Below are 57110 nucleotides of genomic sequence, written 5' to 3'. Positions count from 1 at the left end.
CCGTAACGCGCGAGCCGCTCCTCGATGACGAAGCGCAGGTAGCCCTCTGGCCGGTTCATCGCGAAGATGCCCATCAGGTCGCCGCTCGCATAACTCTGGCGCCGCACCGGCATGGTGAGCGAGACGGCTGCCGTGTCCGGCGCGTCGCCGTAATTGAAGACGAAGCGGCTTTCGCGCGCGAGCAGACCGCTCGGTCCCTGCGGCGTATGGACTTCCAGGTTGCGGATTTCGCGCAGGAGCCTTTCGAGGTCGAATGCGGCGCTGGCAGTCATTCGTCGTCCCTGAATATGTCGTTCAGGTCCTCGAGGATGACGGTATCCATGGGGCGCAGCACGACTTCATAGCCGAGCGCGTTCACGAGACGGCAGAGTTCGCGTACGCCGACGTTGCCTGCGTGTTCGGCGTTCGTGACGGTGCGGCGGGCGACGCCCGCCTGCTCGGCCAGGGCCTGCTGGGTCAGCTTGCGCTCGCGGCGCGTCGCGCGCAGGCCTTCTGCCAGGCGCTCGACGTTGGAGATCGAGAGGTTCGCGGAGTTTTTGCGCATCATGGTGCGCATTATAGGTCGTTATTGGGCAATTTGCGCATAATTCTGCGCATCAAGACGACCGGGGCTTCGCGATGGTAAATGCGCGCAATTTTGCGCAAAGCGGCGGCTGAAACGCCGATATGCGCATGATTTTGCGCAAATCAGCGTTTCCAGGGCCGCGATACGTGATCGTTAAGAATTCAACGGTTTACGTAGTAGTTCTTTCCCCGCGCACCGCTTCACATCGACCGCAACGCCGAGCGCTTGAGCTTGCCGGTCTCGGTGCGTGGCAGTGCGTCGATAAAGGCGATCAGGCGTGGATATTTGTACGCCGCCACCGCGTTCTTCACGAAGTTCTGCAACTCGGCGACCAGGGCGTCGCCGGCGCTGAAGCCCGGGCGCAAGACGACGAACGCCTTCACCACCTGGCCGCGCACTTCGTCGGGCACGCCCGTTACGCCGCACTCGGCCACGGCGGGGTGCTGCATGAGCACTGTCTCGACTTCGGGCCCCGCGATGTTGTAGCCCGACGAAACGATCATGTCGTCGGAGCGGGCCTGATAGAACACGTAGCCGTCGGCGTCGATCGATACGGCGTCACCGGGCAGGTTCCAGCCGCCGCGCACGAACACGGCCTGGCGCTCGTCGGAGAGATAGCGGCAGCCGGTCGGGCCACGCACGGCGAGATTGCCCGTCACGCCGGGCGGCACCGGCTGCAGGTCATTGTCCAGCGCCTGCACGACGTAGCCGGGCACCGCGCGGCCGATCGAGCCGGGGCGCACGTCAGCGCCCGCGGACGACACGAAGATATGGATCAGCTCGGTGCCGCCAATGCCGTCGATCATCTCGATGCCCGTCGCCTCGCGCCATAGTTCGCGGGTGGCCTGCGGCAGCGCCTCCCCGGCGGAGACCGTCTTGCGCAGGCTGGTCAGGTCGTACTGCGTGACGAGCGCCGCCATCTGCCGGTAGAACGTGGGCGCGGTAAAGACGATGGTCGCGTGAAAGCGCTGGATCGTGTCGAGCAGCAGCGCCGGCGTGAGTTTTTCGATCAGCACCGTCGACGCGCCGACGCGCAGCGGGAAACACAGCAGCCCGCCCAGCCCGAACGTGAACGCGAGCGGCGGCGTGCCGCAGAACACGTCCTCGGCCGTGGGCTTCAGGATGTGACGCGGGAACAGATCGCACATGGCGATCACGTCGCGGTGAAAGTGCATGCAGCCCTTGGGCATGCCCGTCGTGCCGCTCGTGAAGGCGATCAGGCAGACGTCGTCGCTGGCCGTGTCGCAGGCCGTGAAGTCGACGGGCTTGTCTGCCGCGAGCGCTTCCAGCGTGCCTGGCGCCGTGTCGTGAAAGTAGCAGACCTGCTTGATGCCTTCGCAAAAGAATTCGTCGGCGGGGTCCATGCAGCGCGCGAGTTCTTCAGTGAGCCGCACGTCGCACAGCGCCGCGCAAACCTGCGCCTTGTCCGCAATCTGCTTGAGCTCCTTCGCGCGCAGGAGCGGCATGGTGGGAATCACCACGAGGCCCGCCTTGAGCGACGCGAGAAACGCCACCGCCATTTGCAGCGTATTCGGCCCGCGCAACAGGACGCGGTTGCCCGGCTGCAGCCCCATGTCTTCCACCAGCGCGCGGGCGGTGCGATTGACGAGCGCGAGCAGTTCGGCATACGTGGTGGCTTGCGGCTTGCCGTCGATGTCCGACCAGATCGCCGGGCGCTCGCCGTGCCCGGCCTCGATCGCGCGGTCCAGCAACTCGACCGCGCAATTCATGCGCGCGGGGTAGGCGACGTCGGGATTGTCGAGCAGCATGTCGGGCCACTGCGACTCGGGCGGCAGATGATCGCGCGCGAACGTATCGACATGGGCGGTGGGTTGCATGGCGTCTCCGGCTGTCTGTATGAGCTGATCGTGCTGTTGCGTGGGCGGCGGGTTATCGGCGCGTGAGACGCGCGTCATCGGGAATCACGGCGGTCGCTTCGATTTCCACCTTTGCGTCGTCTTCCATGAGCGCCACCACCTGCACCGCGCTCATGGCGATGTCGTAGTCGCCGATCAGCTCGCGAAACGCGGCGCCAATTTCCTTCAGCGATGCCAGGTACTCCTTCTTGTCGGTGACGTACCAGGTCATGCGCACGAGGTGCTCGGGCCTGCCGCCCGCGGTGTCGAGAACGGCGACGATATTGCGCAGCGCCTGCACGGCCTGCGCGCCGAATTCGCGGCTCGTGAAGCGCGCGTTCTCGTCCCAGCCGATCTGGCCGGCGATATAGACCTGCGTGCCGGCAGCGGCGACGCCGTTGGCATAACCGCGCGGCTTGACCCAGCCTGCGGGAAGAAGGGCTTGTTTCATGTTTCGTCCGGTTCCGTAGAGAAGCGTCGCGCAGTACGCGCTTACGCGGCGTTGTATGCCTTGAGCAAATCACGTCCGACGATGAGCTGCTGCACCTCGGTCGCGCCTTCGTAAATGCGCAGCGAGCGAATCTCGCGATAGAGCGACTCGACGACGTTGCCGCTTTGCACGCCCATGCCGCCCCAGAGTTGCACGGCCGCATCGATCACCTGCTGCGCGCCTTCGCTTGCCTGCCACTTCGCCATGGCGGCTTCGCGCGTCACGCTTTCGCCCTGGTCGCGCAGCCACGCGGCGCGATAGACGAGCAGTGCGCTGCTGTCGATGGTGAGCGCCATCTGTGCGAGCTTGGCCTGGGTCAGCTGAAAATCGCCGAGCGTCTGGCCGAACATCTTGCGCGAAGCGGCGCGCGCGAGTCCTTCGGCCATCGCGCGACGCGCGAAGCCGAGCGAAGCCGCGGCAACCGAGGTGCGGAAAATATCGAGCGTGCGCATGGCGATCTTGAAACCTTCGCCCGGCGCGCCGAGCATCTGGCTGCGCTTCACGCGCGCGCCGGTGAAGCGCAGGCGCGCGAGCGGATGCGGTGCGATCACGTCGATGCGTTCGGCGATTTCGAGCCCGGGGGTGCCGGCATCGACCACGAACGCGCTGATGCCGCGCGAGCCCGGCGCCTCGCCGGTGCGGGCGAACACCACGTAGAAGTCGGCGATGCCGCCGTTCGAGATCCACGTTTTTTCGCCGTCGAGCACGTAGTCGTCGCCCTCGGCCCGTGCGGCGAGCGCCATCGCGGCGACGTCGGAGCCCGCTTCGGGTTCGGAGAGCGCAAACGCGGCGATGGCTTCGCCGCGCGCGACGCGCGGCAGATAGCGCGACTTTTGTGCGTCGTCGCCGGCCAGCGAGATGGCGCCGGAGCCGAGGCCCTGCATGGCGAGCGCGAAGTCGGCGAGACCCGAGTGCTTCGCGAGCGTTTCGCGCAACAGGCAGACGGCGCGTGTGTCGATCGTGTCGCCATGGCCGCCGTAAGCGGTGCCGCCCACGCCGTAGCGCAGCCAGCCGGCTTCGCCGAGCTTGCGCACGAGCGCGCGGCAGGTCGCATCGACGTCGTCGTGCGGCACGTGCGCGAGATGCTCGCGCGCCCACGCTTCGATTGCCGCGCCGAGCGCGCGATGGCGATCTTCGAAGAACGGCCACGCGAGCGCGTCGTGGAGATTGGTTTCAACGGCAGCGCTCAATTCAGTCTCCTTCGAAAACCGGACGCGTTTTGGCCGCGAACGCCTCATAGGCGCGGCCGAAATCGCGCGTGGCCATGCAGATCGCCTGCGCCTGCGCTTCGGACTCGATGGCCTCGTCGATGCTCATGGTCCATTCCTGATGCAGCATCGTCTTGGTGATGCCGTGCGCAAAGGTCGGGCCGGACGCGAGATCGGCGGCGAGTTTCTGTGCCTCGGCGAGCAGCATTTCGGGCTCGCAGATGCGGTTGTAGAAGCCCCATGCGTGGCCTTCTTCTCCGCTCGCGGAGCGGCCCGTGTAAAGCAGTTCGGCCGCGCGGCCCTGACCGATGATGCGTGGCAGGATCGCGCACGCGCCCATGTCGCAGCCCGCGAGCCCCACGCGTGTGAAGAGGAACGCGAGCTTGCTGCGCGCGGTGGCGTAGCGCATGTCGGAGGCCATGGCGAGAATCGCGCCCGCGCCGGCGCAGACGCCGTCCACGGCGGCGATGATCGGCTGCGGGCAGTGGCGCATGGCTTTTACGAGGTCGCCCGTCATGCGCGTGAACATCAGCAGTTCGGGCATCGGCAGATCGATGAGCGGCGCGATGATATCGTGCACGTCGCCGCCCGAGCAGAAGTTTTCGCCCGCGCCATGCAGCACGATGGCCTTCACGTCCGTCGCATAGGCGAGCTGACGAAACAGATCGCGCAGTTCTGCATACGATTCGAACGTGAGCGGATTCTTGCGTTCGGGGCGGTTCAGCGTGATGGTCGCCACGCGGCCTTGCACCGACCAGCCGAAGTGTTGCGCCTCATAACCGGCGAGCGTGACGCGGTTGCCCGCGAAGAGCGCTTCGGCGCTGGAACGTGTCGTCAAGATAGGTCTCCCGGATCTTTGCAATTGCAGTGTGTTCAGCTTTCGAGGCCGCTGCGCAGATGTTGTTTGAGCTTGCCGAGCCGCTCGTGCATCTTCGACTTCTCGTCGAGCGAGAGGCCGCCGAACAGCTCCACCACCCATTGCTCGTGCGCGGCCGCCATGCGGTCGAAGAGGGCGCGGCCCTCGGGCGTGAGGCGCACCACGAAGGCGCGCCGGTCGTCGGGGGCGACGTCGCGCACGACGAGGCCTTCCTTTTCGAGCTGATCGGTAATGCCCGTGACGTTGCCGCCCGTCACCATCAGGCGGCGCGAGAGTTCCGTCATGCGCAGACCTTCCGGGTGGCGCTCGAGCTGCGCCATCAGGTCGAAGCGCGGCAGCGTCGTATCGAACTCGACGCGCAGGCGGCGGCGCAGCTCGGCCTGCACGAGGTTCGTCGTGGTGAGCAGGCGCAGCCACAGGCGCAGTCCCATGTGGCTGTCGGCGCCCGTGCTCATTTCCATGTCGACGACATTCTCCGCCGGCTTTTCGACGCCCTTGCGCGGCGCTTTCGTTGCGGCCTTCGCGGTGGCGTTCTTGCGCGTGGATGCGGGCGATGTCATGTGATTTCTCCACCGGAAACGGATATGGACTGGCCCGTGATCGCGGACGATCCAGGCGCGCACAGCCACAGCACGGCGTTGGCGACTTCTTCCGGCATGACGAAACGCTGCTGCGGGTTGTGGCGCACGAGGATGCTGCGCGCTTCGGCTTCGCTGCGCGAAGTCTTGCGCGTGATCTGTTCGAGCGACGCCTGCAGCAGTTCTGTTTCCGTGTAGCCGGGGCACACGGCGTTCACGGTCACGCCCTGCGTGGCCACTTCGAGCGCGAGCGCGCGCGTCATGCCGATCACGCCATGTTTCGAGGCGCAATAGGCGGCGACATACGGGTAGCCGACCTGACCTGCCGTGCTCGCCACATTGACGATGCGTCCGGCCTTGCGCGCGAGCATGCCGGGCAGCACCGCGCGCGTGCACAGGAACGCGCCGGTGAGATTCACGTCGAGCATGCGTTTCCACAGCGCGAGGTCGGTTTGCGCGAACGGCGCGGCCTGAGCCTGGCCCGCGTTGTTGACGAGGATATCGACGGCGCCGAGCGTTTCCGCCGCACGCGCGAACGCCGCGTTCACGGCTTCTTCGTCGGTGATATCGACGCTCACGCAAGCCACGTTCTCGCCGCCGCCGAGCGCGGCACGTTGGGCGTCGAGCCGCGCGGCGTCACGGCCCATCAGCGTGACACGCGCGCCCGCATGCAGGAGCGCGGCGGCCGTCGCCGCGCCGATGCCGCTGCCGCCGCCGGTCACGACGGCATGACGATCGTTCAGGATTGCCTGGTTCATGATCACACGGTTCCTTCTGCGCGTTGCGCACGCTCGATCGGCGACAGGCCGGCCGCGGCTGCCGCTGCGGCGCGTTCGCGCTCGATGTTGCGTTCGAGTTGGGTCTTGGCCGCCATGTACTGGTTCGGCCACTTGATGTCGAGGTAGCCGATGCGCGCGGCTTCGGTGAGCGTCCACGAGGGGTTGGCCAGGTGCGGCCGCGCCACGGCGCACAGGTCGGCGCGCCCGGCCGCGATGATGCCGTTCACGTGATCCGCCTCGGAAATCGCCCCGACGGCGATCGTCGCGATGCCCGCTTCGTTGCGGATGCGGTCGGCGAAGGGCGTCTGGAACATGCGGCCGAAGACGGGCTTTTCTTCCTTGCTTACCTGGCCCGACGAAACGTCGATCATGTCCGCGCCTGCCGCCTTGAACGCGCGCGCGATTTCGATGGCGTCGTCGGGCGTGTTGCCGCCTTCGACCCAGTCGTGTGCCGAGACGCGCACCGAGATCGGCTTGTCTTCCGGCCAGACCGCGCGCATCGCCTTGAAAACTTCGAGCGGATAACGCAGACGGTTTTCGAGCGAGCCGCCGTACTCGTCGGTGCGCTGGTTCGTGAGCGGCGAAAGGAAGCTGGAAAGCAGATAGCCGTGCGCGCAGTGCAATTCGAGCCAGTCGAAGCCCGCTTCGTCTGCCATTTGCGTGGCTCGCACGAATTGCGCCTCGATGTCGCGCAGTTCCTCGGTGCTCGCTTCGTGCGACCACTGGCTCACGCCGCGCAGATATTGCTGCGGCGACGCGGAGACGAGCGGCCAGTTGCCCTCGTCGAGCGGCTGGTCGATGCCTTCCCATGCCACGCGCGTCGAGCCCTTGGCGCCGGAATGGCCGAGCTGCATGCCGATTTTCGCGTCCGAGTTCGCATGCACGAAATCGACGATGCGCTTCCACGCCTGCAGATGCTCGGGCGCATACATGCCGGGGCAGGCGGGCGTGATGCGGGCCTCGGGCGAGACGCAGGTCATCTCGGTCATTACGAGGGCGGCGCCGCCCATGGCGCGCGCGCCCAGATGCATGAGGTGATAGTCGCCGGCTACGCCGTCATGGGCGGAGTATTGCGCCATCGGCGAGACGATCACGCGGTTTTTCAACGTCACGCCGCGCACGGTATAGGGCGTGAACATCGGCGGCACGGCGCGCGCCTCGCCACCCGCGCGCTGCGCGAGCCACGTTTCGAAGCCGGACAGATAATGCGCGTCGCGCTCGCGCAGATTTTCGTGCGAGATGCGCTGCGAGCGCGTGAGCAGCGAATAGGCGAACTGCTCCGGATCGAACGTCGCGTAGCGGTCCACGTGCTCGAACCACTCCGTGGAATTGCGCGCGGCGTTCTGAATGCGCAGGACGTCCACGCTACGCACGTTGGTGTAGTGCGTGAGCGCCGCGCGCAGATCGCCGGGGTGCGCTTCCATGCTGTTGGCGAGTTCGATCGCGTCTTCGAGCGCGAGCTTCGTGCCCGAGCCGATCGAGAAGTGCGCGGTGTGCGCCGCATCGCCCATCAGCACGACAGGCGTTTGCTTGCCGTCGGCCGCGGTTTTCCAGTGCACCCATTCGCGATTGACCACGCGCGGAAAGCGGATCCATTGCGACGAGCCGCGCAGATGCGACGCATTCGAGCGCAACGCGTGGCCGTCGAGATAGCGCGCGAACAGCTTCTCGCAGAATGCGATGCTGTCTTCCTTGCTCATGGTGTCGAGGCCGGCTGCGCGCCACACGTGATCGGGCGTTTCGACGATGAACGTCGAGGTGTTGTCGTCGAACCGGTAGGCGTGCGCCTGGAACCAGCCCCATTCGGTTTCCTCGAACGCGAACGTGAACGCGTCGAAGAGTTTCGACGTGCCGAGCCACACAAAGCGGCAATTGCGCAAATCGATATCGGGCTGATAGGTGGCGGCGTACTTCTGGCGCGTGGCGCTGTTCAGGCCGTCGCTCGCGATGATGAGATCCGCCTGGGTGACGTCGTCGTCGGTGATCTGCGATTCGAACACGAGCTTCACGCCGAGCGCTTCGCAGCGCGCCTGCAGGATGTTGAGCAGGCGCTTGCGGCCTATACCGCAGAAGCCATGGCCCGACGAGCGGATCGCGCTGCCGCGAAAGTGAATCTCGATGTCGTCCCAATGATTGAAGGCGTCGAGAATCTCGTCCGCGCTTTCGGGGTCGGCCGCGCGCAGGTTGCCCAGCGTCTGGTCCGAGAACACCACGCCCCAGCCGAACGTGTCGTACGGGCGGTTCCGTTCGATTACGGTGATTTCGTAGTCGGGGTGACGGCGCTTCATCAAAAGGCCGAAATAGAGGCCCGCGGGCCCGCCACCCATGCAAACAATGCGCATGCTCGCTCCTCCGTTCAGTCTGCAAGCTCAATGTAGGTCCAATTACTTTAGGTGTCAAGTAATTCGCGTGCGAGGGCGGGATGACCCTGGGCGCGGCGGCGAAACTTCGGACGATTTGCGGAACCCTCGGCGCGGCCCGGCGTCAACTCGCCATGACGCGAGTAAAGGGAACATGCAGGCTTTCGCGCGCCTTTCCAGGCGCGACGGCCGAAATGCCGCGACGGTGCAGACGTGAAGCCACAGGATGTGGCACCAGAAACGGGCGGCTGCTGATTCGATGTGCATGGCGCGCACCGTCCGGGCGTGCGCGCGCGACTGCGTGCAAGCGTGACGCGGGCGAAATGCTTACCATGGGTTACGCAGGCCCATTTCGCGTCGAGCTGGCATTAAAGTCGCATGGTGAGGCCGCACTTTCGCACAGCCTTTTACGGGACCCTTTCATGCGTTGTGCGTGCAGCGACGAATCGATCAGGCATCCTTACAAAACGACTCCTGAAGCCTGACAGCTTCATCGAATCGAAGTCGCGCACCCCTGCAATCGTAATCTTCGACACGAACGGGAGTCGTCACCAATGAGTCAGACAGCGAAGCGATCGATCGAAATCGACTTTTTCCGGGGTTTCGCATTGATTTCCATCGCGCTCGATCACATTCCTTCCAGCGTGCTTTCGCATGCGATGCTGCACAACTTCGCGTTCTGCGACTCCGCCGAGGTTTTCGTGTTCGTGAGCGGCTATGTATGCGCAGCGAGTTGGCTCGCCATCGCCGGACGAAAGGGCGAGGGCGCGGCCAACCGGCGCTTCTGGCGCCGCGGGCGCGAGATCTACGCCGCCTACCTGTGCACGGCTGCGCTCATGCTGCTGTCGGGTGCGGCCGCGGTGATGCTGCGGGTGGATTCGCCGCTGGTCGCAGAGTCGGGTTATCTGCGCTTCGCTGCGCAGCCGTTCACGATGCTCGCGAATATCGCGGTGTTTCGCGACCAGCCCTATCTGGCCGGGGTGCTGCCCATGTACATCGTGCTCGTGATGCTCTTGCCATTCGTGATGCCGCTTGCGCGCCGCTCGCCCGATCTCGTGCTCGTGGGCAGTTTCGTGCTGTGGTTCGGCGGGTGCTGGCTCGCCGGTTATTTGCCGACCGCGCCCGGCGCGATCTGGCCGTTCAACCCGTTTGCCTGGCAGGCCATGTTCATGCTGGGCCTGCTGTGCCGCATCTATCCGGTGTCGCGCGCGTTCCAGGTCTCGTGGGCGGGCCGCGCCTTGACGGCGTTCGCGCTGGTGCTCGTCGTCACGTTTGCGTTCATCCAGTTGTTCGCCGATCTGGACCCTCAGCCTGGCTACATGAAACAGAATCTCGCGAGCGTGCGCATCGTGAACTTCGCCGCCGTGGCCTGGCTCGCCGCGCAGGCTGTGCGCAAGGGCTGGATAGCATGGCTTGCGCAGCGGCTGCCGGCCGTCGTCAACGTGGGGCAGCAGGGCCTCGTCTGTTTCGTGGGGGGCGCGGTGGCTTCGAACGTCATCGACACGCTGCTGCGTGCAACACACGTCACCGCTTCCTTGCCTGCACGGCTCGCGGGCGATGTGCTCGCGGTCGGCGCATTGCTCGTGCTTGCGGGTGGTGTGCGGCGCCTGAAAGCGGTACGGCCGCGCGTCGCGCTTACGTGAGGCGCGACGGCGACGATTCAATGCACGACACGCTCACGCCTTGACGAGTTCGCGCACGTCGGTGACGGGCACCGATCCGAATGCCTCGTTCAATGCATAGTCGATCAATTGCTGCGCGGCCGCTTCGGGCGTGGACAGCAAACCATTCTGCTTGAGCTGTTCGAAGCGCTCGCGCATCGGGAACTGGTCGACGCGCGTCACACGGATCGCCTCCTGCATGCCGGTGTCGATCACACCCGGCGCGATGCTGCAAATGCGCACGCCGGCGGGCGCGTCGAGGGCGACGGCGCGCGCGTGGTGGTCGAGCGCGGCCTTGGTCGCGCAATACACGCTCCAGCCCGCATACGCGTTGCGCGCGGCGCCGCTCGAAATATGCACGATGCGGCGCGACGCGTTCGCGCCGAGCGCGGGCGTGGCGGCGAGCGCATTCGCGAGCATCAGCGGCGCTGCCACGTTGAGCGTCACGGCGCGCGCGATGGCGAGCGGGTCCTGCGCGCCGAGCGGGGCAATCGGCTCGACGGTGCCCGCGTTGTTGAAGAGCAGTACGCACTGCGCGCCGTGCGCGAACGCATCGAGCGCGTCGCCCGCCAGCCAGCGCTCGAGTGCGGCGGGATCGGCGAGGTCCACGACGGCCTGGGCGAACCGTTCCGGATGGCGGGAAACCAGTTCCGCATGCGTGCCACGGCCGAGGCCGAGCACCTCGATGTCCCGTTGCAGCAGCGATTGCGCGAGCGCCGCACCCAGTCCGCGCGTATGGCCGGTCACGATGGCGCGCAGGGTGGAACGGGGGGCGGATGTCGAAATCGTCATGGTGTCGTAATGAAAAAAAGGATGCGATCCTTGCGTGCGCAAGGTGTGGATGCATGAAATTCGGGGGATTTTGCCGCACGCCGCGTGGATTCGCGGTGTGGCGCGGCACACGATGGCGGACGCGAAACCGGCCGCAACAATTGATTGCCCGGTTGGATCGGCCGTGTTTTCGGTATCATAGCGTCCGGTTCCATATGGAAGAGATCTGGACGTGAAAGCCGCATCGCAACAACGCCGTACCCTGAGCTTCAAGGAAGGTCTTCTTGAGATCAAGAAGAGCATGGGGGGCGGCTTAGGCCAGCCGGCCGAAGAACAGGCGCAAAAATCGCAAGGCAAGCCCGCTCACAAGGGCACGAAGAGCCATGGCGGCTCGCACGCCCCGAAGGGCCCGCGTGCGCCGAGAGAGGGTTCGGCGGCTGCTGGCGCAGCCGGCGGCAAGGACGAGCGTGCGCGCTCGCGCCACGGCCGGCCTCAGGGCGCGCGAGCGCAGGAGCAGAATCAAGGCGAGCAGGGGCAGCGCGCGCAGCAGCCGCGCCGGCCGCAGCAGCCGAAGCCGGCCCGCGGGCCTGAGGCGGGCGAGCGTTCCGGGCAGCAGCAACGCCGCCGTCCGGCGCGTCCCCAGCAGCCGCCGGCCGCGAATCTGAGCGAGGCCGAAAAGGCGCGCATCGAGCGCAATCGCCAGCTCAACACGGTCTGGAACGTGTTCGCGAAGCACTACCCGGCGTTCCGCGACCGTTTGCCGCTCAAGATCGGCGTGGCTGAGGATCTCGTCGCGCGTCACCCCGAGTACGAGCGCACGATGATCGTCGCCGTGCTCAAGCGCCATGTGAACCATCCGCGCTATCACGAGCGTGTGGCCGCAGGCGGCTCGCGCTACGAACTCGACGGCACGGCCTCGGAAGGCCCGGGCATCGATCCGTCACACGTCGGCCGCGCGAATGCGGCGCTTGCGCGTCAGAAGGCCAAGGCCGAGGCGCAAGCCAAGGCGCGCGAAGAGGGCAAGACCCAGCCCGAGGCCAAGGCCAAGGCACAGCCCGACGCCAAGGCCGAGGCGAAGACCGAACCCGCGCCCCAGCCCGAAGCCCAGGGCGTCGAGCCGCAAGCGCCGTCCAACGTGCCGGAAGTCGCGGTCCAGCAACCGGAAAACGGCGAGACGCCCGCAAGCGGCGCCTGAGCCCGCGCGCCGGAAGTTTCCCTTTCGAGAATCGCCCCTCTCTCGGCATTGCCGTGAGAGGGGCGTTCGCACGTCTGGCGGGCGCGCTGTCGATCGATGCGCGCGCAACCTTCGGCGCGCGCCGACCTCTTCGTATTGTGATCCCGGATGCTTTCGATGCGCATCGCATGGCCGCCGATCCCAAGCAGGGCAGCCTGAGCGAAGCAGGAAACGGTGTTAGCGCGGGTTGGCCGACGCGGCGTTTTGCACGGCGGCCTGCGCGGAGGCCGCCGATGTCGCGGAGGGTGCTGCAGCGGGTGCGGAGGCGCCGATCGCGGCCGTTGCCGCCGCCGCCGCAAAGGCGGAGGCCGCCGAAGCCGCCAGCCCGACGCTCGCCGGCGCATCGCTCGCGGCAGGCGCGCTAGCGGTGTCGAGCACCCGGCTGAACTCCACGGCGCGCGTGCGGATCTTTTCCGCATAGGCCTTCGAGCCCCCATAGTTCTTCATCGCGGCGTTGAGGTCGCCGCCGGCGGCCCGCTGGTAGCCATAGAGGATCGACGAGCCCACGTCGATGTTGACCTCGGGGTCGGTGAGATCCTTGTTGTGCAGGAGATTGCGATGCGCCGACGGCACGACCTGCATGAGTCCGGTTGCGCCATTCGCGCCGTGTGCCTTCTCGCGAAAGCGCGACTCGATCGAGATGATCGCGAGCAGTACCGCAGGCGGCAGCGAATACTTCTCGGCGGCGCCCGTGACGGCTTGCGAGATTTGCGCGGCTTTCCCTTTCGCGATACCGAACTTTTGCGTGAGGTATTTCGAAACCGCGCTGGACATGGCGCTGGAACTTGCGGGAGCAACCTCACCCGCAGCCGATGCGCTGACGATGTCGCTAGCGGGCGCCTGCTGCTGCGCCTGCGCGGCCGCGGTTTGCACGAGGCCCGGCAACAGGACGAGCAGGCAGAGTAACTGCCTCATGGCCGGTGCATAGGAGAAAAAGAAGGCGCAAGTATAACCGGCCCCGATTAATGAGGCCGGCTGCACGTCATCCCGTTTTCACATCCCAGACCGGTGCCGGGGCCGGGCGTTGCGCCCGGCGCGGCTTGAGGCAGGGTTCAGGCCGGGTTCAGTCCTTCTGCACCGAGGCCTTCCAGATTTCGTCGATGCTCGTGGCGAGCGCGGCGTCGAACTCGGCGTCGCTCATCGACTTCGTGAGGTCGTTGATGAGCGCGCGCGAAAAGCTGGCAATCATGCGATGGTTTTTGGCGAGACGCTCGCACGCGTCAGTGCGCGAATAGCCGCCCGAGAGCGCCACCACGCGCACCACCTGCGGATGTTCGATGAGCGGCAGATAGAAGTCGGGCGTGTCGGGAATCGTGAGCTTGATCATCACGTTCTGCGAGGCGGGCAGCGCGTCGAGCCCCTTGAGCAGTTCGTCGCGCAACAGCTTCTCGGCCTTGGCCTTGTCGGGGGCCTTGATCGAGACTTCGGGCTCGAGAATCGGCACGAGTCCGTGCGCGGAGATCTGCGCGCCGAATGCGAACTGCTGTGCGGCGATCGAAGCGATGCCGGAAGGCGAGGCGTGCTCGATCACCGAGCGCATCTTGGTGCCGAAAATGCCGGCCTTCACCGCGCGCTCGAGCAGGGCGTCGAGGCCCGGGATCGGCTTCATCAGGCGCACGCCGTCGGATTCGGCCTCCAGCCCCTTGTCGACCTTGAGGAACGGCACGACGCCACGCTCGTTCCAGAGGAACTCGGGCACGGGCTTGCCTTGCGCCTGGCCGTCCATGGTCGCCTCGAACAGGATCGCGCCGATCACCTTCTCGCCCGTGAACGCGGGGGCGCTGACGATGCGCACCCGCATTTCGTGGATCAGGCGGAACATTTCGGCGTCGCCGCTATACGCGCTTTCGGGGATGCCGTACTGGCGCAGCGCGCCAGGCGTCGAACCGCCGCTCTGGTCCAGCGCGGCGATGAAGCCCGGTTTGTCGCGCATCTGCGCCAGCATTTGCTCGTTTGCCATCGTCGTATCTCCCATATTTGGGGCGCCCTTGCGGGCGCGGTTACTCGAATCCGGTCGCCGCCTGCTGCGACGAGTGTACTTGCGCCGCTGCGCCGCGTCTTTGCCATTATGTGGGCATGGCCGCGCAGCCGCGCTGAAGCAGGGAAACGATAAACCGCAGCAATTGCGGTGCCAGGGGGAGCGCACGGCAAGCGCCGTCACACGATGACTTGCGCCTGCGCGCTGCGGTCGTTCGCGAGCAGCGCCGAGAGCTTGCGCAGCGCGGCCTGCAATTGTTCGCGCCCGCCCGTCGCGCCCAGCGAAATGCGGATCGCGTTCGCGGTTTCCGGGCCTTGCTGGAACGCCGTGGAGGGCGCCACGGCGAGGCCCTCGGTGCTCGCGGCCGCGGCCAGTTCGCGCGCCTGCCAGTAGCGCGGCAACGCGTACCAGAGGTGAATGCCCGCGCCCGCCGACGATCCCAGCGTGTGCGCCGCGATGCGCTGGCGCTCGCGCGCTTCGGCCTTCACGTCCGCGAAGATCTGCTCGGCCACGCCGTCCTCGATCCAGTGGGTGGCGAGCGCGTTGGTGAGCGGCGCGGCCATCAGCGAGAACGTGCGCAGCGCGGTCACGAGGCGTGTGCGCGCCTCTTTGTCGGGCAGCGCGAGATAGGCCGTGCGCAGGCCGGGCGAGAGCGTCTTGGAAAGCGTCGCGAGATAGCAGACCTGAGCGGGTGCGAGCCGGGCAAACGGCGCGGGCGCGTCGGGCGCGAAACGCCAGTAAGGATCGTCTTCGACGATCCGCGCCCCGCAACGCTGCGCCACCCGCAGGATTTCGAGCCGGCGGGCCTCCGGCATGGTCGCCGTCGTCGGGTTCTGCAACGTGGGGTTCACGTAGATGAGCCGGGCCGCGTGGTCGCGGCACGCCGCTTCGAGCGCGTCGGGGCGCATGCCGTGGGCGTCGACGGCAACGGGGGCGATGCGGCGGCCCAGTTGCGCTGCCGCGTGCGGCAGGCCCGGATAGAGCAGCGGCTCGGCGAGGATAACCTCGCCCGGTTGCGTGAAGGCGAGGATCAGCGCGGCCAGCGCCGCCTGCGCGCCGGGACAGACCACCACGCGATCGGGCGCGACGTGGCCGAGCATGGGCTGCAGCCACTTCGCGCCCGCCTGCCAGTCGGCGCGGCCGCCGCCGCCCATGTGGTAGGTCATCAGCAGATCGGCGTCGCTGCGCACCAGCACGCGCGCCATGCCTTCACGCAGCAGCGCGTTCATGTCGAGGCCGGCGGGCGCGGGCGGGATGTTCATGCTGAGGTCCACGCGCTGGAGCAGCTCGGCGCGCGGCGCGGCAATGAAGGTGCCGAGCGGCCCGCGCGCCTCGATCAGCCCGCGCCGCCGGGCTTCGTTGAAGCCGCGCGTGACGGTGGTCAGATCGACCGCAAGCAGGGTGGCGAGACTGCGCTGCGCGGGCACGCGCTCGCCGGGGTGCAGTGTGCCGTGCGCCACCGCGGCTTCGATGAAATCGGCGAGCCGCAAGTAGCGCGGGCCGTTGCCGGACTGCATCGCCGTGGCCCATGCGTTGATCTCTCCGGCGCTTTCGGCAGGTTGGTCGTGTGTCATTCTGTCGCGGATGTATGCGTCATGTCTTACTCTAGCATGCGTGCATGAAGCGCGTAAATCCATACATATAGGCTATGTATGGCTTCTGCGGCGGCCTCCGAGGCCGCTCGTGCGGCAGCAGAGTGAGCACGTATGGATGGGTTTGCGCGAACGTCAACCTTGGAACCAGACATGCGCAATCCAGACCCTCGCTCGGGGCGGGCCGCCACGGCCGGCCCGCCTTCTTCATCACGTCCACCCCTGATTACCCGCTTTCTGCGCCGCTCCGCGCTCGTCGCGGCGGGTGCCCCGCTAGTGCTGCTCAGCGGCTGCAACATGGCGCTGTTCGCCCCGAAGGGCGACATCGGCGTGCAGGAAAAGAACCTGATCCTGATCGCGCTCGGCCTGATGCTGCTCGTCGTGATCCCCGTGATCGTACTCACGCTGTGGTTCGCGTGGCGTTATCGCGCGTCCAACACGAACGCGACTTACGCGCCGCGCTGGTCGCATTCCACGGCCATCGAAGTGGTGGTGTGGACGATCCCCTGCGTGATCGTGCTCACGCTCGCCGTGCTGATCTGGCGCACGACGCACTCGCTCGACCCGTATCGCCCGATCGAATCGCAAACGAAGCCCGTGCGCGTGGACGTGGTCGCGCTCAACTGGAAGTGGCTCTTCATCTACCCGGACTACGGCGTGGCGTCCGTGAACCAGCTCGCGATCCCCGTGGATACGCCCGTTGAGTTCAACCTCACCGCCGAGTCGCTGATGAACTCGTTCTTCATCCCGCAACTGGGCAGCCAGGTTTATGCGATGCCGGCCATGCAGACGAAACTGCACCTCATCGCGAACGAGCCCGGCATTTATGCGGGCCGCTCGGCGGCATTCAGCGGCCCGGGCTTCTCCGACATGCATTTCGAAACGCTGGCCAAGAGCCGCGCCGACTTCGACGCCTGGATCGCGCAGGCGAAGGCGTCGCCCACGATGCTGAGCCGCGCCGCCTACGAACAGCTCGCGTTGCCCGGCGAGAAGACCCCGGTGACGCTCTATTCGAACGTCGCACCGGGCCTGTTCGACGGCGTGGTCGGCAAATACATGCGCGACGTGCACGGCAACCCGATTTGCGGCACGGTCCCCACGGCCCCCAGCGCAGTCCCCGGCACAGGCGCCCCGGCGCTCACGCTCAACCGTAGTGCCATTCTGGCAGCGGAGTAATCACACCATGTTCGGAAAACTCACGCTCGACGCCGTTCCCTGGCACGAGCCGATCATCATGGGCACGGGCGCCGTCGTGGCGCTCGGCGGCCTCGCCTTGCTCGCCGCGATCACGATCGCGGGCAAGTGGGGCTATCTGTGGCGCGAGTGGATCACGTCGGTCGATCACAAGCGCATCGGTGTCATGTACATCATTTTCGCCGTCATCATGCTGCTGCGCGGCTTCGCCGACGCGATCATGATGCGCGCGCAACAGGCGCTCGCGTATGGCGACGCCGCGGGCTACCTGCCGCCGCATCACTACGACCAGATCTTCACGGCGCACGGCGTCATCATGATCTTCTTCGTGGCCACGCCGCTCATTCTCGGTTTGATGAACGTAGTCGTGCCGCTGCAGATCGGCGCGCGCGACGTGGCCTATCCGTTCGTCAACTCGCTCTCCTTCTGGCTTTCGGTGGTGGGCGGGGTGCTCGTGATGGTGTCCATGTTCGTGGGCGATTTCGCGGCCACGGGCTGGGTGGCGTATCCGCCGCTTTCGGAGCTCGGCTACAGCCCGACCGTCGGTATGGATTACTACATATGGTCGCTGCAGCTATCGGGCCTCGGCACCACGCTCTCGGGCATCAACTTCATCGTCACGATCCTGCGCATGCGCGCGCCGGGCATGAAGATGATGCAGATGCCGGTGTTCGTGTGGACGGCGTTCATCACCAACATCCTGATCGTCGCGGTGTTCCCGGTGCTCACCGCCACGCTCGCGCTGCTCACGATGGACCGCTACTTCGACATGCACTTCTTCACGAACGAGCTGGGCGGCAACGCGATGATGTACATCAACCTGATCTGGGTCTGGGGTCACCCGGAGGTGTACATCCTCATCCTGCCTGCGTTCGGTGCGTACTCGGAAATCATTGCGACGTTCTCGGGCAAGCCGCTGTTCGGCTACAAGTCGATGGTCTATGCCACGTCGTCGATCGGCATTCTCTCGTTCTTCGTGTGGCTGCATCACTTCTTCACGATGGGTTCGGGCGCGAACGTCAACGCGTTCTTCGGCATCATGACCACGGTCATTTCGATCCCGACCGGCGTGAAGCTCTTCAACTGGCTCTTCACGATGTATCGCGGCCGCATCCGCTATCACAGCGCCACGCTCTGGACCATCGGCTTCATGGTGACGTTCGCCGTGGGCGGCATGACCGGCGTGCTGCTGGCCGTGCCGGGCGCGGACTTCGTGCTGCACAACTCGCTGTTTCTCGTTGCGCACTTCCATAACGTGATCATCGGCGGGGTGGTGTTCGGCTGTCTTGCGGGCGTGAGCTTCTGGTTCCCGAAGGTGTTCGGTTTCACGCTCAACGAGTTCTGGGGCAAGGTGTCGTTCTGGTGCTGGCTGATCGGCTACTGGCTCGCGTTCACGCCGCTCTATATTCTCGGCTTCGAAGGCATGACGCGGCGCATGAATCACTATGAGGTGGCCGAGTGGCATCCGTGGCTCGTGGTGGCGCTCGTGGGCGCCGTGTTCGTGGGCCTCGGCATTCTCTCGTTCATCGTGCAGATCGCGGTGAGCCTGCGCGATCGTGAAGCCAACCGCGACGTGACCGGCGACCCGTGGGACGGCCGCAGCCTCGAATGGTCGACCGCTTCGCCCGCGCCGTTCTACAACTTCGCCGTGCTGCCGGAGATCACCTCGATGGAGCAGCACTGGGACAACAAGGAAGCGGGCCGCGCCTACGTGCAGCCGGCGAAGTACGAGGACATCCATATGCCGCGCAACACGGGCGCGGGCTTCATCATCGCCGCGTTCAGCCTGTTGTTCGGCTTTGCGATCGTGTGGCACATGTGGGTGTTCGCGGCGGTGGGCCTGATCGGCATGATCGCCACGTTCATCGCGCGCACCTACAACCAGGACGTGGATTACTGGGTGCCGGCCGCCGAGGTCGAGCGCATCGAGAACGCGCGCTTCAGGCAACTCGGCATCCGGCGTTTCGATCAATCCGAGCACATCGAGGAGATGGCATAAACCATGGCTCACGCTGCTACTACTCACGCCCATGGTCATGGTCACGATCACGACGACAGCACCAGGACCACGCTGGGCTTCTGGATCTACCTGATGAGCGACTGCCTCATCTTCGCGACGCTCTTCGCCACGTTCGGCGTGCTCGCGAATGCGACGGCAGGCGGTCCGGGCGCAAGGGAACTGTTCGAACTGCCCTACGTGCTGGGCGAAACGCTGCTGCTGCTTGCGAGCAGCGTCACCTTCGGCATGGCCATGCTGAATCTCTACGCGCAGCGGCGCGGCCAGGTGATCGTGTGGCTCGCCATCACGTTCCTGTTCGGCGCGGGCTTCGTCGCGATGGAGGTGAACGAGTTCGCCAAGCTCATCGCCGATGGAGCGGGGCCCGGCACGAGCGCCTACCTTTCGGCGTACTTCACGCTGGTGGGCACGCACGGCCTGCACGTCACGGCGGGTCTGTTGTGGATCGCGATCATGATGCACCAGACCTTCAAGTTCGGTCTGACCGGCACGGTCCGCCGCCGTCTCGCCTGCCTGAGCCTCTTCTGGCACTTTCTCGATCTCGTGTGGATCTGTGTATTTACGTTCGTTTACCTGCGGGGTTTCCTGTGAGCCAGTCCCATGCCACTCACCACGCTGTGCATGACGCGTCGCACGGCAGTTTCAAGGGCTACATGATCGGCACGGTGCTCTCGCTCGTGCTGACGCTCGCGTCGTTCGGCGTGGTGATGTTTCGAGTCGTTTCGCCGTCCTTCGGGCTTGCTGCCATCGTCGTGCTCTGCATCGCGCAGCTCGTCGTGCAACTCGTGTATTTCCTGCATATCGGTACGTCGCGCAGCCAGCGCGCCAACACGGGCATCTTCATCTGCATGGCGTTCCTGATCGCGGTGATCGTCGGGCTTTCGCTGTGGGTCATGCACAACGCGAACGTCAACATGATGCCCACGCAGATCTCGATCGACCGCGCCATGGCGCACGACTGACGCGTCAGGTTGCGTCCCTCAATACACGCGCGCCTGGCACCTTGGGCACAGTGCATGCGCTACAGGAAGCGTCGCGACACACCGTCGCTTTTACGTGGAGTGTGACCATGAACAAGGACCAGGTGAAGGGCACGGCTGAAAAGATGAAGGGCAAGGTCAATGAGGCCGTGGGCCGCGCAACCGACAACCCGGCGCGCGAAGTGAAGGGGGATGTCCAGCAGGAAGCTGGCCAGACACGCAAGGACGTCGGTGACATGAAGGAGGCCGCAAAGGATATGGCGAAGGACGTGAAGCGCCATCACTGATCAACGATGGCTAACCTGCAGCGCCGCCGCCTCGAAAGGGGCGGCGGCGTCATGCTGTCCGCACGTGGCGTGTCGCGAGAGCCCGGCGCTCAGGCCGGCGGGTTCAGCACCGCGAAGGTCGCGTTGGCCTTGAGCACGCAGCGCTCGTCCACCATCAGGCGACAGGTGGCAAAGCGCAGACGCGCGCCCATTTTGTCGAGCGCCACGTGCGCTTCCAGCCAGTCGCCGGGACGCACAGAACCGAGGTAATCGAGGCCCAGATGCGCCGTGACCGCCGGGCGTTCGCGTCCCGCCGCGCGTATCATGGCCGCGCCAATGGCGGTGTCGGCGAGCGTGGCCAGCATGCCGCCGTGCGCGATGTCCAGATTGTTCAAATGGCGCTCGCCCACGCGCGTGCCGATCACGCAGCGGGCTTCGTCGAAGTAAAGCGTGCCGAACTGGCCCATATAGCCCGTGCGGAACGGCAACGCCACGAAGCCGGGCGGCGGGGCGTCGTCGTTTTTGATAGTTGCGTTCGCAACTTCCACCGATATCTCGTTCGCTTGCAGGCGATCGTTCATTGTCCGGGTTCCACAATCAGGGAATCAGTCCTTTCGCTCGGCCGATGGCGACTGCCTGGGTACGATTGCCCGCGCCGAGCTTGGCGTTGATCTTGCGAAGATGCGACTTTACCGTCAGCTCGGAGACGAACAGCTTCTCCGCGATCACGCGGTTGCGGTGGCCTGCCGAAAGCATTTTTAGCACGTCCAGTTCGCGCGCCGTGAGCGCGTCGGCGGGAGAGTCCGCGGCGTAGGGCGAGAGATCGGCGCCAACGGTCGTCGAGTCCGCCATGTGCGCGTGGGAGGGCGCCACGCCGTCGAGCAGCTGCGCGACGAACGCGGGCACCACGCCAAGCGAGCCGATCTGCGTGGGGCCGCGCTCGGCCCAGGCGCCAAGCAGGCGCATCAATGCTTCACCTTCATCGATGAACGCGCGCACGAAGCCTTCGTGGCTCGCCATGCGCAGCGCTTCCGTGAGCGTGTCGAAGGCGGCCGTGCGCTCGCCGTTGCCGTCGAGCGCGAGTGCGAGCAAGACGCGCAACTTCAGCGCGCGCCAATGACGCCGCCGCGCGATCGCCTGCGCGACGGCTTCGTTCAACGCCGCGCACGCCGTGGCGTAGCGTCCCTGCGCGATATCGAGGCGGCAGCGCGCGATCACCGGTTCGTCGATCTCGCTCGAGTGATAGGAAACCCCGGGGCGCGCCCAGTCCGCGTGCAGCGTGGCCGCGCGCAGCGCCTGCTCGGCGGCGTCGAAGCGGCCTTCGAGCGTGGCGACGCGCGCTCGCTCGAGCCATGCGGCACTCACGGCGCGGTCCGATTCGACTGCGCGGCCCAACTGTTCGAGTTCGGCGAGCAGGCGCAACCACTGCTCGACGTTGCCTTCGAGGCGCGCCGCGCGCGCCGAGAGCACATGCGTGGCGATCAGCCCGTCGGTCACGCCCACGCGCTTGGCGCGCGGCAGCGCGTCGGCGAGCAGATGCGTCATTTCGTCGAGCGCGTTTTTTTCGTAGAGCGCGAGCGAGCGCACGCCGTCCACGCTGGTGCGGCCGCCGCCCGAGTCCACCGAGCGGTTCGCCGTGGCGTTGGCCGCCGAAATCTCGAGCCGCGCCAGCGCCGTGCCTAGCCGGCCCTGCACCAGATCGATGATCCCTTCGATGGTTTCCGACATCGTGCGCATCACGACATACGGATGGTCGTGGGTGCGCCGCAACGCACGCGAGAGCACGCCGCGCGCCTCGTCGTAGCGATCGGTGCAGACGTAGCTGAACGCGAGCGAATTCGTGAGGCTGTAGAACGAGAAGTTCGCACGGTCCGGCAGGCGGTCGAGCAGGGCGGCGCTCGTTTGCGCGCATGCCTCGACCTGGTCGGTGATCGCGAGCAGCACGCCGCGAATCGCTTCGGCCACGAGCGCGACGCTGTCCTGGTTGGGCTGCCCGAGGCTGCCCTCGACAATGCTCTGCGTCGTGCGCATGGCGTCCGCATAGCGGTGGTTCAGGAGCAGCACCCATGCATAGGTGAGGCCGACGTCGGGCCGCATGGCGAGCCGCCCGGCGCCGATGCGGTCGAGCCAGCGCATCAACAGGCGCAGCCGGCCGCTGCCGAGCAACGCCCGCGAGTGGTCCGCGATTTCGGCGAGCGCACCGGCTTCGTCGCCCGCGTCGAGCAGATGGTCGATGGCGGGCACGGGGCGTTGCGCGTCGAGATACCAGCGCGCGGCCGCGCTGTGCACCTCGCGTTCACGTTCCGGCTGCGCTGCCCGCAGCCGATGCTGCAGGAAGCTCCCGAACAGCCGGTGATAGCGATACCAGCTGCGCTCGCCGTCGAGCGGCACGAGAAACAGATTGGCGCGCTCCAGATAGTCCAGCATCTCGCGGCTGTCGTTGCGTCCGGTGGCGACGTCGCAGAGCGCGGCGCAGAACTGCGGCAGCGCGCTCGTCTCCAGCAGGAACGAGCGGCACGCTTCGGATTGCCGGGCGAGGATGTCCTCGGCGAGATATTCCGCGAGTTCGAGGTTCGTGCCCGAAAACGACGCCACGAAGGCCGCATGGTCGGTGCGCGTGCGCAGCGAGAGCGTGGCCAGGTAAATGGCGGTGGCCCAGCCTTCGGTGCAGCGATGCAGCGTGGCGATATCGGCGTCGCGCAGCGGCAGCGCGCATTTCTCGCGGATGAACGCGCCCGCCTCCGCGAGCGTGAAGCGCAGCGCTGCGGGATTGATGTCGAGCAGCTCGCCGCGCGCGCGGATGCGCCCGATGCCGAGTTCGGGCGTCACGCGCGAGGCGGCCACGAGCGGGTTGCCGGGCGGCAGGGCGGCGATCAGGTCCTGCATGAAAGCGAGCACGCTGGGGCTCTGGACCGACTCGAAGTCGTCGAGCAGGATGGCGAGCGGCTTGCCGTGCGCCGCCACGCGCTCGATCAGGCTCGACGCGAACGTGTCCGGATCGAGCGTGAGCGCGCGCGGCGTGCGTGTGCCGGGCAACGCGGCATCGAGATGCAGCAGGAAGCGCCCGAAGTCGTTGTCAGCGGCGTCGAGGCGCAGCCACGCCACTTCGCGGCGATGGGCGCGGCAGTGCACGGCGTATTGCTGCAGGAGCGTGGTCTTGCCGAAGCCCGCCGATGCGCGGATCAGCACGAGCCGCGCCGTGTGGGCGCCTGCAATCGTCTCGATCAGTTGCGGGCGCAACAGATGTGACGGGCTGTCGGCGGGCGGCGTCAGCTTCGACGCGACGATCCCGCGGGGAGGATTCTGATGGCCGCTTGCGGCGTGGGCATCGACGATGTTCACTGGCGCTGTTTCCTTCTGCGGCGCGCGCGGCGGCGCGCCCTGCGGGTCCGCGGGCCGCGCGGATTAGCCGGCGGCGGACCTGTCTCACTCGGGTCGTTATTGCTGGGGCGAGGGGTCGCGCCCTATTTTCACGTTATTGGTGCAACCATGAGGCTATTGTTCCATAGCGGCCGGCCGGCGTCATACTCCTTTCGAACGATTCGCCCGCCCGTCCTAAAATCCTCCCTTCGGCTCAGGACAGCAGGCCGGCATGCGCCTAAAGTGACATCGACTTCACGGCATCCGCGCCACGATCGACCAACCGGCGATCAACCGGCACAGCCAGAACGACACAAAGAAGCCCGGAGACACCATGTACCTCACACAAGGCCTGCATCGCTGCTTGCAGCAACACCCGGCGGAAATCGCGATCCGCTTCGGCGAGCGCACGCGGACTTTCGCGCAGCTGGGCGCGCGCGTGGCGCGGCTGGCCGGCGCGCTCCAGTCGCTCGGCATGGGCGCGGGCGACCGCGTGGGCATGCTCGCGCTCAATTCCGATCGCTACCTCGAATACATGCTCGGCGTGTGGTGGGGCGGCGGCGTGCTCAACCCCGTGAATATCCGCTGGAGTGTGCCCGAGATGGTCTACTCGCTCGACGACTGCGACACGCGCATCCTGCTGGTAGACGACCACTTCCTGCCGCTCGCCGGGGACATCGCGGCGAGCGCTGCGCATCGCCCGATGCTCGTCTACACCGGCGAGCGTGACGCACCGTCCGGCATGCTCGCTTACGAGGCGCTGATCGCCGAAGCGCAACCTGTGGCAGACGCGTTTCGCGGCGGCAACGATCTCGCGACCATCATGTACACGGGCGGCACGACGGGCCGGCCCAAGGGCGTGATGCAGTCGCACCTGAACCTGTGGTCGTCGGCGATTTCGCGTATGGCGGAGTTCCGCGACTACGCGCACACCGTTTCGCTGCATGCGGCACCGCTTTTCCACACGGCCGCGATGGCGCGCGCGGTGGGCCAATTCGTGGCTGGCGACACGCACGTGGTGCTGCCCACGTTCGAGCCGCGCGCGGTGCTCGAAACGATCGAGCGCGAGCGCGTGGACGAGCTCCTGCTCGTGCCGACCATGTTGCAGGCCGTGCTGGAGCACCCGGACTTCAAGCGGTTCGATCTTTCTTCGCTCAGGCGCATCTATTACGGCGCGTCGCCGATCGCCGCGGGCGTGCTCGACGCCGCGCTCGCGGCGCTGCCCGGCATCGCATTCTTTCACGCCTACGGTCTCACGGAGGCGTCGCCCGTGGTGTCGGTCAATCCGCCCGCGAATCACGGCCCCGAAGGGCGTGCTAGCGGCCTCTACCGCTCGGCCGGGCGTGCGGGGTTCGGCGTGACCGTCAAGATCGTCGACGATAATGGCGTGGAAGTGCCGCGCAATACCGTGGGCGAAATCGCCGTGCGCGGCGCCAACGTCATGCTCGGCTACTGGAACAAGCCCGAAGAAACCCGCGAGACGCTGCGCGACGGCTGGCTGCACACCGGCGACGGCGCCTACATGGACGAAAACGGCTACCTCTTCATCGTCGACCGCATGAAGGACATGATCGTGACGGGCGGCGAGAACGTCTATTCCGCCGAAGTCGAGAACGTGCTCTCGCGCCATCCCGCCGTTGCGCAATGCGCCGTGATCGGCGTTCCCGATGCGCGCTGGGGCGAAGCCGTGCACGCCGTGGTCGTCGCGCGCAGCGGCAGCGACGTGGACGAAGCCGCGCTGCGCGAGCATTGCCGCCAGTTCATCGCCGGCTACAAGTGCCCGAAGAGCATCGAGTTTCGCGAGGCGCTGCCGCTGTCGGCCGCCGGCAAGATTCTCAAGCGCGATCTGCGCGCGCCGTACTGGCAGAGCCAGTCCCGAGAGGTGGGCTGATCCGCACCGGTGGGTATCGTCATCCTTAACTTCCTGCAGTCTCACTTATTCAGGTATCCGAAATGAGAAACAAGGTTGTGGTAGCCGGCGTCGGCATGATTCCGTTCACCAAGCCCGGCGCGAGCGACGACTACGCCACGATGGGCGCCAATGCCGCGAAGGCGGCGCTCGCCGATGCGCGCATCGACTATGCGCTCGTCGAGCAGGCCTATGTCGGCTACGTGTTCGGCGATTCGACCTCCGGGCAGGCCGCCATCTATGGCGTGGGCCTCACCGGCATTCCGGTCGTGAACGTCAACAACAACTGCGCGACGGGTTCCACCGCGCTCTTCCTCGCGCGCCAGGCCGTGGAAAGCGGGGCCGTGGAATGCGCCATCGCGCTCGGCTTCGAGCAGATGGTGCCCGGCGCACTCAAGGGCGCGTACACCGACCGCCCCACGCCGATGGAGCGCTTCGTCAAGACCATGCTCGAGGTGCAGGGCTTCGACGAAACCGCGCCGCGCGCCGCGCAATTCTTCGGCGGCGGTGGCCGCGCCTACATGAAGGAATACGACATCAAGCCGGAAACGTTCGGGCGTATTTCCGTGAAGGCGCGCCAGCACGCCGCGCGCAACCCCTTCGCCGTGTTTCGCAACACCGTGACGCTCGAAGAGGTGATGGCTTCGCCCGCCGTCTTCGATCCGCTCACGCGCTTGCAGTGCTGCCCGCCCACCTGCGGCGCGGCTGCGGCGATCGTGTGCTCCGAAGCGTTCGCGAAGCAGCACGGACTCGACACGCGCGTGGTCATCAAGGCCCAGGCGATGACGACGGACCGTAACAGCACGTTCGACGAAGGCGACATGCGCAAGGTGGTGGGCTACGACATGACGCGCGCCGCCGCGCAACAGGTGTATGAAAAGGCGGGCGTCGGTCCCGAAGACATTCAGGTCGTCGAACTGCACGACTGCTTCACGGCGAACGAATTGATCACCTATGAAGGGCTCGGCCTCACCCCCGAAGGCACGGCGGAGAAGTTCATTCTCGACGGCGACAACACCTATGGCGGCCGTGTCGTCACGAACCCCTCTGGCGGCCTGCTTTCGAAGGGCCATCCGCTGGGCGCAACGGGTCTCGCGCAATGCACCGAACTCGTGTGGCAACTGCGCGGACAGGCGCAGGACCGCCAGGTCGCCGGTGCGCGCTTCGGCCTCCAGCACAACCTCGGACTCGGCGGCGCGTGCGTGGTCACGCTCTACGAGCGCCAGTAACGCGAGGCCCGACGATGATCGACAAAAGCCATATCGGCGCACTGATCTCGCGCCACACGGCGCTCGTCGAGGCGGGCCGCCTGCGCTTCTTCGCGAAGGCGACCGGCCAGACGGACCGCCGTTACGTCGACGACGAGGCCGCGAGGGAAGCCGGCTATCCCGCGCTGCCCGTGCCGCCCACGTTCCTGTTCTGCCTCGAAATGGAATCGCCCAATCCGCGCGCGACCGTCGAGCGCCTGAATATCGACATCGGCCGCGTGCTGCACGGCGAGCAGCGCTTCCGCTATCACCGCATGGCGTTTGCGGGCGAACGCCTCGCATTCGAAACGCGCATCGCGGACATCTACGGCAAGAAGGGCGGCGCACTGGAATTCGTCGTGCGCGAAACGCGTGTGACGAACGCACAGGACGACGCGCCCGTTGCAGACCTGCGCAGCGTGATCGTCGTGCGCAACGGCTGATAGAAAAGCAGGAGCCAACATGCAATCGATTCGTTTGAACGACCTCGCCGTAGGCAGCGCGTTGCCGCCGTTCGCCGCGCCGCCGCTCACGCGCCTCACGCTCGCGCTTTACGCGGGCGCTTCCGGCGACCACAACCCGATTCACGTCGATCTGGACTTCGCGCGCCGCGCCGGCATGCCCGACGTGTTCGCGCACGGCATGCTGTCCATGGCGTACCTGGGGCGCCTGCTCACGAACTGGGTGCCGCAGCAGGCCATCCGCGAGTTCTCGGTGCGCTTCGCGGCGATTACGCACGTGGGCGACGCCATTACCTGCAGCGGCGTCGTCACCGAGCGTGACGAGGCCGCACGCACCGTCAAAGTCGCGCTCACCACGCGCGACGCACAAGGCGAAATCAAGCTCTCAGGCGAGGCGCTCGTCGCGCTCGACGCCTGAACGATCCATCACACACACGGAGTAGACAGAAGATGAGCAAGCTGGTTGGCAAGGTCGCCATCGTATCGGGTTCGGGCCGCGGCATCGGCCGGGAAATCGCACTGAAGCTCGCGGGCGAAGGCGCGGCAGTCGTGGTGAACGATCTGGACGCCGAACCCGCGCAGAGCGTGGTGGCCGAGATCGTCGCGGCGGGCGGCAAGGCCGTGGCGTGCACGGGCAGCGTGACGGACGCGGACTTCGGCACGCGCTTCGTCGGCACGGCGCTCAAGGAATTCGGGCGTCTCGACGTCATCGTCAACAACGCGGGCTACACGTGGGACAACGTGATCCAGAAGATGAGCGACGAGCAGTGGAACGCCATCATTGACGTGCACGTGAGCGCGCCGTTCCGCATCCTGCGCGCCGCCGCCGACTACTTCCGCGAAAGCGCGAAGGCCGAAGCCGATGCGGGCCAGGAAGTGTTCCGCAAGGTCGTGAACATCTCTTCCGTTTCGGGCGTGATGGGCAACGCGGGCCAGGCGAACTATTCGGCCGCGAAAGCCGCGATCAACGGCCTCACGAAGGCGCTCGCGAAAGAGTGGGGCCGCTACAAGGTCAACGTGAACAGCGTGGCGTTCGGCCTCATCAAGACACGCCTCACCGAGGCGGTGGCGGGCGAGGGCAACAGCTCGACCATCGACATCGCGGGCCAGGCCATCAAGGTGGGCGTCAACGCGCAGCTCATGAAGAACATCGAGGCGATGATTCCCATCGGCCGCGGCGGCACGCCGGAAGAAGCGGCGGGCGCAGTGTATCTCATGTGCATTCCCGAATCGAACTACGTGACGGGGCAGGTGCTGGTGGTCGGCGGCGGCCGTCCGTAATACGTGGCTCGCGAGGAAGGAGTCGAACATGGCTGAATACCGCAGTCCGTGGATCACGGACGATCTCGTGCTGTTCCAGGACTCGATCCGCAAGTTCATCGAGCGCGAACTCATGCCACACGAGGAGCGCTGGTGGAAGCAGCAGCACGTGGACCGCGAGGTGTGGCGCAATGCCGGCGAGTTCGGCATGCTCTGCGCGAGCATTCCCGAGGAATACGGCGGCGGCGGCGGCACCTTCGCGCATGAGGCCATCATCGCGCTCGAGCAGTCGCGCGCGATGGTGTCGAGCCTCGGCACGAACGTGCATAGCGGCATCGTCGCGCACTACATCCTGCGCTACGGCACCGAGGAGCAAAAGCGCAGGTGGCTGCCGAAAATGGCGAGCGGCGAGCGCGTGGCGGCGATCGCGATGTCCGAGCCGGGCGCGGGATCGGACCTCAAGAGCATCAAAACGCGTGCCGTGCGTGACGGCGATCACTTTGTCATCAACGGTTCGAAGACCTTTATTTCGAACGGCCTGCTCGCCGACCTGATCTGCGTGGTCGTCAAGACGGACCCGGCGCAGGGCGCGAAAGGCGTGTCGATCGTCGTCGTGGAGACCGACGATCTGCCCGGCTTCCGGCGCGGACGCGTACTCGAAAAGATGGGCCAGAAGGGCCAGGACACCGCCGAGCTGTTCTTCGACGATGTGCGCGTGCCGTGTGCCAACCTGCTCGGCACGGAAGAGGGCAAAGGCTTCTATCAGCTGATGCAGCAGTTGCCTCAGGAACGCATGATCATCGCGCTCGGCGCGCTGAGCGCGATGGAAAAGGCGCTCGATGTGACCACGGCCTACGTGCGCGAGCGCAAGGTGTTCGGCATGAGCCTGCTGGACATGCAGAACACGCGTTTCAAGCTCGCCGAGTGCAAGACCCACGCGACCATTGCGCGTACCTTCATCGACGACTGCATGGCGAAGGTGCTGCGCGGCGAACTCGACGCCGAAACGGCCGCGATGGCGAAATGGTGGTGCACGCAACGCAGTTGCGAAATCATCGACGAATGCCTGCAACTGCACGGCGGCTACGGCTACATGATGGAGTATCCGATCGCGCGGCTCTACGTGAATGCGCGCGTGAGCAAGATCTTCGGCGGCTCCAACGAGATCATGAAGGAACTGATCGCCCGCACGCTGTAACGTCGCTACTTGGGAGCACCAGATGGATTTGCGTTATACCGAAGCGGAACAGGCGTTCCGCGAAGAAGTGCGGGCGTTCGTGCGGGAGAACCTGCCTGCCGATATCCGCGAGAAAGTGCTCGCGCACCAGCGGGTGGAGAAGGACGACTACGTGCGCTGGCACCGCATCCTCAATGCGCATGGCTGGGGTGCGCCCACCTGGCCCAAGTCATGCGGCGGTACGGGCTGGAACGCGCTGCAGCGCCTGATCTTCGAGATCGAGACGCTCGGCGCGGGCGCGCCGCGACTGTTGCCGTTCGGCCTCACGATGATCGGCCCGGTGCTCATGAAGTACGCGAGCCCGCAGATGCAGGCGCGCTTTCTGCCGCGCATTCCGAACCTCGACGACTTCTGGTGCCAGGGTTATTCCGAACCCGGTTCGGGTTCCGACCTCGCCTCGCTGAAAACGCGCGCCGTGCGCAAGGGCGACAAGTACATCGTGAACGGCCAGAAAACGTGGACCACGATGGCGCATTTCGCGGACTGGATCTTCTGCCTCGTGAGAACGGATTCCGAAGCGAAGCCGCAGGAAGGCATTTCGATGCTGCTGGTCGACATGAAATCGCCGGGCGTCACGGTCCGGCCGATCGTCACGCTCGACGGCGGCCACGACGTGAACGAGACATGGTTCGAGGACGTGGAAGTGCCCGTGGAAAATCTCGTGGGCGAGGAGAACCGCGGCTGGACCTACGCGAAGTATCTGCTCGGGCACGAGCGCACGGCGATTGCGGGCATCGGCCATTGCTATCGCGAGTTGCGGCAGTTGAAACATTACGCGGCACAGGCCGCGGACGGCAAGGGCGGCCGCATGCTCGACGACGCGCGCATGCGCGACAAGATCGCCCGCCTCGAAATGAACCTCATGGCGCTGGAAATGCTGCTGCTGCGCGTGGCGACGGCAGATGGCGGGCGCGGTCCCGGCCCCGAGGCATCGATCGTGAAGATTCGCGGCTCGGAACTGCAGCAGGACATCTCCATGCTTCAGCAGGAAGTGGCCGGGCCGCACGGCTGGCCCTACGCGCCGCAATGGCTCGAACCCGGCGCCCATGCCCCCGTGAGCGGGCCGCAATGGGCGGCGCCCGCTGCGTCCACCTATTTCGACATGCGCAAGACCTCGATTTACGGGGGCGCGACCGAGGTGCAGAAGAACATCATCGCGAAGATGATCATCGGCTTTTAGGACACGCACATGGACTTCACGTATAGCGAAGAGCAGCAAATGCTCGCGGATAGCCTGCGCCGTTTCGTCGAAAGCGAATACACGTTCGCGCGACGGCGCCGGCGCGCGCGCGAGGGCGCGAGCTTCGATCGCGCCATCTGGACACGGCTTGCGGAAATGGGCGTGCTCGGCCTCACGGCGCCCGCCGAATACGGCGGGTTCGGCGAAGGCGCGGCGAGCCGGCTCGTGGTGCAGCGCGAACTGGGCCGGGCGCTGGTGCTCGAACCGATCGTCCCGTGCAGCGTGATGGCGACCGCGATACTCGCGGCATACGCCAGCGCCGCGCAGCAGGACCACTGGCTGGGCGCGATCGCCACGGGGCAGCAGGTCGTCGTGCCGGCGTTCGCGGAAACCGCGTCGCGCTACCGGCTCGATGCGGTCGTCACACGCGCGACGCCCGTTGGGCGCGGCTACGTGCTCGACGGCGCGAAAGCACTGGTCTGGCATGGCGAGGCTGCGGATGCGTTCATCGTCAGCGCACGCGTGGGTGACGCGGCCACCGGTGACATCGCGCTCTTCCTCGTCCCGCGCGAGAGCCGGGGCGTGAGCGTGGCAGGCTATCCGACCATGGACGGCCAGCGCGCCGCCGACGTATCGTTCGAGGCGGTCGCAGTGGGCGCGGAAGCCCTGATCGGCGCGCCCGGCGCAGGCGTGGCCGCGCTCGGGCACGGCGTGGACTGCGGGATCGCGGCGCTCTGCGCGGAAGCGGCCGGCGCGATGGAGCGCCTGATCGAGATCACCGGCGAGTATTTGCGCACGCGCCGCCAGTTCGGCCAGCCGCTCGCCACGTTCCAGGCGCTACAGCATCGCATGGCGGACATGCTCGTGCACAAGGAGCTGGCGCTTTCCATGGCCTACGTCGCCGCGCAAGCGCTGGACGAACCCGAAACGCGCAAGCGCCGCCGCATGCTCGCCGCCGCGAAAGTGACCGTCGCCGAGGCGGGACGCTTCGTTGGCCAGCAGGCGGTGCAACTCCACGGTGGCATGGGCATGACCGACGAGCTGGAAGTGGGCGACTATTTCAAGCGGCTGACGATGTTCGATCCGCTCCTCGGCGACACCGACCATCATCTCGCAAGCTACGTCGAGGCGATGGAAGACTGAGCCCCACGCACCGCCCCGCATCATGCGGGGCGGTTTTTTTACGGACGTTCGATTTTTCCGAAAATGATCAGGACTACCATTGAAAACGGCATCGCCATGCTGACGCTCGACAACCCGGAGCGCAAGAACGCCCTGAGCGCTGCGGCGCTCGCCGCATTCGCGGATGCCATCGAAGCATTGCGCCGCGACGCCACGGTGCGCGCGTTGATTCTGACCGGCGCAGGCAGCGAGTTTTGCTCGGGCGGCGACGTCAGCGCGATGCAAGGGCCCGCCGATACGGCCGCCGTGCGCCGCCGCATGATCGAGAGCCAGCGGCCGTGCGCGGCGCTGGCGACGTTCGACAAGCCGGTGATCGCAGCGGTGGATGGCGTGGCGTACGGCGCGGGCTTCAGCATTGCGTTGATGGCCGATTTCATCGTCGCGAGCGAGCGCGCGCGCTTTTGCCTCGCGTTCGCGCGCATGGGCCTCGTGCCCGATCTGGGCGCGCTGCATACGCTGCCGCGCATCATCGGCGCGCAACGCACGCGCGAACTCGTCTATTCGGCCCGCGAGTTGCCTGCGCTCGAGGCGCAGGCGTTGGGCATCGTGCTGGAGGTGGTGCCCGCCGATGCGCTGGGCGCGAGAGCGCACGAACTGGCGCTCGCCATGAGCGCGCAATCGCCGGACGCGTTCGCGATGACCAAGCGTTTGCTCGCGCAGACGTTCGAACGCGACTTCGGCGCACTCCTCGACGCGGAGGCGGGCGCCCAGGCCATTGCGTTGACCTCGCCGTATCTGCGCGAGGCCGCGGCGCGCTTTGCGCGCAAGGAAGCCCCGTTGTTCCGCTGGCCGCGCAACGATCGCGAAGCCTGAGCGCACGATCGAAGGGAGGAGCCGCGGGGCAAACCCTTGCTCCGTTCGAAGCAGCGCGGAACACTTCAACGCGTCCCGCCGCTTCCTGCTTTAGGACCACGACAGCTGTTTGTGTCCGCCTTAAGTTAACACCCATCGGAACAGCCGACCCAGCCGGCGCCGAATCTAGGAGACAAGACATGACGAACGCGATCGCCACGCCCGAGGCGAACCCGACCCCTGCGCATGCGCACTTGACGCTCGACCCTGTTTCGCCCGCCATCGGTGCGGAAGTGAACGGCATCGACCTGCGCGAAACGCTCGACGACACCACCGTCGCCGCGCTGCGCGCCGCGCTCGTGCAGCACAAGGTGCTGTTCTTCCGCGACCAGGACATCACGCCCGCGCAGCACGTGGCGCTTGCACGCCGGTTTGGCCAGCTCGAAGTGCATCCCGTGTTTCCGCATCACGCCGACCATCCCGAACTCGTCCTGCTGGGCGGCACGCAGGCTTCGAAGGCGCGCGAGAACATCTATCACTCGGACGTGTCCTGGCGCGATATTCCCTCGATGGCGTCGATGCTGCGTTGCGTGGAATGCCCGCGCAGCGGCGGCGACACGATCTGGGTGAACATGGAGAAGGCCTATGCGGAGCTGCCCCAGGCCGTGAGAGCGCAACTCGCCGGCCTCGAAGCCGTGCATGACATCATGCCGTCATTCGGCTCGCGCATGTCGGCCGAAGAACGCGGGGCAAATCGCGTGAAATTCCCCGCCGTGATTCATCCTGTGGTCCGCACGCATCCGGAAAGCGGCGAAAAGATCCTGTACGTGAACGAAGGCTTCACGACCCATCTCGCCAACTTTCTGAGCACGGGCACGTTTCGCGTGGGCTTCGATTTCCGCTACGGCGAACTCGAGTTGCTCCAGTATCTGTTTCGCCAGGCCGCCATTCCCGAGTACCAGGTTCGGCTGCGGTGGGCGCCCAACACCATCGCGTTCTGGGACAACCGCTCGACCCAGCACTACGCGATCCAGGACTATTTCCCGGCCGTGCGGCGCATGATGCGCGCAACGATCATCGGCGACAAGCCGTTCTGACGCCTCGCGCATTTCACTGCGCATCTCAATCGACAGGAATCGTTACCCGTGCACAAGATCGATCAGTACTACATAGGCGGCCAGTGGGTCGCGCCCGCGCCAGGCGCAAGTATTCATGAGATGGTGTGCCCTGTCACGGAGGCGGTGGTGGGAACGGTGCTCCTCGGCACGCACGCCGATGTCGAGCGCGCCGTGGCCGCGGCGCGCGCCGCGTGGCCCGCGTGGTCGGGCACGAGTGTCGCGAGCCGCGTCGCGCTGCTCACGCGCATCATCGAGCGCTATACCGCGCGCTATGACGAACTTGCGCGTGCAGTGAGCACGGAAATCGGCGCGCCGATCAAGTTGAGCCACGAACTGCAGGCGCGCGTGGGCCTCGCGCAGCTGCAGAGCGTGCGCGCCGCACTGGAGTCGTTCGAATTCAGCGAGCGGCGCGGCTCGACCGAGATCGTGCGCGAAGCCGTGGGCGTGGTCGCACTCATCACGCCGTGGAACTGGCCGCTCAACCAGATCGCGGCGAAGGTCGCGCCGGCGCTTGCGGCGGGCTGCACGGTCGTGGTCAAGCCTTCGGAGATTGCGCCGCTCGACGCGCGTCTGTTCGCAGAGATACTCGACGAGGCGGGCGTGCCGCCCGGCGTATTCAACCTGGTCTACGGCGACGGCGCGACAGTGGGCGCGGCACTGTCCGGCCATCCCGACATCGACATGGTGTCGATCACGGGCTCGACGCGAGCGGGCGCGCAGGTCGCCTCGAGCGCGGCGGGCACGGTCAAGCGCGTGGCGCAGGAACTGGGCGGCAAGTCGCCGAGCCTCATCTTCGAAGACGCCGATCTGCCGACCGCGGTGAAGGCGAGCGTGCTGGCCTGCATGCTGAATTCGGGGCAAACCTGTATCGCGCCCACGCGCTTGCTCGTACAACGCAGCCAGTACGATGCGGCCATCGAAGTCGCCTGCGCGGCGGTCAACGCGCTGAAGGTCGGCGATCCGGCCGCCGCGGACACGATCCTCGGCCCGATTTCCAATCGTGCCCAGTACGAGAAAGTCCAGCGGATGATCGCGATCGGCATCGAAGAGGGGGCGCGTCTCGTGGCGGGCGGCGAGGGCAGGCCCGCTCACCTGTCACGCGGTTTCTTCGCGCGGCCCACCGTGTTCGCCGACGTGCGCAACGACATGACGATCGCGCGTGAAGAGATCTTCGGTCCGGTGCTCGCCATCCTTCCGTTCGATACGGAGGAAGAGGCCGTCACGATCGCGAACGACACGCCGTATGGCCTCGCCGCTTACGTGTGGTCCGGCGACGCGGCGTGCGTTCGTCGCGTAGCGGCACGGCTTCGCGCGGGCAGCGTGCAGATCAACGGCGCGAAGATGGATCTCGCGGCGCCGTTCGGCGGCAGGAAGGCGTCCGGCAATGGGCGGGAGCACGGCGCGTATGGTCTCGCCGAGTTCCTCGAATACAAGCAGATCACGGGCTGCGCGGCATGAACCGACCCGCACAGGAATTCGACTACGTCGTGATCGGCGCGGGGTCGGCGGGTTGCGCAATTGCCGCGCGCCTTGCCGAAAGCGCGGGCCCGAGCGTCGCGCTCATCGAAGCGGGACCGAGCGATCACCACTACACGGTGTGGGCCCCGCTCGGTATCGCGGTGACGGTGCCGCGCGAAGGGCCACGCAACTACGCGTTTCATACCGAGCCGCAAGCCGGCTTGCTCGGCCGCCGCTCGTATCAGCCGCGAGGGCGGGGTCTCGGCGGCAGTTCGTCGATCAACGGCATGGTCTACATTCGCGGGCATCGCGCGGACTTCGACGCGTGGGCGAACGCGGGCTGTACCGGCTGGAGCTACGAAGACGTGCTGCCGTATTTCCGCCGCAGCGAGTCGAACGAGCGTTGCGCCGGTCGTGACGACGATCGCTTTCACGGTGCGCGTGGCCCGTTGCATGTGAACGAATTGCGCTCGCCCAATCCGTTCTCGCAGCACTTTATCGCAGCGGCATTGCAGGCGGGCCTGAAGCCGAACCCCGACTTCAATGGCTTGGACCAGGAGGGCGTCGGCCTCTATCAGGTCACGCAACGCGACGGCGAACGCTGGAACACGGCACGCGCCTGGCTGCACGGCGGGTATCGCGGCGACACGGCGCACAACGGCGGCCGCGAATGGCTCACGGTGCTGACCGGGGCGCGGGCGCAGCGCATCGTGTTCGAAGGGGGACGCGCCGCGGCAGTCGAGATATGGCGTGACGGCGTTGTGCAAACCGTGCGAGTGCGCCGCGAGATCGTGGTGAGCGCGGGAGCGTTTCATTCCCCGCAGCTGCTCATGGCTTCGGGCGTCGGACCGGCGGCGCATCTGCGCGAATTCGGCATCGAGGTCGTGTATGACGCGCCGCAGGTGGGCCAGAATCTGCAGGACCATCTGGACATCATCGTGAACAAGCAGGTCGCGTCGACCGAGCTGTTCGGGCGCTCCATGCCCGGCCTGATGCGGCTCGCCCGCGAGATTCACCGCTACCGGCGCAAGCGCACGGGCATGGTCACGTCGAACCTCGCCGAGGCGGGCGCATTCGTGCGGAGTGCGCCGGGTCTCGCGGCACCCGACCTGCAACTGCATTTCGTGCCCGCGATGCTCGGCAACCGCGGCGAAGGCAAGCCGCCGCGCGGGCACGGCTATTCGTGCCACGCCTGCGTGCTGCGGCCGCACAGCCGCGGCGCGGTGACGTTGCGCTCGCCTCACATGCACGATACCCCGTCGATCGATCCGCGTTTTCTCGCCGACGAACGCGACATGGCAGGCATGGTCGCGGGCGTGAAGCTGGTGCGCCGGATCTTCGCGCAGGACGCGCTCGCGCGCCATGGCGGCCGCGAATTGTTCACGGACGACATCGCGCGGGAGACGGAGGGCGATGAGGCGATCCGCGCATTCGTGCGCCGCAACGCCGACACGGTGTACCACCCGGTGGGCACCTGCCGCATGGGCGCCGACACGCAATCGGTCGTCGATCCGCAGTTGCGCGTGCGCGGGGTGACGGGACTACGCGTCGTGGACGCGTCGATCATGCCGACACTTGTGAGCGGAAATACCAATGCCGCTGCAATCATGATCGCGGAAAAGGCGGCGGACTTGATGCGCACCGGCATGTAGACGGCGCCTGTCGTTACGCTTTCTGTTGCTTCCTAGTTGATTCGGATAACGAATCGATACGCGCCGCGTTAGAACCCCGAGGTCAAGACTCATGCTTCAGATCGAACAACCCGTGGCCGCGACACACGCTGTGCGTGCGCGTAACGGCTGGGCCACGGTCGCCGCGCTGTTTCTGTTCATGGCGCTCAATTTCGCCGATAAAGCCGTAGTCGGCCTGGTCGCGGTGCCGATGATGCGGGACATGGGCTTGAGCCCGGCGCAGCTTGGCATCGTCGGCAGCGCATTTTTCGTGCTGTTCGCCGTGTCGGCCATCGGCGTGGGCTGGATCGCGGACCGCCTCGATCCCACGTGGCTGCTCGCCGGGCTTGCGCTCGTCTGGGTGGCCGCGCAGTTGCCGATGATCTGGCCAGCAAGCTTCGCGACGCTCGTGCTGTGCCGCATCGTGCTGGGTGCGGGCGAAGGTCCCGCATTGCCGCTCGCGATGCACGTGACGTATGAGGCCTTCGACGACCGGCGACGCAGCCTGCCCACGTTGATCGTGCAGCTCGGCGCGACGGCGGGGCTCGTGCTGGCCGGGCCCGCGTTGACCTACGTCGAGCAGCGCTGGCACTGGCGCGCCACGTTCCTCGCACTCGGCGTAGCCGGCGTGGCGTGGGTCGCGCTATGGCTCGCGGTGCGGTTTGCGGGGGCGCCACGCATGCGCGTTCGGGCGGCGGCCGCCCCGCGCGCCGTCACGCCCGGCTGGCGTGTGTTGCGCTCGCACTTCGGCAGCGCCACGGTGCTGACCGTCCTGTTCCAGTCGTTCGCGGGCTATGCGGTCGTCGCCTGCGGCATCACGTGGATGCCCGTTTATTTCCGCCTCGGGCTGGGCATGCCCCCCGCGCGTGCAGGGTGGCTGTTCGGTCTGCAGGTGCTTTTGCAGGTGCCGGTGGGGTTCGCGCTGGCCACGCTCTCGCACGCGCTGCTCAGGCGCAGCGTCTCGACGCGCATCGCGCGAGGCGTGCTCGTGAGCGCGTGCTGCACGGTCGGCGGGATCTTGCTGTGCGTCTCGTTTGCATCGTGGCCGCCGCTCACGAAGGTGGCGCTGGTGGGCCTGGCCTGCGCATTCGCCACGCAGGCGTTCACGTTCGGGCCGCAACTCGTGGCCGAAGTCGTGCCGGGCGCGAACCGCGCAGCCATGCTCTCGACCGTTCATGCGCTCGCGACGACGGCCGGCTTGTTCGCGCCGGCGCTCATGGGACATCTCGTCACTTCGACGGCGGGCCCACGCGGCTACGAAGCGGGTTTCGGCGCAATGGGCGCGCTGCTCGCCGTAGCGGGCGTGGCGGGCTTTCTCTGGCTGCAGCCCGCAAAGGAGGGCCGTGGGGCGCGCTGAGGTTCGCGTACCCGATTCAACCGGAAGCTTTATTGGGCCCGGTTCTTTGGTAATTCGCAGTGCGATCCATTCCGCCAACGAGTGGATACCGACAACAGAAGAGGAGACATGCATGCGTTTGAAGCTGATTAGCCAGGGTGTGATGGGCGCGACGTTCGCAATGGCCGCGAGCGCCGCCTGCGCCCAGACGAGTGTGACGCTCTACGGTGTGGCCGACACGTTCTTCCAGTACCAGAACAACGGCGGCACCGCGTCGGTTTCCCAGCGCAGCGGAGGTTCGACGGGCTCGATGTTCGGCCTGAAAGGTTCCGAAGACCTCGGCAACGGGTTCAAGGCCAATTTCGTGCTCGAAAACGGCTTCAACCTCAACAACGGCACGGGTTTTGCGGACACGACCGCCTTGTTCTATCGCCAGGCGTGGGTAGGCGTGGCGCACGGCGACTACGGCGCACTCACGTTCGGCAGGCAGTACCAGCCGAGCTTCCGCGCCGTCTACCCGAGCGATCCGTTTCGCGCCAACGAGGTGCTTTCGCCGCTTTCGGCCGCCGTGCTCGCGACCGATCGCAATACGCTCTCCACGCAGTACGCCGCGGGCCGCACGAGCAACTCGATCCTGTATGTCTCGCCGAAACTGGCCGGATTCCAGCTCAACGCCATGTATGGTTTCGCTGCGACCGTCACGCAGCCGGTGCCGGCGACGACGGGCAATATTCTCGACGTTTCCGCGACCTATACCGGCTATGGCCTCTTCGTCGGCCTGGCCTACATGAACGAACACTCGGGCACGGAAACCGTGCCGGGCCTGCCTTCCGCCCTTACGCTCGTGGGTACGGAGCACTACACGGCGGCGCTCGCCTACCGCATCGGCATTGTCAACCTGCAGGCGAATTATTCCTATGCGAGGCCGAAGACACCGCCCGCGCATTCGCTCGCGGCCGCGCTCGGCTCCGCGCATGCGTACAACGTGACGGAGGTTGGCGCGACGATTCAGGCCACCTCGTTCGACGCGATCCAGATCGCCGGCATTCAGCGCAACATTCACGGCGTCAACGACGAAACGCTCGGCATCGAGCTTGGCTACGATCGGCAGATCTCGAAGCGCACGAGCCTGTACGCGCGCGCGGGGTATCTGAAGAACCACGGCCAGGCGATGATGAGCTGGCCCGGCATTTCGGTCACGGCCCCGCAATCGTCGCAAACGCTTGCGGTACTCGGTATCTCGCATCTTTTCTGAAGCCGGTTACTACGGACTGCAAATGAATGACGAAGCGACGCAGCATGTCAGCCTCGTCGCTTTCGATATGCCTTCATTTTGCCATGTGGAACAACAGGGTAGCGGCACGGCCAGATGCCCCCAAAACAGGTATGCTGCGGACATCCCGCGTGTCCCGCGCGGGGCACGAACGTGGAGTTCCCGATGTCTGCCAATCCTGCCAGTGTGTCCTCCGGACTGCGCGAAGTCTGGTTGATCCGTCATGGTGAAACGGAATGGAGCCTCTCCGGGCAGCACACCGGCCGCACCGATATCGCGCTCACCGGGCACGGGCGCGAGCAGGCGCGCTCGCTGGCGCCGTCGCTCGCCGCACAGCACTTCGACGCGGTGCTATGCAGCCCGATGGCGCGCGCCATCGAGACGTGCCAGCTCGCGGGCCTCGGCGACGAGATGACGATTTCGGCCGACCTGCACGAGTGGGACTACGGGATTTACGAAGGCCTCAAGACAGCGGAGATCCGCAAGACCGAACCCGACTGGAGCGTGTGGCATTCGCCCATTGCGCATGGCGAGGATCTCGCGCGGGTTCAGACGCGCGCGGCCGCGGTGATCGAGGGGCTGCTGGCGATGCGGGGCCGCGTGGCGCTCTTTTCGCACGCGCATTTCCTGCGCGCGTTGGGGGGCTGCTGGGCTTCCGGTTCGGCGGCGCTCGGCGAGCATCTGTATCTCGACACGGCTTCGGTCAGCATTCTCGGCTTCGACCACGAAAGCCGCGCCATCCGTCGCTGGAATGCGCTCGGCGAGCGCAGGGCGTTGATGTGAAGACGCCCTGTCGTGCTCGCTCAGCGCAAGGAGCAAGACAGCCAGTGCGCGATACGCACGCCGTCCAGGCGCGAACCCTCGGGCGTGGCGCTACCTAGCATCGTGACGATCACGGGTCGCCGGCCGTGCACCATCACGCGCATCACCATATTGTGGCCGGACTCGTTGATGAAGCCGGTTTTCTGCACGCTCGCGCGCACCTGGCCGTAGCGCACCAGCCGATTGCTGTTCACATACTGCAACTGCCCGCGGCCAGTGGGCACGCGTTCCTGATGGTCGATCGAATAGCGGCGAATCAGCGGGTAGCCGTTGGCTGCGCGCACCAGGCTCGCCAGCTCGCGCGCGGTTGAGACGTTCTGCGGCGAGAGCCCCGTCGCGTTGACGAAATGCGTGTGCTTCATGCCGAGACGCTGCGCTTTCGCGTTCATGGCCGCGATGAACGCAGCCTGCCCGCCCGGATAGTCGCGGCTGAGCGCCGAAGCCGCACGGTTTTCCGAGGACATCAGCGCAACGTGCAGCATGTTCGCGCGGGTGAGCGAGGCTCCCACGCCGAGGCGCGAATGCGTGAACTTGAGCGTGTCGAGATCGGCGGTCGTGACCGAAAGCCGCTGTTGCAGCGGCGCATGCGCGCTATCGAGCCAGACGATGGCCGTCATGAGCTTCGACACCGATGCGATGGGCGCCACCGTGTCGGCATGGCGCGCGTAGAGCGGCGTGTGGGTGTTTTCGTCGACGACGTAGATCGCATGCGAAAAGAGCTGCTTGCGCGAGGCCGGCGTAAAGCCGCAGCGGGCGAGCAGGCGAGGGGCGTGCGCGCTTTTGGCGCTCGCGTGCGCGGCGTGATGCGGCGCCGGCGGCGGGCCGTGTCTGGGCTTCGCGCGTTTGGTGCGGCGCTTCGTCCCGGAGAGCTTGGTGGAGGGCGCATCAGCGGGCATCGAACGGTGCGCGGGCTTGGTCTTGTGCGCGACTTTCTTTTTCCTTTTGGGCGTGGCGTGAACGGTTCTTTCCGCCGCGGTGTGATGAGCGGCTGCATGGGCGCAGACCGGAGCCGCGCCGGCCGCGAGGCCCGCGACGATCAGGGCGAGCAGGCTGGACAGCAATCGAAGTCGGGAAGCGAAAGGCATCGACAGATGGGCTTGTACGTTGGGTCTGCGCGGCGCGCGTCGAGATTCTGGCGGCATTGTTCGAGCCGCATCGGCCGATGAAGTTCCATTCCGGTTCCATAATCGTCACCCAGTGGGACCATCGTCGTATTGAACGGGCGGCGAGCGGGTCCGTATACTCCGTGATGCCAAGGGGGAACAGGGATGCTCAATCAACTCTCCGACACCTTCCTGCTCGTCTTCGCAGGACTCTTTCCCGTTATCAATCCGCCCGCGGCGGGGTTCATCGTACTGAGCATGCTGCCGCATGCGACGGCCAGCGAACGCGCATTTCTCGCGCGGATCATCGCCATCAACAGCCTGTTCATTCTGCTCGGGGCGCTGCTGATGGGCGCCTATGTGCTCTCGTTCTTCGGCATATCGATACCCGTGTTGCGGGTGGCGGGCGGGCTGGTCATCGCGTTCGCCGGCTGGAACCTGCTGCACAAATCGCCCGATGGCGCGGAGGCGGCACAATCGCAGGCGCCGCCGGATTCGGCGCGCCAGGCGACGCTGCGCGCCATGGCGTTTTATCCGCTCACGCTGCCGGTTACCGTTGGACCGGGTTCGATCGCGGTCGCGATTGCGCTGGGCACGGGCCGGCCACGCGGTCACGTGCAACTCGTCAATGTCGTCGGCGTGCTGCTCGCCTTGATCGTGCTTTGCGGCTGCATCTATCTCTGTGTGCGTTTCGCGGGCCATGTCGGCAAGCGCCTCGGACCGGTCGGGACCGAAGTGCTCATGCGCCTGCTCGCCTTTGTGCTGCTGTGCATCGGTCTGCAGATCTTGTGGCTCGGGATCGAAGATCTGCTCGAGTCGGTGCCGCTTTCGGTGAGCGTCAAATAGCGCAGCGCGCCGCCGCAGCCCTCGCCATGTTGCGCCGCATGAAAGGGAAAACCACGAGCCCATAACATCAGACGTCTGATGTAGATTGGAGCCCAATGTAGCCAACCCACGCAATCTTGCGGAAGCCATGCGCCTGAGCGTCGATCAGTCGATGTGCGAGCGAATCCAGGATTCGCTGCTGGAAATGATCCGCGAGCGCTCGCTCAAGCCGGGCGATCAAATCCCCCCGGAGCCCGAGCTTTGCGAGCTGTTGGGCGTGGGCCGCTCCAGCTTGCGCGAGGCGGTCGCGCAGATGATTTCGCACGGTCTTCTCACGCGCGTGCACGGCAAGGGGACCTTCGTCAGACAAATCACGCTCAAGCTGCAAGGCGGTCTGGATGATCTGATGTCTGTGACGGACATGATACGCAGTGTCGGTGCGGTGCCTTCCACGAGCCGTCTGCAGGTGAGGACGATCGCGGCTTCCGGCAGCCTCGCGCAAAAGCTCGGCCTCGCCGAAGGCGATCCGTGTGTGCGCTTCGAACGCGTGCGGCGTGCCGACGATGCAATCGCCGCTTACTGCATCGACATCGTGCCCAAGGCGCTGCTCGAAGGGCAGGAGCTGGGCGAGTCGCTGTTCGGCACGCTGGAGCGCGCGGGCGTGCGGCTCTCCCACACCCATAGTTCGATCCAGCCGACCGTTCTCACCCCGCGGGATTTGCCGGAACTGCAGGAGAACATCGGCATGTTCCTGCTGATCGACGAAGTGGATTTCGACGAGACCGGCCGCGCGGTCTGCTACAGCAACGACTATTACAACGCCAGCATTTTCAAGTTCGATCTCGTGCGCAAGCGACGTTAGGCGGGCCGGCGGCCCATTTCCGGACAGGAAGAACGTATGCACTTCGAAGCTTTCAGTTCTGCCGAATTGACCGACTATCTGCTGGGCGTTCCGGCCGTTTGCGCAAGGCTTGGCGACGACAGGGAATTGCAGGTCGTCGAAGTGGGCGACGGCAATCTGAACTACGTCTACTTCGTGAGCAGCACGCGCGACCCGCGCCTGAGCGTCGTGGTGAAACAGGCGCCGCCGTACCTGCGGCTGGTCGGCGAAGCATGGCCCTTGCCGCGCGAGCGCATGGAGCGCGAAGTGGCGGCGTTGCGCCGCTTCGGCGCGCTGTGCCCGGAACACGTGCCGAGCGTCTTCCACGCGGATAGCGAGAAGTTCCTGATGGTGATGCAGCGGCTCGATTCGCATCGTGTGCTGCGCGGGGGGCTGATCGACGGCATCGTGTATCCGCGGCTCGCCGATCACATCTCCACGTTTCTGGCCCGCACGCTCTTTCACGGCTCCGATCTCTATCTTGCGCCGGATGCCAAGAAAGCGGCCGTAGGCGGCGACATCAACACCGAATTGTGCAAGATTACCGAGGAACTCGTCTTCACGTTTCCGTTCGAAGATCATCCCTCGAATGTCTACAGCCCCGCGCTGCCCGCGGCTGCGATCGAACGGCTGCGCACGCACGAGCCGCTGAGGCTCGCGGCAGGCGAGATGAAGTGGGCCTTCATGAATCATGCGGAAACGCTCGTGCACGGCGACCTGCATACGGGCTCGATCATGGCGAACGAGCACGAGACGTATGTGATCGACCCCGAGTTCGCGTTCTATGGGCCGATGGGCTTCGACACGGGCGCGTTCATTGCGAACCTGCTGCTCGCGTATTACGCGCGCGACTGGCACGACCGCGAGGCGGGACGCGACCCGGCAGCCTACCAAGGCTGGCTGCTCGAGCAGGTGGAGGCCGTGTGGAACGCCTTCGCGCAAAAGTTCGGGCAGATCTGGCGGCTGCACGAGCGCGAGACCGGCCACGCGTATATCGGCGGCCCGGCGGGCACGCGTGCGGCTCAGGCCTTCCGCGACGATTTCATCGATCGCCTCTTCGCCGATACGCTCGGTTTTGCGGGCTGCAAGATGATCCGCCGCATCGTCGGCATGGCGAAGGTGGCGGAAATTACGGGCATCAAGGACGACGCGGTGCGCGCGCGTGTGGAAGTGCGCTGCCTGAAGCTCGCCGAAGCGCTGCTGGTACGGCGCCGCGAGCTGCCGTCGATCGAGGCGGTCACGGCGCTGGCCGCACAGGTGCTCACCGAATTGGTTTAAACGAATACAGGCTGCCGCATGAGCGGCAGCGCCCGGACAACCGGCATCGACGGAGAACGTATGACGTTGCAGGCGCAGCAATCGAGTCTTCCGCCCACCATCGAGTGGCGCGACGACACCCTTTATCTGCTCGACCAGACGCGTTTGCCGCGCGAATGCGTGGTCGAGGCCGTGGACAGTGTCGAGGCGGTCTGGCGCGCGATCCACGAGTTGCGCGTTCGCGGCGCACCGGCGATCGGCGTCGCGGCCGCCTATGGCCTGTGTGTAGCGATGCGGCACGAGCCAACCGAATCGCGCGATACGTTCCTCGCGCGTCTCGCAGCGCACGCCGCGTATCTGGACAGCGCGCGGCCCACTGCGGTGAATTTGCGCTGGGCGCTCGAGCGGATGCTCTCACACGCACGCGCGGAGTCCGGCGCGACGGGCGCGACGTTATATGAAACGCTCGTTGCCGAGGCGAAGCGTATTCATCAAGAGGATATCGGGTTGTGCGCGCGCATCGGCGAAGCCGGGCGCTCGCTGATCGCGCCCGGCAGCGGCGTGCTCACGCACTGCAATGCCGGTGCGCTGGCCACGGCGGGCATCGGCACGGCGACCGCGCCGCTCTATTGCGCGCATCGCGACGGCGTGGCGTTTCGCGTCTATGCGGACGAGACGCGACCGCTCCTGCAAGGCGCGCGGCTCACCGCTTACGAACTGCAGCAGGCGGGGCTCGACGTCACGCTGATCACCGACAGCATGGCGCCGACCCTGATGGCCCAAGGGCTCATCGACCTCGTGATCGTCGGCACGGATCGCGTGGCCGCGAACGGCGACGTCGCGAACAAGATCGGCACGCTCGGCGTGGCGATCGCGGCGAAGCACTTCGGCATTCCCTTTTATGTGGCGTGTCCCTCGTCCACGCTGGATCTGCGCACCGCCAGCGGCGCGGACATCGAGATCGAGGAGCGCGGCGCCGCGGAGGTGACGCATCTCGCGGGGCAACGTACCGCGCCCGAGGGAATTCAGGTGCGCAACCCTGCGTTCGATGTCACGCCCCATACACTCGTGACCGGCATCGTGACGGAGCGGGGCATCGTGCGCGCGCCGTTCGAGGCGAGTCTTGCCGCGCTGTTCGCTACCGGAGCGGCGGCGTGAGCGGCGCGAGCGAAGGCCGCCGTGCGGGCGAGACGGCGGGACGCGCACGCGACGCGCGCGCGGAAACCGAAATACGCCAGCAGATCGTCGATACCGCGCGCGAGATGGAGCGCCTCGGCATCAATCAGGGCACCTCGGGCAACGTGAGCGCGCGCTGGCATGACGGACTCCTGGTGACCCCGAGCGGCGTGCCGAGCGCCGCGCTCACGCGCGAGCGCATCGTCTGGATGCCGCTCGACGTGCGCGACGACGATCCGCTCTTCGAAGCGCAACGTCCTTCGTCGGAGTGGCGCTTTCATCGCGACATCCTGCGCGCACGCGATGACGTGAACGCCGTGGTCCATACGCATTCACAAGCCGCGACGGCGCTCGCAATTCACAGTCGCGGCATACCCGCGCATCACTACATGGTGGCCGCGGCGGGCGGCAATTCGATTCGCTGCGCGCCGTATGCGACCTTCGGCAGCCAGGCGCTCTCCGATCACGCGCTCGAAGCGCTGCACGAGCGGCTCGCGTGCCTGCTCGCGCATCACGGCGTCATCGCGCTCGGCCGCGATCTCGCGCGGGCGTTGTGGCTGGCAAACGAAGTGGAGGTGCTCGCCAGGCAGTATTTGCTGGCCTGCCAGCTCGGCGAGCCGCCGCTGCTTTCCGACGCGCAAATGGAGGAAGTCATCGAGAAGTTCAAGGGCTACGGCCCGCGCAGGTAATACGCGCGCGCTCGCGTCCAGGCAGTCGTTGCAATGCAAGGCACACGCGGTACAAACGATTACGCAGTCGGTTGGCGGTTCGCAGGTCAGTCAAAAACCAGCAGATCAAAAACAGGAGACGGTGATGGCGTGGAGTTCAGCAGGGTTCGACAGATGGGTGGCGCGCAGCGCGCGCATGGGAGCCACGGCCGGCGTGACGATGTTCGCCGCCGCGGTAATGCTGGCAGGCTGCTCGAAGAGCGAGTCGCCCTCGACCACGGCGGCCGCGTCCGACGCCGCCGCCGCGAGTGCGCCGGCGCAGGCAGCGGCTGCGGCCCCGGCAGTCACGAAGATCAAGGTTGGCTTCTCGATCGCCACGCTCAATAACGCGTTCTTCGTCGGCCTGAAGAACGGTGTGGAGCGCGGCGCGGATAAGCAGGGCTTCGATCTCGTGCAAACGAACGCGAACGGCGACGCACAGCAGCAGGTCAACGACACGCTCAATCTGCTGAGCCAGGGCGTGCAGGCGATCGTGCTCAATCCGATCGATTCGAAGGCGATTATCCCGGCGGTCGAGAAGGCCAATTCGATGAACGTGCCGGTCTTCATGCTCGACCGGGGTTCGGACGGCGGCAAGGTGACCTCGTTCGTCGCTTCGGACAACGTAGCGCTCGGCGCCGCCGGCGCGAAGTGGATCGCCGACCAGTTGAGCAAGCGTTATGGCTCGCCCAAGGGCAACGTGGTCGATCTGATCGGCCTGATCGGCACCACGGCGGCGACCGATCGCGAGAAGGGCTTCTCGGAAGAGATCGCGAAGTATCCCGACATCAAGGTCGTCGCGCGCCAGGAAGGCGGCTTCGACCAGGAGAAGTCGCTCAACGCGATGACGAGCATTCTGCAGAAGTATCCGCAGATCGACGCGGTATTCGGCGCGAACGACGACAACACGGTGGGCGCGGAAAAGGCCATCGACAATGCGGGCCGCTACAAGCCGCTCGGCGACCCCGGCCACATCATGGTGATCGGCGCGGACGGCACGGCGCAGGCACTTTCGGCGATCCGCGCGGGCAAGCAGGACGCGACGATCTCGCAGAACCCGATCGGCATGTCCGCCAAGGCGATGACGTTCATCACCGACTACGAGGCCAAGAAGGACGTGCCTGCGAACTACGCGTGGCCGACCTATCTGATCGACAAGTCGAACATCGATTCGGACGGCGCGAAGCAATACGGTCTGTGGGCGCTCGAAGTCAAGCAGTAACGGGCGGTCTTAAGCGCCGGCCGCGCGCGACGCGTGCGCCGGCGCCCGGGATGAACGGATGAAACGCGAATCAGGTTCGGCAATGGACGTATCGCAGCAGGAGAACACCAGCGCGGGCGGCCGCCCAGGCGCGCCGCCGCTGTTGCGCATGAACGGCATCGTGAAGAGCTTTCCCGGCGTGAAGGCGCTGCGGGGCGTGAGCCTCGAGTTGCATGCGGGGCACGTGATGGCGATCGTCGGCGAGAATGGCGCGGGCAAGTCGTCGCTCATCAAGACGCTCTCCGGGGCTTACGAGCCGGACGAAGGCACGATCGAGATCGACGGCGTACGCCTCGCGCGCGGCACCCAGGCCGCGATCGACGCGGGCGTGGCCGTGATCTATCAGGAGCTTTCGCTCGTCAACGACATGACGGTGGCCGAAAACCTCTTTCTTGGCCGCATGCCGCGGCGCTACGGCCTCGTCGATCATCGCAGCGCCAACGCCATGGCGCGCGAAGCGCTGGCTCAGGTCGGGCTGGAAGGCGTGCCGCCCGCCATGCGCCTGGGCGATCTGCCGCTCAACAAACGCCAGCTCGTGGAGGTCGCCAAGGCGCTCGCGCGCCACGCGCGCATTCTCGTGATGGACGAGCCCACGGCCGCGCTTCAGCATCACGACATCGAGCATCTCTACGCCGTCGTGCGGCGACTGCGTGCGGCGGGCATGGGCATTATCTTCATTTCGCATCATCTCGAAGAGGTCTTCGAACTGGCCGATTCGGCCGTGGTGATGCGCGACGGCGCGACGGTCGGCGCGCGGCCCATGTCGGAATGGAACGAACCTGCGCTCGTGCAGGCGATGGTCGCGCGCAATCTCGACTCGTTCTATCCGTGGGAGGCGCGGCCCTACGGCGACGTCGTGCTGGAAGCGCACAACTTGGCGAGCGCGCCCGTGCTGCGCGACGCGAGCTTAAGCATTCGCGCAGGCGAGATCGTGGGCATTGGCGGCATTGCGGGCGCGGGGCGCACCGAGCTTCTGAAGACGCTTTGCGGGGCGCTGCCGCTTACCCGTGGCGAACTGAGGCTGCGCGGGCGCAGGCTCGCGCTGCGCTCGCCCGCGCAAGGCATGCGCGCGGGCATTGTCTATACCGCCGAGGACCGCAAGCTCGAAGGGCTCGTGCTCGACGCGAGCATCGAAGAGAACGTCGCGCTTTCGAGCTTGCGGGCGCTGGTGCGCGGCGGCTTCGTGAGCGCGGCGAGAAAGCGCCGGCTCGCGCGCGAGGCAGTCGAGCGCTTCGCGGTGCGCGCGCCCTCGGTCACGTCGCTCACCGGCAATCTTTCGGGCGGCAATCAGCAGAAGGTGATTCTCGGGCGCGCGAGCGCGACGTCGCCGGCCGTGATCCTGCTCGACGAGCCCACGCGCGGCATCGATGTCGGCGCGAAGACCGAGATCTATGCGCATATCGTCGCGATGGCGCGCGCGGGCGCGGCCGTCGTGCTCGTGAGCTCAGAACTGCCCGAGCTGCTCGGCATGTCGGACCGCGTGCTCGTGATGTATCGCGGCAGCATCGTCGGCGAAGTCGCGCGCGAGCACGCCAGCTCGGAGACGATCATTCAATGGGCTACCACCGGAGTTGCAGCATGACGTCCACCACGGTTCGACCGCGCGAAGAAACACCAACCCTGCAACAGCGCGTGCTGCGTCAGTTGCGCAGCGGCCTCGGGCCCCTCATTGCGGCGCTCGTGCTGATCTGCATCGCGCTCTCGCTCGCGTCGCCCGAATTTCTCACCACGAGCACGCTCACCAACATCATGGTGCAGGTGTCCGTGGTCGGCATCGCGGCCGTGGGCGGCACGTTCGTGATCATCACCTCGGGCATCGACCTCTCCGTGGGCTCGCTCGTCGCGCTGAGCGGCATGGTGGCCGCGACCGTCATGGCCGGCGCGAGCCCGGACGCCGTCGGGCTCGGCGTAGCAGGGCTCGTGATCGCGCTCGTCACCGGCGCGGCGGTGGGCGCACTCAACGGCTTCGGCATTGCGTGGCTGCGGCTCGTGCCGTTCATCGTCACGCTCGCGATGATGGCAATGGGGCGCGGCCTCACGCTCGCGATTTCGGACGGGCGCACGAAATTCGACTTTCCCGCCGTGTTTACCGCGTTCGGCGCGAAGACGTTTGCGGGCCTGCCCGCGCCGATGCTCGTGATGCTGGCCGTATTCGTCATTGGCCATGTATTGCTGCGCAAGACCGAATTCGGCCACCAGGTGTTCGCCGTGGGCGGCAACAAGGAAGCGGCGCGCCTCGCGGGCATTCCGGTGAGCCGCGTGATCTTTCTCACCTACATGTTCGCGGGTGTGACCGCGGCCATTGCGGGCATCGTGCTCGCGGGGCGGCTCAACTCGGCGTTGCCATCGACGGCCAACGGGCTGGAGCTGCAGGTGATCGCAGGCGTCGTGATCGGCGGCACCTCGCTCGCGGGCGGGCGCGGCTCGATCGTCGGCAGCTTCATTGGCGTGGTGCTGATCGGCGTGATCAATGTCGGACTTTCGCTGCTCGGCGTCAATCCGTTCTGGACGCAATTCATCCAGGGCGGCGTGATTCTCGCGGCCGTTTTGCTCGACGCGCTGAGCCAACGGCGCAAGCTTTGAACGGAGAAGTCAACGTGAGCGGTGGAGCGAAGGCCACCATTACTGGAGACGCGACACGTGAAAAAGATCATTAATCATCCTGATCATTTTGTCGACGAGATGATCGACGCCTTGTTGCTCGCCCATCCGGGCTGGCTCAAGCCGGTCACGGCCGACCGCCGCGCGCTCGTGCGTGCCGACGCGCCGAACGCGGGCAAGGTCGGCATCGTGACGGGCGGCGGCTCCGGGCACCTGCCGGGCTTTCTCGGCTACGTGGGCAAGGGGCTCGCGAGCGGCGTGGCGGTGGGCAACGTGTTTTCGTCGCCATCGTCGGAGCAGATCTACGAGGCCACCAAGGCGGTGCACGGCGGCGCGGGCGTGCTCTACCTGTACGGCAACTACGGCGGCGACGTCTTCAACTTCGATCTCGCCGCGGACCTGGCCGACGCGGACGGCATCGAGACCCGCACCGTGCTCGTCGCCGACGACGTCGCCTCCGCGCCGCCCGAGCGGGCCTCGGATCGCCGCGGCGTGGCGGGCATGGTGTTCGGCTTCAAATGCGCGGGCGCGGCGGCCGAACGCGGCGACACGCTTGACGAAGTCGCGCGCATTGCCGCGAAGGCAAACGGCGCGACTCGCACGATGGGCGTGGGCCTTTCGCCGACGATCCTGCCGGCGGCCGGCAAGCCCACCTTCACGCTGCCCGATGGCGAGATGGAGATCGGCATCGGCATTCATGGCGAGCCGGGCACGCACCGCGGCAAGCTGGAGAGCGCGGATGCCATCGCCGAACGGCTTGCGGGCGCGATCCTCGGCGACTTGCAGGCGACGGCGGGGTCGAGCGTGGCGCTGCTCGTCAACGGACTCGGCGCGACGCCGCTCGAAGAACTGTATCTGCTGTACCGGCGCGCCGCGCAGGCCGTTGCCGCCGCGGGGCTGCGCGTGGCGCGCGCCTATGTGGGCGAGTACGTGACGAGCCTCGAAATGGCGGGCGCCTCGATTTCCGTGATGCAGCTCGACGAGGAACTCGACACGCTGCTCGATGCGCCGGTGCGCTCGCCGTTCTGGCGCGAAGGATGGCGCGTGGACGAGGGAGGTGCGCGATGAGCCTCTCGGTCAGCGAAGTCAGGGAACGGCTCATCGGCGCATTGAACGCGATGCCCGCCGGCGCGGAAGAACTGCGCGAACTCGACGCCGCGCTCGGCGACGGCGACCTGGGCGTCACCGTGAAGGCGGGCTCGCTCGCGGCAGCCGATGCCATTGCGAAGCTGCCGCCCGACGCGGCGCTGGGCGACGTGCTGATCGCCACGGGCAAGGCGTTTTCGACGGCCAACCCTTCGACGTTCGGCGCGCTCGTGGGCGGCGGCCTGCTCGCCGCGGCGAAGACCGTGGCGGGCAGCCAGGTTGCGGGCCGGGGCGAAGCGCTCGCCATGGGGCGCGCGGTGGCCGCGCGCATCGCCGAGCGGGGCAAATCGCAGCTCGGCGACAAGACGGTGCTCGATGCACTCGTGCCGAGCCTCGATACGCTCGAGGCGTTCGAATCAGGCGTCGACGAGCGCGCGCTCCTCGACGCGATGATCGACACGGCGGAGCGACAGGTGCGCGCCACCGCTGCGTTGCAGTCGAAAAAAGGACGCGCGGCGTGGGTGCAGGAACGCAGCATCGGTCACGCCGATCCCGGCGCGACGGCGTGGCTCAGGTTTCTTCAAGCCTGGCGAGGATGAGCCTCGCCACTCAGCGAAACAGCATCCCGGCCACGCCGGCCGCCGCCGAAAACACGACGACAACGAGCGGCGGCACCTTCCAGCGCGTGAGCAAAAAGAAGCCGATGACCGCAACCGCAAAGTCGATCCGTGACTGGACCGCGCTCGTCCACACCGGCGAATAGAGCGCCATGGCGAGCAGCCCGACCACGGCTGCATTCACGCCCGCCAGCATCGCCGCCATGGAGGGATGGGCGCGAAGCGCTTGCCAGTAGGGCAGCGCGGCGAGCACGAGAAGCAGGCCCGGCAAGAAGATGCCCGCCAGCGCCACGCAGGCGCCCAGCGCATGACTGGATGGACCGCTCATGATCCATCCAAGAAAAGCCGCGAACGTAAAGAGCGGGCCGGGCACGGCCTGGGCGGCTCCGTAGCCCGCAAGAAAGTCGTTCGGCGAGACCCAGCCCGTTGCCACGGTCTCACGCTGCAGCAATGGCAGCACCACGTGACCGCCGCCGAACACGAGGGCGCCCGAACGGTAGAAAGCGTCGAACACGTGGACGGTGTGCGTCGTATCGAATGCGGCAAGCGCCGGCAGCCCAAAAAGCAGGGCGCCAAAGAGGGCGAGCGCGAACAGGCCGGCAGTACGCGATATGCGGAACTCCAGTGCATGCTGACGCGTACCGGCGATGGTTCCCGCAGTCGCGGACCGGCACAGCACGATACCGAGCGCCGCGCCCAGCACGATGACGATCAACTGTGCATACGCCGTCGTCATGACCGCGAGAAGCACGACCGCAACGAGTGCAATGCCGGCGCGGCGGCGGTCGGGGCACAGGCGGCGCGCCATGTCCCAGACGGCTTGCGCGACGACGGCAACGGCGACGAGTTTCAGTCCGTGAATCAGCCCGCTTCCCACGGGGCCGCCGAGTTCAGGCGCGATGATGGCAAAGGCGATCAATAGCGCGACGGATGGCAACGTGAAGCCGCACCAGGCGGCCAGGCCCCCTGGCCAGCCGGCGCGCAGCAGCCCGATCGAAAAACCGGTCTGACTACTGGCGGGACCCGGGAGAAACTGGCAGAGACCGACCAGATCCGTGAAGGTTTCGTCGTCGAGCCAGCGGCGCCGGTCTACGAACTCGCGACGGAAGTAGCCGATATGGGCAATGGGGCCGCCAAAGGACGTCAGGCCCAGTTTCAGAAAGACCCACAGCACTTCGAACACGGAGCCCGCACGGTCCGGCTCTGACGTCGACATATCTGTTTCCATGGATATTCTGTCGTAAGGAATGCGAACATCGGTTGAGGCTGCCGCGATCATACCCGATCTGCCGGCGCGATTGCAGGCCGGGAAGCTTTCGCTGGGCGCGCGCGTGACAGGCAGGCACGCACGAGCGTGACCAGTTCCCACCTTGCGCTGGTCCAGTTGTTCGCAAACTACAGACGGCCACCAGGCGGCTTAAAGCGTCATTCCTCTGCGTATATTGGACCGACAAAACCGCGGAATTCTTCTCATTGATGCTCTCGTTCGTGCGCTGCGCGCGTCAAATGTCTATGCTCGTTGTAATTGTCCCGACACGTCGTCCCGGAGGGAGTGATGCAAGCCGATCCGAAAGTTATTGAATATCTCAATGCGGAACTCAAGAACGAGCTGACGGCGATTAATCAGTATTTTTTGCACGCACGACTTTACGGACACTGGGGGCTCGCAGGACTCGGCAAACATGAATACGACGAGTCGATCGAGGAGATGAAGCATGCGGACAAGCTGATCGAGCGAATTCTCATGCTCGACGGCCTGCCCAATCTGCAGGACCTTGGCAAACTTCTGATCGGCGAAGACGTTCGCGAAGTGCTCGAGTGCGACCTCAAGCTCGAACGCACGGCGCAGGCACAGTGCAAGGAAGCCATAGCGTACTGCGAATCCGTGCGGGACTTCGTGTCACGGGAAATTTTCGTCGAGATCCTGGACGACACCGAGGATCACATCGACTGGCTGGAAATCCAGCTCGGGTTGATCGACAAGATCGGCCTTGAAAACTATCAGCAATCGGCGATGGGCTCGGCCAGCTGAGACGCGATCCGGCGTGGGCGTTTCCTTCCGGGCGTACGGTGCCAGCGTGAATGACTGGCGCTGATCAATGCCGCGCCCACGATTGTTCACGATGCTTGGGCAAGTGCCGAATCGGCATCCGACGTTTTCTGCCTTCCCACCATGGAACTCCGGCATCTCCGCTATTTCATTGCTGTCGCCGAATTGCGCAGCGTACGCGCGGCGTCTGAACAATTGCACGTGACGCAGCCCGCTATCTCGCGGCAAGTCCAGAGTCTCGAGGAGGCCGTCGGCGTGGCGTTGTTCGAACGAACGCCACGCGGGAAAGATACATACGCACAGGGAGGTCTCCACGTAAGCTGGGCCACTTCACGCCGAAACGATCCGGTCCAGCCGAGTCCGGTTGTAAATGCAACATTCCTGTTAGCGAATCCCATCAAGTTTGAAAGGCGGCAGCAATCAATTCTTCATTCAGGATATCTAAAGTCGCAGCGTCGTACCCACGTTGTGTCATGCAGAGAACCAGAAGACTGATATGACTTTCTGTGTCAATCTCGATCGGTTCTCGGGTTTGGTGCATCTGAATTTCCTGAGGGCGACGTAGCAGTACGTCTCGACGGTGGGTCACACTGATATCCGCGGGTTGGTTACCGCATTACTGTGGTCCGCCCTATGAGCCTGCCGCTACCTAAAGTCGCAAGTCGCATGAGATGTGTTGCATAGTCCAATCGCGGGTTACTCGGGTGCCGGGCTACGCCGCCTTCAGGAAACTCTTCGTATCCTCGTTAATGTGGTGTCAGACTGGTTTGGCATCCTTCGGTATGGCGAGGGACATCGCCAGTCTGCTGATGTCCCAGATGAACCCAGAGAGCTCTCGCGCAACGGCAACCACACCGGTGTTCACATTCTTGCCGCGCGCTGCGAGCTTGCGATATCGCCGGCACAGTCGCAGCTGAGCATCCCATGCGCGATCAATGATCGGTTTCGGGATTCCTTCATGGCGGCGCTGGATATCCGGGTTCACCCGGGCGGGGTATCTGTAACTCCACGCAGCCTCCACGAGCAGCTTTCTTGCATAGCTGTTCCCGTTTTTTGTAATACTGCCTTGACGGCGCCGGTCTCCGGAAGAGTGCTCGGAAGGCGTCACCCCGAGCCAGGCCATCAGCTGGCGCGGATGCTCGAATCGCGACAGGTCGCCGAGTTCGGCGAGCATGCCTACGGCCGTGGTGAACTGGATGCCCCGCATTGCCTGCAATCCCAGTACGGCTGGATAGAAGCGCCAGTTGACGACAGCCTCGCGCAGTGCCGTCTCAAGGCGGTCGCATTGTGTGAGCCTGTCTTCGATGGTACGGCGGCACTCGTCAAAGGCCAGTTGTTGCCAGTGGTTGGGGAACGCAAAGGCGCTGATCCACCGTCGGTGTGCCGGACCCCAGTTCGCGCTGCCGGTATAACGGATGCCATGGGAGAGTAGAAAGGACTTGAGCCTCTGGCGCGCGTGCTTGAGATCCGCTTTTGCTGCGGCCCATGCGCGAGCCAGGTCCCGGAATGCTTCATCTTCGACGCCCGGCACGTAGACTGCCGTGAGATCACCTGCGCGCAACGAGCGCACGAGTTTGAGTGCGTCGCGGCGGTCGGTCTTGACCCGCTCGCCGGGTTTCTTCGGGATCAGCGAAGGGGCACATACCATGCAGTCGAATCCCTTCTGCAGCAGTTGCCGGTAAAGGCCGTAGCCGCATGGACCTGCTTCGTAGACAATGCATACGTGCGGTGCCTTGGACTGCATGCGCTGGCACAAGCGATCGATGTCCGCCTTCGAGGTGCCAATCTTGCCCAGCAACTCCACCTCACCTGTCTCGACGGCGTAGGCTGCTGTGATCGATTCCTTGTCGGGTAGCAGCAGCGCATCACTGCGCCGCCGCCCCCTGAGAACCGGACGTGCGGGTCACCCCGCATCCGGCTCAAGCCATTGCTTCAGCACCATGGGTGGCACCGGGCAACCTGGCGGAGCGTTTCGCGGTTCGACGGCGGGCAAAGTAGGGATCCCATGCCGGATCAAACGGATTGGCCAGCCCCCGGATTTTGACGTGCCGTTGAATCACGACCGTTGCTGCGCGGAAGAGTTGCAGGCCGCAGGTGTCACCCTCGGTTGAACCCTTTGTCGCAAAATCCCAGAACCGGTATCCGTCGCGCCGGAAGTACCGTTGTCTGACCCACCGGGCTCCTTTCATGGGGTGTCGACGCCTCGCCCATTTCCAGAGCCATCGCCAGATGTGTGAGTCGATTGAGGAGAAGATCACTTTCGACACGACGTGACGGTGATACTGGGCCCATCCCCGGATCACAGGGTTAAGCTGGCGTATCAACGCCTCCTGCGTGGCGCTCGCGTTGCCCTTGATGATTCCCCTGGCCTTGTCAAGCAGCAACTTGATGCTCTTGTTCGCTGGCTTGATCAGCAGCTTGCCGTCGTACTTGCGCACGTTCTGGCCAAGAAAATCGAAACCCGCTGCTATGTTCGTGATCCGGGTTTTCTCTTCCGAGAGCTCCAGACCCCGAGTCGCCATGAACTGCCTGACTGCCGGAAGCACCCGGGATTCCAGCACATCTTTCGACACGCCAGTTACCACGAAGTCATCGGCATAGCGGACGACGTTGAGCTGAGCCTTTCTGCGGACAAGTGTGGATGTTCCCACACTTGCATCTACTGCTGCTTCAAGCCCATCCAACGCCATATTCGCGATCACGGGCGAAATGACACCCCCTTGGGGTGTACCCGCCTGGGACTCGAACAGGGTTCCCTCATCGATATATCCGGCCTGAAGCCACTTGCGCAGAACCTCCTTATCCATCGGTATGTTCTCCAGAAACCAGGAGTGAC

Annotated in this window: 52 protein-coding genes and 1 pseudogene (1 of these 53 running past the window's edge); 34 read left to right on the top strand and 19 right to left on the bottom strand. The window is 65.8% G+C overall.

Annotated elements, in window-relative coordinates:
• The 9 genes from AB4Y42_RS00265 to AB4Y42_RS00225 all read right to left on the bottom strand — a co-directional run.
• A protein-coding gene (locus tag AB4Y42_RS00265; protein WP_368686962.1) for a type II toxin-antitoxin system HipA family toxin crosses the window boundary here: on the bottom strand, positions 1-272 show its beginning. The gene continues 964 nt to the left of window position 1, outside the view; the window shows 272 of its 1236 coding nt (coding positions 1-272); its start codon is at positions 270-272; the stop codon falls past the left edge of the window.
• Positions 269-547: a helix-turn-helix domain-containing protein gene (locus tag AB4Y42_RS00260; RefSeq protein ID WP_368686961.1), complete on the bottom strand. Its 279-nt coding sequence runs from the start codon at positions 545-547 to the stop codon at positions 269-271. The genes AB4Y42_RS00265 and AB4Y42_RS00260 overlap by 4 nt, the downstream gene beginning before the upstream one ends.
• 218 nt (positions 548-765) lie before the next feature.
• A complete protein-coding gene (locus tag AB4Y42_RS00255) occupies positions 766-2403 on the bottom strand; it encodes an AMP-binding protein (protein ID WP_368693036.1) in 1638 nt (545 codons plus the stop codon).
• A gap of 52 nt (positions 2404-2455) precedes the next feature.
• Positions 2456-2872, bottom strand: coding sequence for a RidA family protein (locus AB4Y42_RS00250; RefSeq protein WP_368686959.1), 417 nt, complete (start codon positions 2870-2872; stop codon positions 2456-2458).
• Positions 2873-2913: 41 nt separating this feature from the next.
• The gene (locus AB4Y42_RS00245) at positions 2914-4101 is read right to left on the bottom strand and encodes an acyl-CoA dehydrogenase family protein (protein WP_368686958.1); all 1188 of its coding nucleotides are present in this window, start codon (positions 4099-4101) and stop codon (positions 2914-2916) included.
• A 1-nt stretch (position 4102) separates the two neighbouring features.
• On the bottom strand, positions 4103-4957 hold the full coding sequence (locus tag AB4Y42_RS00240) for an enoyl-CoA hydratase family protein (protein WP_368686957.1): 855 nt from the start codon (positions 4955-4957) through the stop codon (positions 4103-4105).
• A 35-nt stretch (positions 4958-4992) separates the two neighbouring features.
• Positions 4993-5556 carry a MarR family winged helix-turn-helix transcriptional regulator gene (locus AB4Y42_RS00235; protein WP_368686956.1) on the bottom strand — a complete coding sequence of 188 codons (564 nt, stop codon included), beginning with the start codon at positions 5554-5556 and terminating at the stop codon, positions 4993-4995.
• Positions 5553-6332, bottom strand: a complete 780-nt coding sequence (locus AB4Y42_RS00230; RefSeq protein ID WP_368693035.1) for an SDR family NAD(P)-dependent oxidoreductase — start codon at positions 6330-6332, stop codon at positions 5553-5555. Before AB4Y42_RS00230 ends, AB4Y42_RS00235 begins: the two co-directional genes overlap by 4 nt.
• Before the next feature lie 2 nt (positions 6333-6334).
• Positions 6335-8695 (bottom strand): bifunctional salicylyl-CoA 5-hydroxylase/oxidoreductase, encoded by a 2361-nt coding sequence (locus AB4Y42_RS00225; protein WP_368693034.1) that lies wholly within the window; start codon positions 8693-8695, stop codon positions 6335-6337.
• Positions 8696-9267: 572 nt separating this feature from the next.
• On the opposite strand from AB4Y42_RS00225, the gene AB4Y42_RS00220 reads away from it, so the two are divergent.
• Positions 9268-10356, top strand: a complete 1089-nt coding sequence (locus AB4Y42_RS00220; RefSeq protein WP_368693033.1) for an OpgC domain-containing protein — start codon at positions 9268-9270, stop codon at positions 10354-10356.
• 33 nt (positions 10357-10389) lie between these two features.
• Here AB4Y42_RS00220 and AB4Y42_RS00215 read toward each other — a convergent pair whose 3' ends face one another.
• Entirely contained in the window at positions 10390-11166 is a 777-nt protein-coding gene (locus AB4Y42_RS00215) for an SDR family oxidoreductase (RefSeq protein WP_368693032.1), read from the bottom strand.
• Positions 11167-11377: 211 nt separating this feature from the next.
• Here AB4Y42_RS00215 and AB4Y42_RS00210 point away from each other — a divergent pair, with 211 nt between their 5' ends.
• Complete coding sequence (locus AB4Y42_RS00210; protein ID WP_368693031.1) at positions 11378-12340, top strand: ProQ/FINO family protein; 963 nt, start codon at positions 11378-11380, stop codon at positions 12338-12340.
• 216 nt (positions 12341-12556) lie between these two features.
• On the opposite strand, the gene AB4Y42_RS00205 is transcribed toward AB4Y42_RS00210, so the two are convergent.
• From AB4Y42_RS00205 to AB4Y42_RS00195, 3 genes are all read right to left on the bottom strand, one after another.
• Positions 12557-13294, bottom strand: a complete 738-nt coding sequence (locus AB4Y42_RS00205) for a transglycosylase SLT domain-containing protein (RefSeq protein WP_368686950.1) — start codon at positions 13292-13294, stop codon at positions 12557-12559.
• Between the two features lie 148 nt (positions 13295-13442).
• Positions 13443-14339: a fructose bisphosphate aldolase gene (locus AB4Y42_RS00200; RefSeq protein ID WP_368686949.1), complete on the bottom strand. Its 897-nt coding sequence runs from the start codon at positions 14337-14339 to the stop codon at positions 13443-13445.
• Between the two features lie 197 nt (positions 14340-14536).
• Positions 14537-15931 (bottom strand): PLP-dependent aminotransferase family protein, encoded by a 1395-nt coding sequence (locus AB4Y42_RS00195; protein WP_368693030.1) that lies wholly within the window; start codon positions 15929-15931, stop codon positions 14537-14539.
• A 171-nt stretch (positions 15932-16102) separates the two neighbouring features.
• Here AB4Y42_RS00195 and cyoA point away from each other — a divergent pair, with 171 nt between their 5' ends.
• The 5 genes from cyoA to AB4Y42_RS00170 all read left to right on the top strand — a co-directional run bounded on the left by cyoA (position 16103) and on the right by AB4Y42_RS00170 (position 20427).
• Positions 16103-17125, top strand: a complete 1023-nt coding sequence (gene cyoA / locus AB4Y42_RS00190) for a ubiquinol oxidase subunit II (protein WP_368693029.1) — start codon at positions 16103-16105, stop codon at positions 17123-17125.
• A gap of 7 nt (positions 17126-17132) precedes the next feature.
• A complete protein-coding gene (gene cyoB / locus AB4Y42_RS00185) occupies positions 17133-19142 on the top strand; it encodes a cytochrome o ubiquinol oxidase subunit I (RefSeq protein WP_368693028.1) in 2010 nt (669 codons plus the stop codon).
• A 3-nt stretch (positions 19143-19145) separates the two neighbouring features.
• A complete protein-coding gene (gene cyoC / locus AB4Y42_RS00180) occupies positions 19146-19751 on the top strand; it encodes a cytochrome o ubiquinol oxidase subunit III (protein ID WP_368686945.1) in 606 nt (201 codons plus the stop codon).
• A complete protein-coding gene (gene cyoD / locus AB4Y42_RS00175) occupies positions 19748-20122 on the top strand; it encodes a cytochrome o ubiquinol oxidase subunit IV (RefSeq protein ID WP_368693027.1) in 375 nt (124 codons plus the stop codon). The genes cyoC and cyoD overlap by 4 nt, the downstream gene beginning before the upstream one ends.
• A gap of 107 nt (positions 20123-20229) precedes the next feature.
• On the top strand, positions 20230-20427 hold the full coding sequence (locus AB4Y42_RS00170) for a CsbD family protein (protein WP_368686943.1): 198 nt from the start codon (positions 20230-20232) through the stop codon (positions 20425-20427).
• A gap of 89 nt (positions 20428-20516) precedes the next feature.
• Here AB4Y42_RS00170 and AB4Y42_RS00165 read toward each other — a convergent pair whose 3' ends face one another.
• Together AB4Y42_RS00165 and AB4Y42_RS00160 are read right to left on the bottom strand one after the other, a co-directional pair.
• Positions 20517-20987, bottom strand: coding sequence for a PaaI family thioesterase (locus AB4Y42_RS00165; RefSeq protein ID WP_368686942.1), 471 nt, complete (start codon positions 20985-20987; stop codon positions 20517-20519).
• A gap of 16 nt (positions 20988-21003) precedes the next feature.
• Positions 21004-23748 carry a LuxR C-terminal-related transcriptional regulator gene (locus AB4Y42_RS00160; protein ID WP_368693026.1) on the bottom strand — a complete coding sequence of 915 codons (2745 nt, stop codon included), beginning with the start codon at positions 23746-23748 and terminating at the stop codon, positions 21004-21006.
• Positions 23749-24100: 352 nt separating this feature from the next.
• Between AB4Y42_RS00160 and AB4Y42_RS00155 the strand changes: the two genes are divergently transcribed.
• From AB4Y42_RS00155 to AB4Y42_RS00085, 15 genes are all read left to right on the top strand, one after another.
• Positions 24101-25657 carry a long-chain-fatty-acid--CoA ligase gene (locus AB4Y42_RS00155; RefSeq protein ID WP_368693025.1) on the top strand — a complete coding sequence of 519 codons (1557 nt, stop codon included), beginning with the start codon at positions 24101-24103 and terminating at the stop codon, positions 25655-25657.
• Positions 25658-25719: 62 nt separating this feature from the next.
• On the top strand, positions 25720-26904 hold the full coding sequence (locus AB4Y42_RS00150) for a lipid-transfer protein (protein WP_368693024.1): 1185 nt from the start codon (positions 25720-25722) through the stop codon (positions 26902-26904).
• 14 nt (positions 26905-26918) lie between these two features.
• Positions 26919-27365, top strand: coding sequence for a MaoC family dehydratase N-terminal domain-containing protein (locus AB4Y42_RS00145; protein WP_368686938.1), 447 nt, complete (start codon positions 26919-26921; stop codon positions 27363-27365).
• Between the two features lie 19 nt (positions 27366-27384).
• Complete coding sequence (locus AB4Y42_RS00140) at positions 27385-27801, top strand: MaoC family dehydratase (RefSeq protein ID WP_368693023.1); 417 nt, start codon at positions 27385-27387, stop codon at positions 27799-27801.
• A gap of 32 nt (positions 27802-27833) precedes the next feature.
• Complete coding sequence (locus AB4Y42_RS00135; RefSeq protein ID WP_368693022.1) at positions 27834-28664, top strand: SDR family NAD(P)-dependent oxidoreductase; 831 nt, start codon at positions 27834-27836, stop codon at positions 28662-28664.
• Positions 28665-28692: 28 nt separating this feature from the next.
• Positions 28693-29841, top strand: a complete 1149-nt coding sequence (locus tag AB4Y42_RS00130) for an acyl-CoA dehydrogenase family protein (RefSeq protein ID WP_368693021.1) — start codon at positions 28693-28695, stop codon at positions 29839-29841.
• 22 nt (positions 29842-29863) lie between these two features.
• Complete coding sequence (locus tag AB4Y42_RS00125; RefSeq protein WP_368686934.1) at positions 29864-31060, top strand: acyl-CoA dehydrogenase family protein; 1197 nt, start codon at positions 29864-29866, stop codon at positions 31058-31060.
• Between the two features lie 9 nt (positions 31061-31069).
• The gene (locus AB4Y42_RS00120; RefSeq protein WP_368693020.1) at positions 31070-32203 is read left to right on the top strand and encodes an acyl-CoA dehydrogenase family protein; all 1134 of its coding nucleotides are present in this window, start codon (positions 31070-31072) and stop codon (positions 32201-32203) included.
• Positions 32204-32266: 63 nt separating this feature from the next.
• Complete coding sequence (locus AB4Y42_RS00115) at positions 32267-33055, top strand: enoyl-CoA hydratase/isomerase family protein (protein WP_368693019.1); 789 nt, start codon at positions 32267-32269, stop codon at positions 33053-33055.
• Between the two features lie 179 nt (positions 33056-33234).
• Positions 33235-34131 carry a TauD/TfdA dioxygenase family protein gene (locus AB4Y42_RS00110; protein ID WP_368693018.1) on the top strand — a complete coding sequence of 299 codons (897 nt, stop codon included), beginning with the start codon at positions 33235-33237 and terminating at the stop codon, positions 34129-34131.
• A gap of 48 nt (positions 34132-34179) precedes the next feature.
• On the top strand, positions 34180-35610 hold the full coding sequence (locus tag AB4Y42_RS00105; RefSeq protein WP_368686930.1) for an aldehyde dehydrogenase family protein: 1431 nt from the start codon (positions 34180-34182) through the stop codon (positions 35608-35610).
• Positions 35607-37262 carry a GMC family oxidoreductase gene (locus AB4Y42_RS00100; protein WP_368686929.1) on the top strand — a complete coding sequence of 552 codons (1656 nt, stop codon included), beginning with the start codon at positions 35607-35609 and terminating at the stop codon, positions 37260-37262. Before AB4Y42_RS00105 ends, AB4Y42_RS00100 begins: the two co-directional genes overlap by 4 nt.
• A gap of 91 nt (positions 37263-37353) precedes the next feature.
• Positions 37354-38637 carry an MFS transporter gene (locus AB4Y42_RS00095; RefSeq protein WP_368686928.1) on the top strand — a complete coding sequence of 428 codons (1284 nt, stop codon included), beginning with the start codon at positions 37354-37356 and terminating at the stop codon, positions 38635-38637.
• 112 nt (positions 38638-38749) lie between these two features.
• Complete coding sequence (locus tag AB4Y42_RS00090; protein ID WP_368693017.1) at positions 38750-39871, top strand: porin; 1122 nt, start codon at positions 38750-38752, stop codon at positions 39869-39871.
• Positions 39872-40054: 183 nt separating this feature from the next.
• On the top strand, positions 40055-40672 hold the full coding sequence (locus tag AB4Y42_RS00085) for a histidine phosphatase family protein (RefSeq protein ID WP_368693016.1): 618 nt from the start codon (positions 40055-40057) through the stop codon (positions 40670-40672).
• Between the two features lie 20 nt (positions 40673-40692).
• On the opposite strand, the gene AB4Y42_RS00080 is transcribed toward AB4Y42_RS00085, so the two are convergent.
• Entirely contained in the window at positions 40693-41772 is a 1080-nt protein-coding gene (locus AB4Y42_RS00080; RefSeq protein ID WP_368693015.1) for a serine hydrolase, read from the bottom strand.
• A gap of 207 nt (positions 41773-41979) precedes the next feature.
• On the opposite strand from AB4Y42_RS00080, the gene AB4Y42_RS00075 reads away from it, so the two are divergent.
• From AB4Y42_RS00075 to AB4Y42_RS00030, 10 genes are all read left to right on the top strand, one after another.
• Complete coding sequence (locus AB4Y42_RS00075; protein WP_368686924.1) at positions 41980-42660, top strand: MarC family protein; 681 nt, start codon at positions 41980-41982, stop codon at positions 42658-42660.
• Positions 42661-42745: 85 nt separating this feature from the next.
• Positions 42746-43501 (top strand): GntR family transcriptional regulator, encoded by a 756-nt coding sequence (locus AB4Y42_RS00070; protein WP_368693014.1) that lies wholly within the window; start codon positions 42746-42748, stop codon positions 43499-43501.
• Between the two features lie 36 nt (positions 43502-43537).
• Positions 43538-44797, top strand: coding sequence for an S-methyl-5-thioribose kinase (gene mtnK / locus AB4Y42_RS00065; protein ID WP_368693013.1), 1260 nt, complete (start codon positions 43538-43540; stop codon positions 44795-44797).
• Positions 44798-44857: 60 nt separating this feature from the next.
• Positions 44858-45934, top strand: coding sequence for an S-methyl-5-thioribose-1-phosphate isomerase (gene mtnA / locus AB4Y42_RS00060; RefSeq protein WP_368693388.1), 1077 nt, complete (start codon positions 44858-44860; stop codon positions 45932-45934).
• Positions 45935-46005: 71 nt separating this feature from the next.
• Positions 46006-46641, top strand: a complete 636-nt coding sequence (locus AB4Y42_RS00055; protein ID WP_368693387.1) for a class II aldolase/adducin family protein — start codon at positions 46006-46008, stop codon at positions 46639-46641.
• A gap of 124 nt (positions 46642-46765) precedes the next feature.
• On the top strand, positions 46766-47881 hold the full coding sequence (locus tag AB4Y42_RS00050) for a sugar ABC transporter substrate-binding protein (RefSeq protein ID WP_368693012.1): 1116 nt from the start codon (positions 46766-46768) through the stop codon (positions 47879-47881).
• Positions 47882-47963: 82 nt separating this feature from the next.
• Positions 47964-49502 (top strand): sugar ABC transporter ATP-binding protein, encoded by a 1539-nt coding sequence (locus AB4Y42_RS00045; RefSeq protein ID WP_368693386.1) that lies wholly within the window; start codon positions 47964-47966, stop codon positions 49500-49502.
• The gene (locus tag AB4Y42_RS00040) at positions 49499-50503 is read left to right on the top strand and encodes an ABC transporter permease (RefSeq protein ID WP_368693011.1); all 1005 of its coding nucleotides are present in this window, start codon (positions 49499-49501) and stop codon (positions 50501-50503) included. The genes AB4Y42_RS00045 and AB4Y42_RS00040 overlap by 4 nt, the downstream gene beginning before the upstream one ends.
• 57 nt (positions 50504-50560) lie before the next feature.
• Positions 50561-51589: a dihydroxyacetone kinase subunit DhaK gene (locus tag AB4Y42_RS00035; RefSeq protein ID WP_368693010.1), complete on the top strand. Its 1029-nt coding sequence runs from the start codon at positions 50561-50563 to the stop codon at positions 51587-51589.
• Positions 51586-52206 carry a DAK2 domain-containing protein gene (locus AB4Y42_RS00030; RefSeq protein ID WP_368693009.1) on the top strand — a complete coding sequence of 207 codons (621 nt, stop codon included), beginning with the start codon at positions 51586-51588 and terminating at the stop codon, positions 52204-52206. Before AB4Y42_RS00035 ends, AB4Y42_RS00030 begins: the two co-directional genes overlap by 4 nt.
• 10 nt (positions 52207-52216) lie before the next feature.
• On the opposite strand, the gene chrA is transcribed toward AB4Y42_RS00030, so the two are convergent.
• Positions 52217-53452, bottom strand: a complete 1236-nt coding sequence (chrA, locus tag AB4Y42_RS00025; protein ID WP_368693008.1) for a chromate efflux transporter — start codon at positions 53450-53452, stop codon at positions 52217-52219.
• Between the two features lie 327 nt (positions 53453-53779).
• On the opposite strand from chrA, the gene bfr reads away from it, so the two are divergent.
• Entirely contained in the window at positions 53780-54256 is a 477-nt protein-coding gene (gene bfr / locus AB4Y42_RS00020) for a bacterioferritin (RefSeq protein WP_368686915.1), read from the top strand.
• Positions 54257-54397: 141 nt separating this feature from the next.
• Positions 54398-54559: pseudogene (locus tag AB4Y42_RS00015) on the top strand (LysR family transcriptional regulator); the annotation flags it as partial.
• 472 nt (positions 54560-55031) lie between these two features.
• On the opposite strand, the gene AB4Y42_RS00010 reads toward AB4Y42_RS00015, so the two are convergent.
• A complete protein-coding gene (locus AB4Y42_RS00010) occupies positions 55032-56135 on the bottom strand; it encodes an IS110 family transposase (RefSeq protein ID WP_368693385.1) in 1104 nt (367 codons plus the stop codon).
• Between the two features lie 58 nt (positions 56136-56193).
• The coding region (locus AB4Y42_RS00005; protein ID WP_368693007.1) for a group II intron maturase-specific domain-containing protein at positions 56194-57110 on the bottom strand (917 nt) is incomplete at its 5' end.

The organism is Paraburkholderia sp. EG286B (assembly GCF_040965655.1).
Lineage (GTDB): Bacteria > Pseudomonadota > Gammaproteobacteria > Burkholderiales > Burkholderiaceae > Paraburkholderia.
The sequence above is the reverse complement of the archived record's forward strand: the minus strand, read 5'-3'. Positions and strand labels throughout refer to the sequence as shown.

What these genes read in the sequence shown, in the direction of transcription:
- AB4Y42_RS00165 (WP_368686942.1), bottom strand. Translation starts at nt 20,987, where the DNA reads ATGAACGATCGCCTGCAAGCGAACGAGATATCGGTGGAAGTTGCGAAC.
- AB4Y42_RS00255 (WP_368693036.1), bottom strand. Translation starts at nt 2,403, where the DNA reads ATGCAACCCACCGCCCATGTCGATACGTTCGCGCGCGATCATCTGCCG.
- cyoA (WP_368693029.1), top strand. Translation starts at nt 16,103, where the DNA reads ATGCGCAATCCAGACCCTCGCTCGGGGCGGGCCGCCACGGCCGGCCCG.
- AB4Y42_RS00045 (WP_368693386.1), top strand. Translation starts at nt 47,964, where the DNA reads ATGGACGTATCGCAGCAGGAGAACACCAGCGCGGGCGGCCGCCCAGGC.
- cyoB (WP_368693028.1), top strand. Translation starts at nt 17,133, where the DNA reads ATGTTCGGAAAACTCACGCTCGACGCCGTTCCCTGGCACGAGCCGATC.
- mtnK (WP_368693013.1), top strand. Translation starts at nt 43,538, where the DNA reads ATGCACTTCGAAGCTTTCAGTTCTGCCGAATTGACCGACTATCTGCTG.
- AB4Y42_RS00090 (WP_368693017.1), top strand. Translation starts at nt 38,750, where the DNA reads ATGCGTTTGAAGCTGATTAGCCAGGGTGTGATGGGCGCGACGTTCGCA.
- mtnA (WP_368693388.1), top strand. Translation starts at nt 44,858, where the DNA reads ATGACGTTGCAGGCGCAGCAATCGAGTCTTCCGCCCACCATCGAGTGG.
- AB4Y42_RS00225 (WP_368693034.1), bottom strand. Translation starts at nt 8,695, where the DNA reads ATGCGCATTGTTTGCATGGGTGGCGGGCCCGCGGGCCTCTATTTCGGC.
- AB4Y42_RS00155 (WP_368693025.1), top strand. Translation starts at nt 24,101, where the DNA reads ATGTACCTCACACAAGGCCTGCATCGCTGCTTGCAGCAACACCCGGCG.
- AB4Y42_RS00140 (WP_368693023.1), top strand. Translation starts at nt 27,385, where the DNA reads ATGCAATCGATTCGTTTGAACGACCTCGCCGTAGGCAGCGCGTTGCCG.
- AB4Y42_RS00170 (WP_368686943.1), top strand. Translation starts at nt 20,230, where the DNA reads ATGAACAAGGACCAGGTGAAGGGCACGGCTGAAAAGATGAAGGGCAAG.
- AB4Y42_RS00260 (WP_368686961.1), bottom strand. Translation starts at nt 547, where the DNA reads ATGATGCGCAAAAACTCCGCGAACCTCTCGATCTCCAACGTCGAGCGC.
- AB4Y42_RS00135 (WP_368693022.1), top strand. Translation starts at nt 27,834, where the DNA reads ATGAGCAAGCTGGTTGGCAAGGTCGCCATCGTATCGGGTTCGGGCCGC.
- AB4Y42_RS00145 (WP_368686938.1), top strand. Translation starts at nt 26,919, where the DNA reads ATGATCGACAAAAGCCATATCGGCGCACTGATCTCGCGCCACACGGCG.
- AB4Y42_RS00230 (WP_368693035.1), bottom strand. Translation starts at nt 6,332, where the DNA reads ATGAACCAGGCAATCCTGAACGATCGTCATGCCGTCGTGACCGGCGGC.
- AB4Y42_RS00195 (WP_368693030.1), bottom strand. Translation starts at nt 15,931, where the DNA reads ATGACACACGACCAACCTGCCGAAAGCGCCGGAGAGATCAACGCATGG.
- AB4Y42_RS00205 (WP_368686950.1), bottom strand. Translation starts at nt 13,294, where the DNA reads ATGAGGCAGTTACTCTGCCTGCTCGTCCTGTTGCCGGGCCTCGTGCAA.
- AB4Y42_RS00085 (WP_368693016.1), top strand. Translation starts at nt 40,055, where the DNA reads ATGTCTGCCAATCCTGCCAGTGTGTCCTCCGGACTGCGCGAAGTCTGG.
- cyoC (WP_368686945.1), top strand. Translation starts at nt 19,146, where the DNA reads ATGGCTCACGCTGCTACTACTCACGCCCATGGTCATGGTCACGATCAC.
- AB4Y42_RS00220 (WP_368693033.1), top strand. Translation starts at nt 9,268, where the DNA reads ATGAGTCAGACAGCGAAGCGATCGATCGAAATCGACTTTTTCCGGGGT.
- AB4Y42_RS00250 (WP_368686959.1), bottom strand. Translation starts at nt 2,872, where the DNA reads ATGAAACAAGCCCTTCTTCCCGCAGGCTGGGTCAAGCCGCGCGGTTAT.
- AB4Y42_RS00235 (WP_368686956.1), bottom strand. Translation starts at nt 5,556, where the DNA reads ATGACATCGCCCGCATCCACGCGCAAGAACGCCACCGCGAAGGCCGCA.
- AB4Y42_RS00130 (WP_368693021.1), top strand. Translation starts at nt 28,693, where the DNA reads ATGGCTGAATACCGCAGTCCGTGGATCACGGACGATCTCGTGCTGTTC.
- AB4Y42_RS00030 (WP_368693009.1), top strand. Translation starts at nt 51,586, where the DNA reads ATGAGCCTCTCGGTCAGCGAAGTCAGGGAACGGCTCATCGGCGCATTG.
- AB4Y42_RS00115 (WP_368693019.1), top strand. Translation starts at nt 32,267, where the DNA reads ATGATCAGGACTACCATTGAAAACGGCATCGCCATGCTGACGCTCGAC.
- AB4Y42_RS00075 (WP_368686924.1), top strand. Translation starts at nt 41,980, where the DNA reads ATGCTCAATCAACTCTCCGACACCTTCCTGCTCGTCTTCGCAGGACTC.
- AB4Y42_RS00100 (WP_368686929.1), top strand. Translation starts at nt 35,607, where the DNA reads ATGAACCGACCCGCACAGGAATTCGACTACGTCGTGATCGGCGCGGGG.
- AB4Y42_RS00125 (WP_368686934.1), top strand. Translation starts at nt 29,864, where the DNA reads ATGGATTTGCGTTATACCGAAGCGGAACAGGCGTTCCGCGAAGAAGTG.
- chrA (WP_368693008.1), bottom strand. Translation starts at nt 53,452, where the DNA reads ATGGAAACAGATATGTCGACGTCAGAGCCGGACCGTGCGGGCTCCGTG.
- AB4Y42_RS00200 (WP_368686949.1), bottom strand. Translation starts at nt 14,339, where the DNA reads ATGGCAAACGAGCAAATGCTGGCGCAGATGCGCGACAAACCGGGCTTC.
- AB4Y42_RS00215 (WP_368693032.1), bottom strand. Translation starts at nt 11,166, where the DNA reads ATGACGATTTCGACATCCGCCCCCCGTTCCACCCTGCGCGCCATCGTG.
- AB4Y42_RS00050 (WP_368693012.1), top strand. Translation starts at nt 46,766, where the DNA reads ATGGCGTGGAGTTCAGCAGGGTTCGACAGATGGGTGGCGCGCAGCGCG.
- AB4Y42_RS00120 (WP_368693020.1), top strand. Translation starts at nt 31,070, where the DNA reads ATGGACTTCACGTATAGCGAAGAGCAGCAAATGCTCGCGGATAGCCTG.
- AB4Y42_RS00110 (WP_368693018.1), top strand. Translation starts at nt 33,235, where the DNA reads ATGACGAACGCGATCGCCACGCCCGAGGCGAACCCGACCCCTGCGCAT.
- AB4Y42_RS00150 (WP_368693024.1), top strand. Translation starts at nt 25,720, where the DNA reads ATGAGAAACAAGGTTGTGGTAGCCGGCGTCGGCATGATTCCGTTCACC.
- AB4Y42_RS00040 (WP_368693011.1), top strand. Translation starts at nt 49,499, where the DNA reads ATGACGTCCACCACGGTTCGACCGCGCGAAGAAACACCAACCCTGCAA.
- AB4Y42_RS00095 (WP_368686928.1), top strand. Translation starts at nt 37,354, where the DNA reads ATGCTTCAGATCGAACAACCCGTGGCCGCGACACACGCTGTGCGTGCG.
- bfr (WP_368686915.1), top strand. Translation starts at nt 53,780, where the DNA reads ATGCAAGCCGATCCGAAAGTTATTGAATATCTCAATGCGGAACTCAAG.